54 protein-coding genes (1 of these 54 running past the window's edge) are annotated in these 55,358 nt (G+C 74.1%); 33 read left to right on the top strand and 21 right to left on the bottom strand.

The genetic code is table 11. The features are described from left to right. Positions 1–51: 51 nt before the first annotated feature. The 8 genes from ACFYNS_RS11370 to ACFYNS_RS11335 all read left to right on the top strand — a co-directional run bounded on the left by ACFYNS_RS11370 (position 52) and on the right by ACFYNS_RS11335 (position 7,921). Complete coding sequence (locus ACFYNS_RS11370; protein WP_019354445.1) at positions 52–246, top strand: hypothetical protein; 195 nt, start codon at positions 52–54, stop codon at positions 244–246. 158 nt (positions 247–404) lie between these two features. Further along, the gene (mshB, locus tag ACFYNS_RS11365; protein WP_388602228.1) at positions 405–1,367 is read left to right on the top strand and encodes an N-acetyl-1-D-myo-inositol-2-amino-2-deoxy-alpha-D-glucopyranoside deacetylase; all 963 of its coding nucleotides are present in this window, start codon (positions 405–407) and stop codon (positions 1,365–1,367) included. Further along, positions 1,364–1,768 (top strand): DUF6113 family protein, encoded by a 405-nt coding sequence (locus tag ACFYNS_RS11360; RefSeq protein ID WP_388602226.1) that lies wholly within the window; start codon positions 1,364–1,366, stop codon positions 1,766–1,768. Before mshB ends, ACFYNS_RS11360 begins: the two co-directional genes overlap by 4 nt. A 128-nt stretch (positions 1,769–1,896) precedes the next feature. Next, on the top strand, positions 1,897–4,209 hold the full coding sequence (locus ACFYNS_RS11355; protein ID WP_388602224.1) for a hypothetical protein: 2,313 nt from the start codon (positions 1,897–1,899) through the stop codon (positions 4,207–4,209). A 228-nt stretch (positions 4,210–4,437) separates the two neighbouring features. Continuing rightward, entirely contained in the window at positions 4,438–5,409 is a 972-nt protein-coding gene (locus ACFYNS_RS11350) for an ABC transporter ATP-binding protein (protein WP_360303166.1), read from the top strand. Next, the gene (locus tag ACFYNS_RS11345; protein ID WP_360303164.1) at positions 5,406–6,143 is read left to right on the top strand and encodes an ABC transporter permease; all 738 of its coding nucleotides are present in this window, start codon (positions 5,406–5,408) and stop codon (positions 6,141–6,143) included. Before ACFYNS_RS11350 ends, ACFYNS_RS11345 begins: the two co-directional genes overlap by 4 nt. Before the next feature lie 16 nt (positions 6,144–6,159). Continuing rightward, on the top strand, positions 6,160–7,311 hold the full coding sequence (locus ACFYNS_RS11340) for a sensor histidine kinase (RefSeq protein WP_360303170.1): 1,152 nt from the start codon (positions 6,160–6,162) through the stop codon (positions 7,309–7,311). A 37-nt stretch (positions 7,312–7,348) separates the two neighbouring features. Beyond that, complete coding sequence (locus ACFYNS_RS11335; protein WP_366773950.1) at positions 7,349–7,921, top strand: response regulator transcription factor; 573 nt, start codon at positions 7,349–7,351, stop codon at positions 7,919–7,921. Between the two features lie 164 nt (positions 7,922–8,085). On the opposite strand, the gene ACFYNS_RS11330 is transcribed toward ACFYNS_RS11335, so the two are convergent. After that, on the bottom strand, positions 8,086–9,048 hold the full coding sequence (locus ACFYNS_RS11330; RefSeq protein WP_360303162.1) for a transglutaminase-like domain-containing protein: 963 nt from the start codon (positions 9,046–9,048) through the stop codon (positions 8,086–8,088). Position 9,049: 1 nt separating this feature from the next. After that, on the bottom strand, positions 9,050–10,048 hold the full coding sequence (locus ACFYNS_RS11325) for a GNAT family N-acetyltransferase (protein WP_388602220.1): 999 nt from the start codon (positions 10,046–10,048) through the stop codon (positions 9,050–9,052). A 150-nt stretch (positions 10,049–10,198) separates the two neighbouring features. On the opposite strand from ACFYNS_RS11325, the gene fdxA reads away from it, so the two are divergent. Beyond that, on the top strand, positions 10,199–10,525 hold the full coding sequence (fdxA, locus tag ACFYNS_RS11320) for a ferredoxin (RefSeq protein WP_019354435.1): 327 nt from the start codon (positions 10,199–10,201) through the stop codon (positions 10,523–10,525). Positions 10,526–10,750: 225 nt separating this feature from the next. After that, on the top strand, positions 10,751–11,848 hold the full coding sequence (gene dapC / locus ACFYNS_RS11315; RefSeq protein ID WP_388602218.1) for a succinyldiaminopimelate transaminase: 1,098 nt from the start codon (positions 10,751–10,753) through the stop codon (positions 11,846–11,848). Positions 11,849–12,148: 300 nt separating this feature from the next. On the opposite strand, the gene ACFYNS_RS11310 is transcribed toward dapC, so the two are convergent. Both ACFYNS_RS11310 and ACFYNS_RS11305 read right to left on the bottom strand, forming a co-directional pair. Then, complete coding sequence (locus ACFYNS_RS11310; RefSeq protein ID WP_075001706.1) at positions 12,149–12,556, bottom strand: ATP-binding protein; 408 nt, start codon at positions 12,554–12,556, stop codon at positions 12,149–12,151. Between the two features lie 309 nt (positions 12,557–12,865). Then, positions 12,866–13,930 (bottom strand): heavy metal transporter, encoded by a 1,065-nt coding sequence (locus ACFYNS_RS11305; protein WP_388602378.1) that lies wholly within the window; start codon positions 13,928–13,930, stop codon positions 12,866–12,868. A gap of 173 nt (positions 13,931–14,103) precedes the next feature. Between ACFYNS_RS11305 and dapE the strand changes: the two genes are divergently transcribed. Both dapE and ACFYNS_RS11295 read left to right on the top strand, forming a co-directional pair. Further along, entirely contained in the window at positions 14,104–15,183 is a 1,080-nt protein-coding gene (gene dapE, locus ACFYNS_RS11300) for a succinyl-diaminopimelate desuccinylase (RefSeq protein WP_360296620.1), read from the top strand. A gap of 136 nt (positions 15,184–15,319) precedes the next feature. Continuing rightward, positions 15,320–16,108, top strand: a complete 789-nt coding sequence (locus ACFYNS_RS11295; RefSeq protein WP_360296618.1) for a TIGR00730 family Rossman fold protein — start codon at positions 15,320–15,322, stop codon at positions 16,106–16,108. A 59-nt stretch (positions 16,109–16,167) separates the two neighbouring features. On the opposite strand, the gene folP is transcribed toward ACFYNS_RS11295, so the two are convergent. Next, the gene (gene folP / locus ACFYNS_RS11290; protein ID WP_360296615.1) at positions 16,168–17,058 is read right to left on the bottom strand and encodes a dihydropteroate synthase; all 891 of its coding nucleotides are present in this window, start codon (positions 17,056–17,058) and stop codon (positions 16,168–16,170) included. A gap of 148 nt (positions 17,059–17,206) precedes the next feature. Here folP and ACFYNS_RS11285 point away from each other — a divergent pair, with 148 nt between their 5' ends. Both ACFYNS_RS11285 and ACFYNS_RS11280 read left to right on the top strand, forming a co-directional pair. Further along, the gene (locus ACFYNS_RS11285) at positions 17,207–17,674 is read left to right on the top strand and encodes a DivIVA domain-containing protein (protein ID WP_388602214.1); all 468 of its coding nucleotides are present in this window, start codon (positions 17,207–17,209) and stop codon (positions 17,672–17,674) included. Beyond that, a complete protein-coding gene (locus ACFYNS_RS11280) occupies positions 17,671–18,294 on the top strand; it encodes a DNA-3-methyladenine glycosylase I (RefSeq protein WP_388602212.1) in 624 nt (207 codons plus the stop codon). Before ACFYNS_RS11285 ends, ACFYNS_RS11280 begins: the two co-directional genes overlap by 4 nt. A 58-nt stretch (positions 18,295–18,352) precedes the next feature. On the opposite strand, the gene ACFYNS_RS11275 is transcribed toward ACFYNS_RS11280, so the two are convergent. Further along, positions 18,353–19,141, bottom strand: a complete 789-nt coding sequence (locus tag ACFYNS_RS11275; RefSeq protein WP_360296608.1) for an enoyl-CoA hydratase-related protein — start codon at positions 19,139–19,141, stop codon at positions 18,353–18,355. Between the two features lie 310 nt (positions 19,142–19,451). Between ACFYNS_RS11275 and ACFYNS_RS11270 the strand changes: the two genes are divergently transcribed. After that, positions 19,452–19,619: a DUF3117 domain-containing protein gene (locus ACFYNS_RS11270; RefSeq protein WP_016469583.1), complete on the top strand. Its 168-nt coding sequence runs from the start codon at positions 19,452–19,454 to the stop codon at positions 19,617–19,619. 190 nt (positions 19,620–19,809) lie between these two features. Here ACFYNS_RS11270 and ACFYNS_RS11265 read toward each other — a convergent pair whose 3' ends face one another. Beyond that, positions 19,810–20,505, bottom strand: coding sequence for an O-methyltransferase (locus ACFYNS_RS11265; RefSeq protein WP_027759075.1), 696 nt, complete (start codon positions 20,503–20,505; stop codon positions 19,810–19,812). Between the two features lie 127 nt (positions 20,506–20,632). Between ACFYNS_RS11265 and sigE the strand changes: the two genes are divergently transcribed. The 5 genes from sigE (at position 20,633) to ACFYNS_RS11240 (ending at position 25,735) form a co-directional block, all read left to right on the top strand. Further along, complete coding sequence (gene sigE / locus ACFYNS_RS11260; RefSeq protein ID WP_360296606.1) at positions 20,633–21,406, top strand: RNA polymerase sigma factor SigE; 774 nt, start codon at positions 20,633–20,635, stop codon at positions 21,404–21,406. Continuing rightward, a complete protein-coding gene (locus ACFYNS_RS11255; protein ID WP_360296604.1) occupies positions 21,403–22,437 on the top strand; it encodes a zf-HC2 domain-containing protein in 1,035 nt (344 codons plus the stop codon). The genes sigE and ACFYNS_RS11255 overlap by 4 nt, the downstream gene beginning before the upstream one ends. A 122-nt stretch (positions 22,438–22,559) precedes the next feature. Next, entirely contained in the window at positions 22,560–24,242 is a 1,683-nt protein-coding gene (locus ACFYNS_RS11250; RefSeq protein ID WP_388602209.1) for a trypsin-like peptidase domain-containing protein, read from the top strand. A gap of 95 nt (positions 24,243–24,337) precedes the next feature. Continuing rightward, positions 24,338–24,856 (top strand): sec-independent translocase, encoded by a 519-nt coding sequence (locus ACFYNS_RS11245; RefSeq protein ID WP_360296598.1) that lies wholly within the window; start codon positions 24,338–24,340, stop codon positions 24,854–24,856. A 222-nt stretch (positions 24,857–25,078) separates the two neighbouring features. Next, the gene (locus ACFYNS_RS11240; protein WP_276477962.1) at positions 25,079–25,735 is read left to right on the top strand and encodes a hypothetical protein; all 657 of its coding nucleotides are present in this window, start codon (positions 25,079–25,081) and stop codon (positions 25,733–25,735) included. A gap of 88 nt (positions 25,736–25,823) precedes the next feature. Here ACFYNS_RS11240 and ACFYNS_RS11235 read toward each other — a convergent pair whose 3' ends face one another. The 3 genes from ACFYNS_RS11235 to ACFYNS_RS11225 all read right to left on the bottom strand — a co-directional run bounded on the left by ACFYNS_RS11235 (position 25,824) and on the right by ACFYNS_RS11225 (position 28,914). Beyond that, positions 25,824–26,939, bottom strand: a complete 1,116-nt coding sequence (locus ACFYNS_RS11235; protein WP_388602375.1) for an Mrp/NBP35 family ATP-binding protein — start codon at positions 26,937–26,939, stop codon at positions 25,824–25,826. Positions 26,940–27,026: 87 nt separating this feature from the next. Then, the gene (locus ACFYNS_RS11230) at positions 27,027–27,563 is read right to left on the bottom strand and encodes a DUF1003 domain-containing protein (RefSeq protein ID WP_360296591.1); all 537 of its coding nucleotides are present in this window, start codon (positions 27,561–27,563) and stop codon (positions 27,027–27,029) included. Then, positions 27,556–28,914 (bottom strand): magnesium transporter MgtE N-terminal domain-containing protein, encoded by a 1,359-nt coding sequence (locus ACFYNS_RS11225; protein ID WP_360296588.1) that lies wholly within the window; start codon positions 28,912–28,914, stop codon positions 27,556–27,558. The genes ACFYNS_RS11230 and ACFYNS_RS11225 overlap by 8 nt, the downstream gene beginning before the upstream one ends. Positions 28,915–29,138: 224 nt before the next feature. On the opposite strand from ACFYNS_RS11225, the gene ACFYNS_RS11220 reads away from it, so the two are divergent. After that, complete coding sequence (locus ACFYNS_RS11220; RefSeq protein WP_388602207.1) at positions 29,139–29,903, top strand: hypothetical protein; 765 nt, start codon at positions 29,139–29,141, stop codon at positions 29,901–29,903. 164 nt (positions 29,904–30,067) lie between these two features. Here ACFYNS_RS11220 and ACFYNS_RS11215 read toward each other — a convergent pair whose 3' ends face one another. Together ACFYNS_RS11215 and ACFYNS_RS11210 are read right to left on the bottom strand one after the other, a co-directional pair. Further along, on the bottom strand, positions 30,068–30,634 hold the full coding sequence (locus tag ACFYNS_RS11215) for a hypothetical protein (RefSeq protein WP_388602205.1): 567 nt from the start codon (positions 30,632–30,634) through the stop codon (positions 30,068–30,070). Between the two features lie 10 nt (positions 30,635–30,644). Continuing rightward, a complete protein-coding gene (locus tag ACFYNS_RS11210; RefSeq protein ID WP_360296579.1) occupies positions 30,645–31,772 on the bottom strand; it encodes a magnesium and cobalt transport protein CorA in 1,128 nt (375 codons plus the stop codon). A gap of 578 nt (positions 31,773–32,350) precedes the next feature. On the opposite strand from ACFYNS_RS11210, the gene ACFYNS_RS11205 reads away from it, so the two are divergent. Continuing rightward, on the top strand, positions 32,351–32,956 hold the full coding sequence (locus ACFYNS_RS11205) for a suppressor of fused domain protein (protein ID WP_360296577.1): 606 nt from the start codon (positions 32,351–32,353) through the stop codon (positions 32,954–32,956). 46 nt (positions 32,957–33,002) lie between these two features. Here ACFYNS_RS11205 and ACFYNS_RS11200 read toward each other — a convergent pair whose 3' ends face one another. Next, positions 33,003–34,223 (bottom strand): MFS transporter, encoded by a 1,221-nt coding sequence (locus ACFYNS_RS11200; RefSeq protein ID WP_388602202.1) that lies wholly within the window; start codon positions 34,221–34,223, stop codon positions 33,003–33,005. A gap of 256 nt (positions 34,224–34,479) precedes the next feature. On the opposite strand from ACFYNS_RS11200, the gene ACFYNS_RS11195 reads away from it, so the two are divergent. From ACFYNS_RS11195 to ACFYNS_RS11185, 3 genes are all read left to right on the top strand, one after another. Next, positions 34,480–35,136 carry a DUF6758 family protein gene (locus ACFYNS_RS11195; RefSeq protein WP_360296571.1) on the top strand — a complete coding sequence of 219 codons (657 nt, stop codon included), beginning with the start codon at positions 34,480–34,482 and terminating at the stop codon, positions 35,134–35,136. Between the two features lie 205 nt (positions 35,137–35,341). Next, positions 35,342–36,187, top strand: coding sequence for a PHP domain-containing protein (locus ACFYNS_RS11190; RefSeq protein ID WP_360296623.1), 846 nt, complete (start codon positions 35,342–35,344; stop codon positions 36,185–36,187). Positions 36,188–36,382: 195 nt separating this feature from the next. After that, positions 36,383–36,988, top strand: a complete 606-nt coding sequence (locus tag ACFYNS_RS11185) for a MarC family protein (RefSeq protein ID WP_388602199.1) — start codon at positions 36,383–36,385, stop codon at positions 36,986–36,988. On the opposite strand, the gene ACFYNS_RS11180 is transcribed toward ACFYNS_RS11185, so the two are convergent. Both ACFYNS_RS11180 and ACFYNS_RS11175 read right to left on the bottom strand, forming a co-directional pair. Further along, positions 36,969–37,871, bottom strand: a complete 903-nt coding sequence (locus ACFYNS_RS11180) for an alpha/beta hydrolase (protein WP_360296569.1) — start codon at positions 37,869–37,871, stop codon at positions 36,969–36,971. The two genes, ACFYNS_RS11185 and ACFYNS_RS11180, sit on opposite strands and share 20 nt — an antisense overlap. A gap of 177 nt (positions 37,872–38,048) precedes the next feature. Next, positions 38,049–39,638 (bottom strand): DEAD/DEAH box helicase, encoded by a 1,590-nt coding sequence (locus tag ACFYNS_RS11175; RefSeq protein ID WP_388602197.1) that lies wholly within the window; start codon positions 39,636–39,638, stop codon positions 38,049–38,051. A 533-nt stretch (positions 39,639–40,171) separates the two neighbouring features. Between ACFYNS_RS11175 and ACFYNS_RS11170 the strand changes: the two genes are divergently transcribed. Beyond that, positions 40,172–40,945: a ferritin-like fold-containing protein gene (locus ACFYNS_RS11170; RefSeq protein ID WP_360302996.1), complete on the top strand. Its 774-nt coding sequence runs from the start codon at positions 40,172–40,174 to the stop codon at positions 40,943–40,945. Here the strand turns inward: ACFYNS_RS11170 and ACFYNS_RS11165 are convergent. From ACFYNS_RS11165 to ACFYNS_RS11150, 4 genes are all read right to left on the bottom strand, one after another. Beyond that, on the bottom strand, positions 40,896–41,273 hold the full coding sequence (locus ACFYNS_RS11165; protein WP_360302994.1) for a hypothetical protein: 378 nt from the start codon (positions 41,271–41,273) through the stop codon (positions 40,896–40,898). The two genes, ACFYNS_RS11170 and ACFYNS_RS11165, sit on opposite strands and share 50 nt — an antisense overlap. Positions 41,274–41,462: 189 nt before the next feature. Beyond that, entirely contained in the window at positions 41,463–41,690 is a 228-nt protein-coding gene (locus tag ACFYNS_RS11160; RefSeq protein WP_019354404.1) for a DUF3107 domain-containing protein, read from the bottom strand. A 157-nt stretch (positions 41,691–41,847) separates the two neighbouring features. Further along, positions 41,848–42,471 carry a TetR/AcrR family transcriptional regulator gene (locus tag ACFYNS_RS11155; protein ID WP_360302992.1) on the bottom strand — a complete coding sequence of 208 codons (624 nt, stop codon included), beginning with the start codon at positions 42,469–42,471 and terminating at the stop codon, positions 41,848–41,850. Positions 42,472–42,715: 244 nt separating this feature from the next. Next, positions 42,716–42,958 (bottom strand): hypothetical protein, encoded by a 243-nt coding sequence (locus ACFYNS_RS11150; protein ID WP_360302990.1) that lies wholly within the window; start codon positions 42,956–42,958, stop codon positions 42,716–42,718. 233 nt (positions 42,959–43,191) lie between these two features. Here ACFYNS_RS11150 and ACFYNS_RS11145 point away from each other — a divergent pair, with 233 nt between their 5' ends. The 7 genes from ACFYNS_RS11145 (at position 43,192) to moeZ (ending at position 52,591) form a co-directional block, all read left to right on the top strand. Continuing rightward, positions 43,192–44,241 carry an alpha/beta hydrolase gene (locus tag ACFYNS_RS11145; RefSeq protein ID WP_360302988.1) on the top strand — a complete coding sequence of 350 codons (1,050 nt, stop codon included), beginning with the start codon at positions 43,192–43,194 and terminating at the stop codon, positions 44,239–44,241. Next, on the top strand, positions 44,241–45,683 hold the full coding sequence (locus tag ACFYNS_RS11140; RefSeq protein ID WP_388602194.1) for a DUF3152 domain-containing protein: 1,443 nt from the start codon (positions 44,241–44,243) through the stop codon (positions 45,681–45,683). Before ACFYNS_RS11145 ends, ACFYNS_RS11140 begins: the two co-directional genes overlap by 1 nt. A 235-nt stretch (positions 45,684–45,918) precedes the next feature. After that, the gene (locus tag ACFYNS_RS11135) at positions 45,919–48,078 is read left to right on the top strand and encodes a DUF3492 domain-containing protein (RefSeq protein WP_388602192.1); all 2,160 of its coding nucleotides are present in this window, start codon (positions 45,919–45,921) and stop codon (positions 48,076–48,078) included. Next, a complete protein-coding gene (locus ACFYNS_RS11130) occupies positions 48,075–49,301 on the top strand; it encodes a hypothetical protein (protein WP_388602190.1) in 1,227 nt (408 codons plus the stop codon). Before ACFYNS_RS11135 ends, ACFYNS_RS11130 begins: the two co-directional genes overlap by 4 nt. Before the next feature lie 178 nt (positions 49,302–49,479). Further along, positions 49,480–50,502 carry an NAD-dependent epimerase/dehydratase family protein gene (locus ACFYNS_RS11125; RefSeq protein WP_360293176.1) on the top strand — a complete coding sequence of 341 codons (1,023 nt, stop codon included), beginning with the start codon at positions 49,480–49,482 and terminating at the stop codon, positions 50,500–50,502. Further along, positions 50,490–51,326 carry a spherulation-specific family 4 protein gene (locus ACFYNS_RS11120; protein ID WP_388602187.1) on the top strand — a complete coding sequence of 279 codons (837 nt, stop codon included), beginning with the start codon at positions 50,490–50,492 and terminating at the stop codon, positions 51,324–51,326. Before ACFYNS_RS11125 ends, ACFYNS_RS11120 begins: the two co-directional genes overlap by 13 nt. A gap of 86 nt (positions 51,327–51,412) precedes the next feature. Beyond that, positions 51,413–52,591, top strand: coding sequence for an adenylyltransferase/sulfurtransferase MoeZ (gene moeZ / locus ACFYNS_RS11115; protein WP_360293179.1), 1,179 nt, complete (start codon positions 51,413–51,415; stop codon positions 52,589–52,591). A gap of 64 nt (positions 52,592–52,655) precedes the next feature. Here the strand turns inward: moeZ and ACFYNS_RS11110 are convergent, their stop codons facing one another. Both ACFYNS_RS11110 and ACFYNS_RS11105 read right to left on the bottom strand, forming a co-directional pair. After that, positions 52,656–54,323 (bottom strand): alpha/beta hydrolase, encoded by a 1,668-nt coding sequence (locus ACFYNS_RS11110; protein WP_388602184.1) that lies wholly within the window; start codon positions 54,321–54,323, stop codon positions 52,656–52,658. 91 nt (positions 54,324–54,414) lie between these two features. After that, on the bottom strand, positions 54,415–55,358 hold the end of the coding sequence (locus ACFYNS_RS11105; protein ID WP_388602182.1) for a YbhN family protein. 1,927 nt of this gene lie beyond the right edge of the window; the window shows 944 of its 2,871 coding nt (coding positions 1,928–2,871); its start codon lies off the right edge, out of view — the gene reads right to left on this strand; the stop codon is at positions 54,415–54,417.

Raw genomic sequence — 55,358 nt, 5'->3', positions numbered from 1 at the left:
ACCCGTACCGAGATCCCCCGAACCGACCGTGCGACTTGGAGGTGAACCGCCGTGGCACTCTCGATTTCGGCGGTGGTGCTGCTGGCGATCATCGTCATCCTGCTCGTCAGGAAATCCGGGCTCAAAGCCGGACACGCGGTGATCTGCGTGCTGTTGGGCTTCTATCTGGCAAGTTCCTCGATGGCGCCCACCATCAACGATCTGACCTCCAACGTCGCCGGCATGATCGGGGAGCTGAAATTCTGACCGGACCCCCCTTGGCACCCCCGTCGCACGCGCCGCGGGAGCACCCCGGGCCGTGACGCCCCGGACGGCTCCCGTGCCGGTGCCGGTGCTGTGACGGCGCCGGGCCGGGACGGTGCCCGCACCCGCTCCGGGCGCGGTGCCCGTCGTAGGCTCGGGGCATGACCGCTGCGTTTCCCCCGGGGGCGGCCCCCGGCTCTCCGGCCGCCTCCGAGCGCCGGCTGCTGCTGGTGCACGCGCACCCCGACGACGAGTCGATCACCACGGGCGCCACCATGGCCAAATACGCGGCGGAGGGCGCCCACGTCACCCTCGTCACCTGCACCCTGGGCGAGGAGGGCGAGGTCGTCCCGGACGGGCTGGCCCACCTGGCGCCGGACCAGGACGACACCCTCGGCCCGCACCGCATCGGGGAACTCGGCGCCGCCATGCGTGCGTTGGGCGTCACCGACCACCGCTTCCTCGGCGGGCCCGGGCGCTACCGGGACTCCGGGATGATGGGAGCGGCCACCAACGACCGCCCCGGCTGCTTCTGGCAGGCCGACCTGGACGAGGCCGCGCGGCTGCTCGCGGCCGTGCTGCGCGAGATGCGCCCCCAGGTGCTCGTCACCTACGGGCCCGACGGCGGCTACGGCCACCCGGACCACATCAAGGCCCACCGCGTCGCCATGCGCGCGGTCGAACTCGCGGCGCGGGAGGCCGGGCGCGCGGGCGGCGAACCGCACCAGGTGCAGCGCGTCTACTGGAACGTGGTGCCCCGGCCGGTCCTGGAGGAGGGCTTCGCGCTGCTGCACGCGGCCGACGCCGACGGTGAGGTCTTCCCCTTCCCCGGCTTCCAGGGCAGAACGGGCTTCGCACAGCCGGACGACGTGCCGGGGGTGGTGGAGAGCGCGGCCGAGGTGGATGTCACCGTGGACGCCGGAGCGTACACGGAGGCGAAGGCGGCGGCGATGGCGGCACACGAGACACAGGTGTCGGTCCGCCGTACCTTCCGCGGGACCTTCTTCGCCCTCTCCAACGGACTGGCCCAGCCGCTGACCGGCACGGAGTTCTTCCAGCGCGCCCACCGCGGCGACGCGGCCCCGGCCGGCGCGGACGACCTGTTCGCCGAGGTGCGGGCGTGAGCGCGCGCGTGCCCGGCGAGCGGAGCGCGTACCCGTGCGGATACGGAGCCCGGATCGCGGTCTATGCGGCACTGGTGCTCCTCGGCCTGCTGACCGGAGTGGCCGGCACCCTCGTCCAGGGCGGCTGGTTCCCGCTGGGACTGCTGCTCGCGCTCGCCGCGGCGGCCGGGCTCTTCTGGGGCGGCGCCACGCTCTGCCGCACGAAGGTCGGAGCCGCGGCTCCGGCGGCCGGGTGGCTGCTCGCGGTGCTCCTGACGACATCCTCCCGGGCGGAGGGTGATTTCCTGTACGCCGCCGGAATCGGCAGTTATGTCTATCTGTTCGGCGGCATGCTGGTGGCTGTGATGTGTACCACCATCGCGCTGCCCGCGCCACCGGTATCGCTCGACAAGAACCGCTGAGAGGGCCGTCATCGGGGCGATCAGGTGGTCGCGGGGTCGGTGCCCCGTGCCCCAAGTACAGTGGTGCGCGCCGGCGAGCCGCCTTCAGGCCGACAGGAAGACGGCGAATCCATCCGGGAGTACCTGCTTTGACTCGTGAAACTGACAGTTCGTCCTCCGGGCCCAAGGGGCGCGGCGGTTCGTCGTACCCCTCGGGGACCGAGCCGTACGGCACCTCGGACTCCGGCGCGGACCGGGACGACCGGGGTGCCGAACCTTCGGCCGGGTCCAAGCCGGACGAGCCCCGGACCGAGACGACGCTCACCACCCGCATCCGCATCAACATCCCCGGTTCGCGGCCCATTCCGCCCGTGGTGATGCGGACCCCCGTGACGGACGAGAACGCGGACGACACGTCCGGGAGAGCGGACCCCGCCGTCGGCGGCCGGGACGCCAAGGGCGCCCCGGACCTCGGGGCGGGCCAGCGCGCCACTGGCGGTGGCTCCGGAGCGGCTGTTCCCCCGCCCGCGCCGGAGGCGTCGCCGCCCGGCAACTCCGGCACTCCCGGCGGCCCCGGGAGCCGTGCCGAGGCCGCGCCCGGCGCCGAGGAGCAGTTCACCCAGGAGACCAGCGACTGGTTCGCGCCCCGCAAGTCGCCCAGGAACCCCGCCGCACCGTCCGCCCCGGCGGCAGGCGGCGGGCCGGGCGCCGGGGCGCGCGGCGGTGCCGGCGGCCCGGACCGGGGCGAGTCGCCCTACCCCGCCAGCGGTCCGGACCCCGAGTCGACGGGTTCGTACGGGATTCCGGAGCCGACCGGTTCACATGGAATTCCCGAGTCGACGGGTTCGCACGGGATTCCGGAGCCGACCGGTTCGCACGGGATTCCCGGAACGCCCGGTGCGGGACCGTCGTTCCCCGGCGGGGCCGGTCCGGCGGACACGCCACCCGACGGCGTGCCGCACCTCGGCACGGACCCCCTGGGCGGACCCGCCGGGCCCACCACCGGGCCCGCCAGCGGTGACATGCCCGTGCCGCCCGCCCGCAGCGTTCCCGGCCCGGGCCCCGGCCCGTTGGCCGCTCCGGGTGCGGGACAGGGCGCCGAGGCCGGGCCCGGCCTCGGCGCTGGCCGGCCCGCGGCCCCCGGCGTGCCCGGTGGCCCCGGGCAGGACGGCACCGGACCGGACGCGTTCGGCCGCGGCCCCGCGGGCCTCGCCGACGGTCCCGGGGGCACACCCCCCGCGGGCACCCCCCGGTTCCCCGGCGGTGCCGAGGCGGACCGCGCCGGTGCGCCGGGTGCGGGTCCGGGCGCGGCGGCTCCCGGGGCGCGCGGCGGCGACGCGCGGCTGTCGAGCGACACCATGGTCAGCGGCCCACCGCAGGCAGCCGGCGGTGAGCCCGACGGCGTGGGCCCGGCGCCCGGCGCCGGCTTCCCCGGGCCGGATGACGCGCCCGCCCCACCGCGGGCGCAGAGCAGTGGGGCAAGCCGCGGACCGGCCAAGAAGCGCGGCCGATCCAAGCTGGTGCTGGCCGGCGCGGCCGTCGTCGGCGTCGTCGGGGTCGCCTACGGCACGGGACTGCTGCTCGACCACGCGGACGTACCCAAGGGCACCACCGTGCTCGGCGTGGAGATCGGCGGCCTGAGCAAGCACGAGGCGGTCAACAAGCTGGACGCCGAACTGGGCGACCGGACGAAGGAACCGTTCAAGATCGAGACGAGCGGCGGCCGGACCGAGCTGAAGCCCGGCGTCGCCGGGGTCACCCTGGACACCGAGGCCACCGTGCGCGCCGCGGCCGGACGCGACTACAACCCGGTCTCCGTCATCGGCTCCCTCATGGGCGGTACCCGCCAGGCGGACCCGGCCATCACGGTGGACGAGGCCAAGGTGCGGGCCGCGCTCAAGCCCGTCGTGGCCGAGGCGGAGGCGAAGTCCCCGTCCGAGGGCATGGTCAAGTTCACCGGCGGCAAGGCGGTGGCCGTCGAGGGCAGTCCGCACAAGGTCATCGACGTCGACAAGGCCCCGGCCGCGCTGGAGAAGGCGTTCCGGAAGCGGGCCGTCTCCGGCAAGAACGAGCCGGTGGCGCTCCCCGGCACGGTGCGCAAGCCCAAGGTGACCGAGGCCGAGCTGAACAAGGCGGTCAAGGGCTTCGGCCGCACCGCGATGTCCGGCTGGGTGTGGCTCAGGGCGGGCGACGTCGAGGTGCCGTTCAGCCAGGAGACCATGGGCAAGTTCCTCACGATGCGGGCGGGCGGCAGCGGCAGGCTCCAGCCGACCATCGACCCGGCGAAGCTCAAGAAGACCTACGGGTCGGCGTTCGACGACGTCGTGATCGACGGCGGGGCCGGAACGGTGCGGATGACCCCCAAGCACGCGGCTGTCGCCATGGTGGAGGCCCTGCGCAAGAAGGCTCCGCCGGAGCCGGGACGGCGCTACGCCACGGTCCCCGGATCCCGCTCCCGCTGAGCCGCGTCCGGCCGGTCGGCCCGTTCCGCGCGGCAGCGCCCGGGCGGCCCGCGGACGTTCACGAGGGGTGCCCCGCCGCTGCGGGGCACCCCTCGTGCCGTATCCGGCCGCCCGGGGCCGGTGCCGCTTCCGTGCACCGGGGTCACCCCGCGGGCATGACATCTGTCAGCCGCAGGTCACGACCGTCGGCACTGCCGCCGGTACCCCGCGCCGGGCGAACCTGAGGGCATGACATCGACGCACGCCACGGCACCGGCCGTGGAGTTCCTCTCCGCAGGCAAGACCTACGGTTCGGTCCGCGCCCTGGACGGACTGGAGGTGGCCCTGCACCCCGGCGAGACCGTCGCCCTCCTCGGCCCCAACGGAGCGGGCAAGTCCACCACCCTCGACCTGCTCCTGGGGCTGCGCACCCCGGACCCGGGCGGCCTGGTGCGGCTGTTCGGGAAGACACCCCGGCAGGCGGTCACCGACGGCCGGGTGGGCGCCATGCTCCAGTCCGGCGGTCTGATGGACGGCGTACGGGTCGGGGAACTCGTGGCACTCGCCTGCGACCTGCACCCGCGCGGTCACCCGGTCGAGCGGGTGCTGCTGGACGCCGGCATCACCGAGCTGGCCGACCGGATGGTGGGCAAGCTCTCCGGCGGCCAGGAGCAGCGCGTGCGGTTCGCCCTGGCGATCGCCGGGGACAGCGATCTGATCGTGCTGGACGAGCCCACCACGGGCATGGACGTCACCGCGCGCCGCTCCTTCTGGTCCGCCATGCGGGCCCAGGCCGCCGGGGGCCGCACGGTGCTGTTCGCCACGCACTACCTGGAGGAGGCCGACGAGGTGGCCGACCGGGTGCTGGTGCTGCACGGGGGACGGCTGCTCGCCGACGGCAGCGCGGCCGAGATCAAGGCGATGGCGGGCGTGCGCCGGGTCGGCTTCACGCTGGAGATGGTGCCCGACGGGGTGCTGGAGGCGCAGTTGCGCGCCCTCCCGGGGGTGGCTGAACTGCAGCTGGCCGGGGCCGCCGTCCGGCTGCGCTCGACGGACGCGGACGCCACCGTGCACGCGCTCTACGCGCTGGGGATCTATCCGCACGGCCTGGAGGTCACCGGCCTCGGACTGGAGGAGGCGTTCGTCACCCTCACCTCCCGCGCGGAACAGGCCCGCGCCTCCACCTCCCAGAACCGCGACTCGAAGGCGGCAGTACGGTGAAGACCCTCGTCAAGCTGGAGATCACCCGCTCACTGCGCAACAAGAAGTTCATGTTCTTCTCGGTGATCTACCCACCGGTGCTCTACGTGATCATCGCGGGCCGGGACGTCCCGGGGAACATGCCGGGCCTCCGCGTCGACATGAAGCTCTACTACATGGTCGCGATGGCCGCGTTCGGCGCCATGACGGCCGTGCTGATGGGCAACAGCGAACGCATCGCCAAGGAACGCGAGGCCGGCTGGGTGCGGCAACTGCGGCTGACGGCCCTGCCGGGCCGCGGCTACGTCACCGCCAAGATCGCCTCGGCCGCCACCGTCAGCCTGCCGTCCATCCTGCTGGTCCTGCTCACCGGCGCCCTCGCCATGGGCGTCCGGCTGCAGGCGTGGCAGTGGGCCGCTGTCGCGGTGTGCTCGTGGGCGGGCAGCTTCGTCTTCGCGGCGCTCGGCGTGGCCATCGGCTACCTGGCGACGGGGGACGCGGTGCGGCCGATCACCATGCTGTGCTACTTCGGGCTGGCCTTCATGGGCGGGCTGTGGCTGCCCATGTCGACCCTCCCGGGATGGGTCCAGGACATCGGGGAGTGGCTGCCCACCTACGCCTACACCGGGCTGGGACGGGCGGTGGAGGTCGGCGAGGCCCCGCACCCGGGCGACGCGGCGCTGCTGCTGTGCTACCTCCTCCTCTTCTCCGGAGCGGCCGCCTGGCTCTACCGCAAGGACACCCGCACGGCATGATGCTCCGGTGCACGAGATGACAAGCCGCACCCGCGCCGGGACGGGCGGAACCGAGACCCGGCGGCAGCAGCGGAACCGGGCGCTGATGGTCGCCGTCTGGCTGGTGTTCCTCAGCGGAGCGGTACGCGACCTGTGGGCGGGCGGGCACAGCGGCCCCGCCGTCGCCGGAGCGGCCGCCGGGCTGGCCGCCTTCCTCGCTGTCTACGTCACGCTCGTCTACCGGCACACCAGGACGCCGTTCCCGCCGCGGACCGTCCACGTGCTCCTCGCCGCCCTGTTCGTCCTGGCGCTGGTGCTCGCGCTCGCAGCGGGCGAGCCCTGGCTGGTGCTGTTCGTCTACGTCGCCGTGGCGGCCGGGGCCGCGCTGCCCTGGCGGCGGGCGGTGCCGACGGTGGCGGCGTGCGTGGCGGCGCTGGCGCTGGTCGGCACCGACTTCGGGGCGCGGCCGCTGTGGGGCGGCTGGACCTCGTTCGTCATCCCCTGTGTGCTGGCCGGGCTGGCGCTGATGTCGGCGCGGAAGACCGTTCTCACGCTGCGGGAGCTGCGGGAGGCCCGCGCGGCGGTGGCGGAGCTGGCCGCCAACGAGGAGCGGTTGCGGCTCGCCCGCGATCTGCACGACCTGCTGGGGCACTCGCTCTCCCTCATCACTCTCAAGAGCGAGCTGGCCGGACGGATGCTGCCCGCGCGACCGGAGGAGGCGGCCGCGCAGGTCGCCGACATCGAACAAGTCAGCAGGCAGGCCCTGGTCGACGTCCGCGAGGCGATCGGCGGATACCGCCGCCCCACCCTGGCCGTCGAGCTGGCCGGTGCCCGGACCGCGCTGGACACCGCCGGTATCGAGGCCGAGCTGCCGCCCCGGCCGCCGTCCGTGCAGCTGGCGCCCGAGCAGGAGGGCGCCCTGGCGTGGGCACTGCGGGAAGCGGTCACCAACGTCGTACGGCACAGCGGCGCAGCCCGCTGCACGGTGAGCTTCCAGGTGCCGGACGCGGGCGGCGAGCTGCTGCGGCTCACCGTCGCCGACGACGGCAAGGGCCCCTCCGGCGCGGCCGAGGGCAACGGGCTGAGCGGACTGCGGGAGCGGCTGGCCCTTGCCGACGGCTCGCTGTCCACCTCGGCGGGCCTGAGCGGGGGCTTCACGCTGTGCGCCGCGGTGCCGTCAGTACCCTGAGGCGGTGATCAGACTGCTGCTCGCCGAGGACCAGGCGATGGTCCGCGAGGCGCTCGCCGCGCTGCTGGGGCTGGAACCGGACATCGAGATCGCCGTCCAGGTCGGCAGAGGCGACGAGGTACTGGACGCGGTCGCCGCGCACCAGCCGGACGTGGCACTGCTGGACATCGAGATGCCCGGGCTGACCGGACTCGACGCCCTGGAGGGGCTGCGCGCCCGGCATCCGGCGCTGAAGGTCGTCATCCTCACCACCTTCGGCCGCCCCGGCTATCTGCGCCGGGCCATGGAGTCGGGTGCCGACGCCTTCCTGGTCAAGGATGCACCGGCGGCCCAGCTCGCGGACGCGGTACGCCGGGTGCGGGCCGGCGAGCGGGTCATCGACCCGGGGCTGGCCGCCGCCGCGCTCGCCGAGGGCGCCAGTCCGCTCACCGACCGGGAGCGCGATGTGCTCGCCGCGGCCCGCGAGGGTGCGGGCAACGCCGAGATCGCCGGGGCGCTGCACCTGTCGCACGGCACGGTCCGCAACTACCTGTCGACCGCCATCCAGAAGACCGGCGCCCGCAACCGCGCCGAGGCCGTCCGGATCGCCCGGGACAAGGGCTGGCTGTAGGGCCCGCGGCTCCCCGGCCGGTCCGGCACGGCGCCGGCATCGGCACCGGCCGGACCGGCACGCACCGGCCCGACCGGCACCAGGCCGGAGCGGTGCCGGACCGGCGAGGCCCCACCGGCCCCGGCTCCGGCCCGGCACCGCACGGGAGCCGGTCGCGGGGCGGCTCAGTTCAGCCGGGCCCGGGCGGCCCTGGCGGCTCTGCGCACGGTCTCCGCGGCGTTCGGCTCCATCGCCCCGACGACATCCGCGTACTCCTCCATCTCCCGTGCGCCCCGCAGGAAATGGCCCCGCTCCACCAGCAGTTGCGCCCGCTCGAACCGGAGCCTGCCCGGATGGTGCGGCAGGAGCAGCGACAGCTCGACCGCCCACAGCCGCACCCCGGACCGCTCGGGCCGGGGTGCGGCCCAGGCCCGGATGTTGTTGAGGATTCGCAGCACCGTCTCCAACGGACCGGCGGGCCGCAGCGACGCGGCCGACAGCGGCGAGCCCCCGGTGGCACCGGCCACCATGACGGCCAGCTCGTCCTCGCCCAGCTGGGTGCCGCCGCCGAACGGATCGGCCAGCACATGCGCGCCCGCCGGGTCGCCGAAGCCGACGACGAAGTGCCCCGGCAGCGCCACCCCGTAGACCGGGGCGCCCGCACGCCGGGCCACCTCCGTCCAGACCACCGACAGCAGGATGGGCAGTCCCCGCCGTCGGCGCAGCACCTCGGGCAGCAGCGAGGACTCCAGCCTCCGGTAGTCCGGCGCCGAGCCGCCGAACCCCAGCTCCCGGCCCAGTGTCCGCTCCAGTGCCGCCGCCCACTCCGCGGGCGCACCTCCGCGCCCGAACGGCAACAGCCCCGCCAGCCGGTCGAGTTCCGCCTGGCCCTCGTCCACCAGCCGGTCCACGGCGGCCTCCTCGTCCACCGGGTCCGGCACCGCGCTGCGGGCCACGCCCCTCACCTCACTGCTGTCCCCGGCGTCCCCGGCGTCCCGCCCGCCCCGCAGGCTGCCGCGGGTCGCCGCCTCGGCGCCGATCAGCAGGCACAGCAGTGCCAGATCGGGCCGGTCCTCGCGGGCCGCCTCGGCGAACCGCCGCCGCGCCGCGCCGGTGCCCTCCTCGCCCGTACCATCTCCGCCGCCCATGTCAGTCCTGCGGGGCGCGCAGGTAGTGGTACGCATGGTGATCGGCGAAGCCGAGCCGCTCGTAGAGCGTGCGGGCCGCCGTGTTGTCCCGCTCGACCTGGAGATAGGCGGCCGAGGCGCCCTCGGCCAGCGCTGTTCTGGCCAGTTCGCCCGTGACCGCCCGCGCCAGCCCCTGCCGGCGCCACTCCGGGGCGACCTCTATGGCGGCGAACCCGGCCCACCGGCCGTCCACCGCACACCGTCCGATCGCCACGGCGTCGCCGTTCGGATCCGCCACCGTCGCGAACCACACCGAAGGCCCGCCCGCCAGCACCTGCCGCGCCGCGTCCGACAGTCCCGCGCCGCCCGCCCTGTTGTAGAGCGAGGCCCACCGGTCGTCCGGTGCCCGGTGCAGCAGCACCCGCGCATCGGGCTCCCGGTCGGCCAGCGGGGCGAGCGCGCCCACCTGTATCAGCCCGTGCCGCTCGGGCGTCCAGCCGCGCTCCCGCAGCCGCGCGTCGAGCATGGCGTCCTCCGCCACGCAGATCTGCATCCGCGCGGGCAGGTCCCGCTCGGCGTACCAGTCGGAGACCCGGGCCAGCGCCTCGGGCAGCGGCAACCCGGGGTCGCCCTGCGGGAGTACGGAGTTCGCGCGGGCGGTGAACCCGTCGGCAGCCCGCAGGGTCCAGCCGCCGAGCGCCTGCGACTCGGCCGGCGGCCAGCCCCTGGCGGCCACCGCGACGAGTTCGGGCGCGTCGGCGGACGGCAGGCCCCGGCGGCGCGCGGGCGTGGCCGGCACGGTCTTTCCAGCCACCATCGACGTCTCCTCGATCTCGACCTGCTCACCATCGCGTCGGGTGACTGTGAGCACGCCCCTGGTCCACGATGTGAGAATGCCGAGCGTGTCCGTGAACCGCCCATGCCGCTCCCCGGCGGTCGTCAGCGACCGCACCGAGACGCGTCTGCCCACGTCGGAAGGGGTGATGCGGACCTCCAAGCGTCCGCCCGTGGTGAATTCCACAGTCCTAACCGCCCCTCCTGTTCGTGTTGTGTCCGGGAACGGAGATACTAGGTGTGGGCATCGCCGCCGTCCGAAGCGAAAGAGCGCTCCCGCGCGCCCGCGGCGGAGCCGGACACCGGCCCGCCAGCCCTAACGAGGAGGAACGACAGCGTGACTTACGTCATCGCGGAGCCTTGTGTCGACCTGAAGGACAAGGCTTGCATCGAGGAGTGCCCGGTCGACTGCATCTACGAGGGCCAGCGGTCCTTGTACATCCACCCGGACGAGTGCGTCGACTGCGGTGCCTGCGAGCCCGTCTGCCCGGTCGAGGCCATCTTCTACGAGGATGACACTCCCGAGGAGTGGAAGGACTACTACAAGGCCAATGTCGAGTTCTTCGACGACCTCGGCTCGCCCGGCGGCGCCAGCAAGCTCGGTCTGATCGAGAAGGACCACCCGCTGATCTCCGCGCTCCCGCCGCAGGAGCACGACGAGTGACCCACGGGTGACACCCGAGCAGTGAGCCGCCCCGGGCGGCTCGCGCAACAGTCCCGTACGGCGGTCCCAGCGTCCTGCCGTACGGGACTGCGGTGTTTCCGCGCCGTGCCGCCTGCCCCTCCCGCGGCGCGCCCCTCCCCGACCGCCCGACCGCCCGTCCGGCGCGCGGCGGACCGCGCGGCCGGCCCGTGCCGGCCGCCGGGACAGCCGAAGAAAGTGAGCACCATGCCCTCCGTCTCCGACCGCCTCCCCACCTTCCCCTGGGACCGGCTCGAGCCGTACAAGACCACCGCCGCCGGGCACCCCGACGGCCTCGTCGACCTGTCGGTCGGCACCCCCGTCGACCCGGTCCCCGCGCAGGTGCGGCAGGCGCTCGCCGAGGCGGCCGACAGCCCCGGCTACCCCACGGTGTGGGGGACCCGGGAGCTGCGCGACGCGCTCACCGGATGGTGCGAGCGCCGACTGGGCGCGCGCGGCATCACGGAGCACCACGTGCTGCCCGTCGTCGGCTCCAAGGAGTTGGTGGCCTGGCTGCCGACCCAGCTCGGCCTCGGCCCGGGCGACCGGGTGGCCTTCCCCCGGCTCGCCTACCCCACCTACGAGGTCGGCGCCCGGCTCGCCGGTGCCGACCTCGTCGCCTACGACGACCCGCTGGAGCTGGACCCGGCCGGGCTCAAGCTGCTGTGGCTCAACTCGCCCTCCAACCCCACCGGTCAGGTGCTGCCCGCCGAGCGGCTCCGCGCCGTCGTCGACTGGGCGCGCCGGCACGGCGTGCTCGTCCTCAGTGACGAGTGCTACCTGGAGCTCGGCTGGGAGGCCGACCCGGTCTCCGTGCTGCACCCGGACGTGTGCGGCGGCTCCACCGCGGGCCTGGTGGCCGTCCACTCGCTCTCCAAGCGCTCCAATCTCGCCGGATACCGGGCGGCATTCCTTGCGGGGGACAGCGAGGTGCTGGGCGAGCTGCTGCAGATCCGCAAGCACGGCGGGATGATGACGCCCGCGCCGGTGCAGGCGGCGACGGTCGCGGCGCTCGCCGACGACACCCACGTGGCCGAGCAGCGGGAGCGGTACCGGGCGCGGCGCACCGCGCTGCGGGGCGCGCTGGAGGCCGCCGGCTTCCGGATCGAGCACAGCGAGGCGTCGCTGTACCTGTGGGCGACCCGGGACGAGTCCTGCTGGGACACCGTCGCCGACCTGGCCGCGCGGGGCGTCCTGGTGGCGCCCGGCGAGTTCTACGGACCCGCGGGGGAGCGGTACGTCCGCGTCGCGCTCACGGCCACGGACGAGCGGATCGCCGCCGCGGTGCGCAGGCTGTCCGCGTAGGGGCTCACAGGGCCCGGGCCTCACCGGGGCCGGGCCGCTCGTGCGGGCCGCTGCCGGACAGCGGACGGGCGCCGGGGCGGGCCGGGGTGGTCGACGGGCCCGGGCCACGGGCGTGGCCGACCTCTGAGCACGCACACACGGCGAAGGGCCGCCCGGACCGTGCGGTCCGGGCGGCCCGATCGGGTCACCGGCTGCGGGCGCTCAGGGACGGAGTACCCGAGCGCTGTCCGGCCGGGGAGCGTGCCTCCGGGAGGCGGGGCCGGACAGTGGGGGCGCCCCGCAGCGGTGACCGGGGAGCCCTCAACCGAGGGGCAGGCCACCGAGGTTGCCGACGGACGGAAGGCCGGTGTCCGCCGCGGAGGAGGCGGTGTCGCCCAGCAGGCCGCCGGCCTCGCCCGCCGCGTTCCCGGCGAGGTTCTGCGCGGCGGGCGCCGCGGTCCGGCCGGCCTTGCCCACGGCCTTGCCGGCGGTCGGCACGGCCTTCTTGACGGCGCTGCCGCCGGTCTCCCCGGCGACGGCGGTGGTGTCCTGGGCGGTCCTGTCCAGCGTGTTGCCGAGGCCCTCGCCGTCCAGGTTGCTGACCCCGCCCACCGGGCTCGCGGGCAGTTCCACGGCGCTCGCGGCTCCGGCGGCGCCGACGACGGTGGCGGCGCCGGCCGCCGTCAGCAGCGCGGTGCGGGCGATCCGGCGCGTGAGGGGGTTGGACATGGTGCTCCTTTGACGGAGAAGGGGTTCTTGGTCTGTCAGCCGGGATCCCCCGGTCGGACGCAGTGCCTATCGCCCCGAACGGCATGGAGGTTGCGGGGAAGCCGGGTAAAGGATTGGCAATCCAGGTTTGCCGCGTGAGCCCTCAAACTGGGCATTCCTCGCAGCCGATTGACCTGTACCCGAGGAGCCGAACCGGCTGCGGCCAGGCACGACCGGCCGAGCGGGTTCACTCCTGGCGGCGACCGTCGAGCGAGGGAAGAAACGTCCACCCCGGTGGACCGGGTTCGCTCCACCGGGTGAGTGGGCGGACTAGTGACCGGTGGCCAGCCGGAGCTCCACCGTGCCGTCCGCCGCGCCCCCAGCGCGGTCCTTCGCGCCGCCGTCCGTCGCAGCGCCGCCGCCCTCGGCAGCATCGCCGTCCCCGGGCCCGTCGCCGTCCCCGGGCCCGTCGCCGTCCCCGGGCCCGTCGCCGTCCTCCGCCGCGCCGCCGTCCGTCCTGCGCCAGCCGTCCGCGGAGCGCTCCGCCGACCACTCGAAGCCGCCGTAGGAGATCCGCTCGATGCGCAGCCGCTCCGCGTTCGCGACCGCCCAGTGGGCCAGCTCCCAGCCCTGGCGGCGGCCGCGCGCGGGGACCGGGACCACGGGCGCGGCCTCGGGCCGCGCCGCCGAGCGCGCCTTCGGATACCCGGCCGTCCGCGGTGCCGGGGCCGCGAGGGTGCCGGTGCCGTCGGCCAGCACATCCCGGCCGAACTCCCGCACCAGGCGCTTGCGCACCTGTGCGGGATCACCCGGCCCGCCGGGGACCCGGCCGCCTGTCGTGCAGCTCAGCGTGGCGGGTCGGCGGCCGGTGAGCGCGCCGGTCAGCAGCGTCGCGTCGGTCTCGTGTTTGGCGTACGCCTGCGGATAGCCACTGCGCTGCACGCGCTGGGCGGCCACGGTCAGCGGCAGCCGGGAGTAGCCCGGCACCTCGGCGAGATGGTCGTAGAACCGGCCCGCCGAGTAGACCGGGTCCTTGATCTGCTCGAACGTCCCCCAGCCCTGCGAGGGGCGCTGCTGGAAGAGGCCGACCGAATCCCGGTCCCCGTGCCCGATGTTGCGCAGCTGGGACTCCTGCATGGCGGTGGCCAGGGCTATCGTCACCGCCCGCTCGGGCAGTCCGCGGCGTGCGGCGACCGCGGCGATGGTCGCCGCGTTCTGGGCCTGCACGGGGGTGAGTTCGTAGTCGTGCGGAGTGCCGGAGCCGTCCGCGGCCGCGGACGCGTTCTTGCCGTCCGCGCCGTCCGCGGCCCGGACGGTGCACATCGCGCCGTCCTGGCCCGAGAGCCCGCGCACCGCGACATACGCGGCGACGGCGAGCAGCACGGCGCAGGCCACGGCGATCCTGAAGGGTCTGCCGCGGCCCTCGGTCCGGGACGGACGCTCGGACCCGTGGGGCGAGCGGGCCGGTCGTGAGAGGCGCACGCGCACCAAGGTAGCCGCTGGGTGCGACAGCGCCCGAGCCCCGGGGCGCGCCGGGCCGCGCGGGGCGCCCGCCGTAGGCTGTGGCCATGCCTCACAGCGCACTCGACCTGCAGCAGGACGCCGCCCGGCTCACCGCGCAACTGGTGGACCTCCCCTCCGAGAGCGGGAACGAGGCGGCGCTCGCCGACGCCGTCGAGTCGGCGCTGCGCGCGCTGCCCCACCTGGCCGTCGACCGGTACGGCAACAACGTGGTGGCCCGCACCCGCCTGGGCCGGGCCGAGCGGATCGTCCTCGCGGGGCATCTCGACACCGTGCCGATCGCCGGGAACCTGCCCTCCCGGCTCGACGAGGACGGGCTGCTGTGGGGCTGCGGCACCAGCGACATGAAGGCGGGGGTCGCCGTGCAGCTGCGGATCGCCGCCACGGTCCCCGAGCCCAACCGCGACCTGACGTTCGTCTTCTACGACAACGAGGAGGTCGCCGCCCACCTCAACGGCCTCGGCAAGGTCGCCGAGGCCCGTCCCGAGTGGCTGGCCGGCGACTTCGCCGTGCTGCTCGAACCCTCCGAGGGCCAGGTCGAGGGCGGTTGCCAGGGCACCCTGCGGGTGCGGCTGCACCTGCGCGGCACACGGGCGCACTCGGCGCGCGGCTGGATGGGCGCCAACGCGATCCACGCGGCCGGGCCGGTGCTGGAGCGGCTGGCCGGCTACCGGCCGCGGTGGCCGGTGATCGACGGGCTGGAGTACCGGGAGGGTCTGAACGCCGTCGGCGTGGAGGGCGGCGTCGCCGGCAACGTCATCCCGGACCTGTGCACCGTCACGGTCAACTTCCGCTACGCGCCCGACCGCGGCGAACAGGACGCGCTGGACCACGTGCGCGAGGTCTTCGCCGGATGCGGGGTCGAGGAGTTCGAGGTGGACGACAGCTCCCCCGGCGCGCTGCCCGGCCTCTCGCACCCGGCGGCCCGCGCCTTCCTCGCCGCGGTGGGCGGCGAGCCGCGGCCCAAGTACGGCTGGACGGACGTCTCCCGGTTCAGCGCGCTGGGGGTGCCCGCCGTCAACTACGGTCCCGGGGATCCCAACCTCGCCCACAAGCGGGACGAGCGGGTCGAGACCGCGCTCATCACCCGGTGCGAGGAGCGGTTGCGGCGCTGGCTGGCGGCCTGAGCCGGGTCCGCCGGCGTGGCCGGGCCACCTGCCGGTAAGCCGATCGACGGCTGCCGGCCGCCCGGATTCCCGACGGCACCCGCCGGCGTCCGCATACCCTGAAGCGGAAAGATCGCAGGCGGAAGGAGTGCCGTAGATGACCGACGAGACCGGCGGAGGGCCCAAGGAGCAGCGACTGGGGCCTGTCGTGCGCCGCCGCGACCAGGTGCAGTCGGGGACCACCGACCAGCGCCTGCTGGACACCGCGGGCCCCTCCGACTTCATCCACCAGGACCCCTGGCGGGTGATGCGCATCCAGTCCGAGTTCGTCGAGGGCTTCGGAGCCCTGGCCGAACTGGGCCCCGCCATCAGCGTCTTCGGCTCGGCGCGCACCCCCGCGGAGGCACCCGAGTACGACCAGGGCGTGCGGATCGGCCGGGCGCTGGCCGAGGCCGGGTTCGCCGTCATCACCGGCGGCGGCCCCGGGGCGATGGAGGCGGCCAACAAGGGTGCGCTGGAGGCGGACGGCACCTCGGTCGGGCTCGGTATCGAGCTGCCCTTCGAGCAGGGCATGAACAAGTACGTCGACATCGGCGTGAACTTCCGCTACTTCTTCGTCCGCAAGACGATGTTCGTGAAGTACGCGAGCGGGTTCGTGGTGCTGCCCGGGGGGCTCGGCACGCTGGACGAACTCTTCGAGGCGCTGACCCTGGTGCAGACCGGGAAGGTCACCCGCTTCCCGATCGTGCTCTTCGGCACGGACTACTGGCAGGGGCTCGCCGACTGGCTGCGCCACTCCGTCGTCGGCGGCGGCAAGGCGTCCGAGCGGGACCTGGAGCTCTTCCACGTCACCGACGACATCGACGAGGCGGTCGCGCTGGTCACCAAGGAGGTCGGCGGCCAGCTCGCGGCCGCCGAGCGCCCCGGACCGCCCGGCCGCCGTTAGGCCGCCTCCTCGACGACCCGTCTGCCCGTCGGGCGGACGACGCTCCCGTGAGGACACCCCTAGGCCAGCCCCCGGCGGGCCACCGCGGGCGGCCGGTGGCCCGCGATCGCGGACACCATGTCGAGGACCTGCTTGGTCTCGGCCACCTCGTGCACCCGGTAGACCCGGGCGCCCAGCCAGGCGGAGACGGCGGTGGTGGCCAGGGTGCCGGTCAGCCGCTCCTTGACGGGGCGGTCCAGGGTCTCGCCCACGAAGTCCTTGTTGGACAGCGAGACCAGCACCGGCCAGCCCGTCCCGGTCATCCGGCCCAGCTCCCGGGTCGCCTCCAGCGAGTGCCGGGTGGACTTGCCGAAGTCGTGCCCGGGGTCGATGAGGATCCCGTCCCGGCGCACCCCGAGCTCCGCGGCGCGCTCGGCCAGCCCGAGCGTCACCCGCAGGATGTCGTCGACGACCCCGCTGCCGCTGCCGGCGCCCTGCGGGTCCGGCTCGTAGGCGACCCGGTGCGGGCGGGTCCGCGGGCGGGCACCGCCGGCGTGGGTGCACACCAGGCCCGCGCCGTACCGCGCCGCGACCTCGGCCAGCCGGGGGTCGACCCCGCCCCAGGCGTCGTTGAGCAGATCGGCCCCGGCCTCGCACACGGCCTCGCCCACCTCGTGCCGCCAGGTGTCGACGCTGATCACCACCTCCGGCCAGCGCCGCCGCACCTCGGCGACGAAGCCCACCGTGCGCCGGGCCTCCTCCTCGGCCGTGACCTCGTCGCCGGGCCCCGCCTTCACCCCTCCTATGTCGATGACGGCGGCGCCCTCGGCGACCGCCTGCTCGACCCGGTCGAGCGCGGGCTCGTCCCGGAAGGTGGCGCCGCGGTCGTAGAAGGAATCCGGCGTCCGGTTCACGATCGCCATGATCACCGGCTCGTGCTCACCGAACTCGCGCGTGCCCAGGCGCAGCATCAGCCATCCTCTTCCTCTCGACGGTGCCCGCCTGCTGCCCGCACCCGCGTGGCCCGTGCACCGGTCTCCGCCGCCGACCATAGCTGTCACCGGGCCATGGCACGATCAGGGTCTGCCCGCAACCGGCAACCACTCGGGGAGTCCATCCGTGTTCGTGTTCCTGCTGCTCTCGCTGGTCGTGGTCGTCGCCGCGGTGACGCTCGCCGTTGTCGGCAGCGGCGCCCGGCCCGGGGAGGAGGCCCGCGGCGCGGTGGGCGGGCTCGCCGAAGCACCGCCCGACCTGCTGGACGAGCCGCTGCCACCGGAGCGTTCCGTCACCCATGGGGACGTGGCGGGGCTGCGGCTGGCCGTCGGGGTGCGCGGATACCGGATGGAGCAGGTCGACGACGTCCTCGACCGGCTGGGGGCCGAGCTCGCGGAACGCGATGCGCGGATCGCCGAGCTGGAGTCCGCGCTGGCCGGCGCCCAGGCCGTCGCGATGGGCCGGGCCGAGGAGGGGCGTCCGGAGCCGGGCCGGGCTCCGGACGCGGCGCAGGAGGCGGGCCCGGAGGCGCGGGAGGAAGAGGACGGCCCGCGGAGCGGGTCCCGGACGCGTCCGGAGGAGGAGGGGCGATGACCACCGGACCCGGAGCCGCCCCCGAGCCCTCCGCCGGCGCCGCGGTGCCCGGCCCCGACGGCCGCGCCCGCTGCCCCTGGGGCACGACCGCGGAGGACTACGCGGCCTACCACGACACCGAGTGGGGCCGCCCGGTGCACGGCGACGACGCGCTCTACGAGCGGTTGTGCCTGGAGGGCTTCCAGTCCGGCCTCTCGTGGCTGACGATCCTGCGCAAGCGCGAGGCGTTCCGCGCCGCGTTCGCGGACTTCCGCATCGCCGCCGTCGCGCGGTTCACCGAGGACGACGAGCGGCGACTGCTGGCCGACAGCGGCATCGTGCGCAACCGGGCCAAGATCGGCGCGGCCCTCGGCAACGCGCGGGTCGCGGCCGCCTGGGAGCCGGGCGAGCTGGACCGGCTGGTGTGGTCCTACGCCCCCGATCCGGCCGCCCGGCCCGCGCCCCGCACCACGGCGGAGGTGCCCGGCAGCACTCCCGAGTCCGCGGCCCTGGCCAAGGAGCTCAAGCGGCGTGGCTTCCGCTTCGTGGGCCCCACCACCGTCTACGCGCTGATGCAGGCGTGCGGGCTGGTCGACGACCACCTGGCGGACTGCTGGTGCCGCGGCTCCGCCGCCGGCTGACGCCTGCGCGGGGCGCAGCCGGTGCGGCAGCCGGCGGGCGGACGGCACGGGGCCGGGGTCAGCGCCCGGTGAAGCGGGGCTGCTGCTTGTGCACGAACGCCTCCACGGCGATCCGGTGGTCGGCGGAGCCGCCCAGCCGCAGCTGGAGTTCGGACTCCTTGCCGAGCGTCTCGGCCAGCGAGTGGGAGGCGCCGTAGGCCAGGGACTCTTTGAGCGCGGCGTAGGCGGCGGTCGGCCCCTGGGCGAGCTGCCGGGCGACGGCCTCGGCCTCCGCGGCGAGCTCGGCGGCGGGCACCACCCGGTTGGCCAGTCCCAGCTCCAACGCCTCGTCGGCCTTGACGCTGCGCGGGAAGAGCAGCAGGTCGGCGGCCCGGCCCGGGCCCACCAGGCGCGGCAGCGTCCAGGAGACACCGGAGTCCGCGGTCAGTGCCACTCCCGCGAAGGAGGTGTTGAACGCCGCGGTGTCCGCCAGGATCCGGTAGTCGCAGGCGAGGGCGAAGCCCGCGCCGGCCCCTGCGGCCACCCCGTTGACGCCCGCCACCACCGGCTTCGGCATCCCGGCGAGGGCCAGGGTGATCGGATTGTAGTGCTCCTCGACGGTGTTCAGGGCGTTTCCACCGCTCTGTTCGAGGGAGCCGGTGTGCTCCTTGAGGTCCTGGCCCACGCAGAAGGCGCGGCCGCTGCCGGTGAGCAGCACCGCGCGTACCCCGTCGTCGGCGGCGGCCCGCTGCAGGGTGTCGCGCAGGGCGACCTTGGTCTCGTTGTCGAGGGCGTTCATCGCGTCGGGGCGGTCGAGCACGACCTTCGCGAGCCCCTCGTTCACTTCGTAGCGCACGGTGTCGGACATGCACTCAGCATGACCCGGATCATCGGGCGCTGACAGGGCACCGCGCATGCTCCGCCGCCCCGGCGGATGTGACCTGCGTCAAACCGAGGGACGCCGGTGACGGAGGGGAATTCCGGGCAGTACCGCGGGGCGGCCGCCGCATTGGGTGGGTTTGTGTGTGGTCGAGGAAGAAGAGATGTCGACCGATGTTGGTCATCGGGTCCTGCCATGCGGGATAATGGCGAAGAAGCAATGTGTTCGATGCCGGTGAAACTGTGCCCGCTTACGGGACCCCCGGCGCGATCGGCTGGTTTCAGGAAGGGGAACGAGCATGGCGGCCATGAAGCCGCGGACGGGTGACGGCCCGCTCGAGGTGACCAAAGAGGGGCGGGGCATCGTCATGCGCGTTCCGCTCGAAGGCGGTGGGCGACTCGTCGTCGAGCTGACACCGGATGAGGCGACAGCGCTCGGCGAGGAGCTGAAGAAGGTCTGCGGCTGAGCGCTCCGCGGATCGCCGCCCCGGTCAGGCACGCCACGCGTGTGCACCGGGGCGGTTTCGTCTCTCCGGACGCAGCCTCTCCCGCCTCCGGTCCAGCCGCGCGGACGGCCCGTGCCGGCCGGGTCCCGAACCCCGGGCCGAGCCGGTCCCGGAGGCCCCGGCCGTGCGAACGCGCCGCGCAACGACTCCGTCACTCCCCGCGTTTGACCGCGCACAGCAGCCCGTCGCCCACCGGCAGCAGCGAGGGCACCAGCAGCGTGCTCTCCCGGACGGTGCGCAACAGCTCGCGCAGCCGTAGCACTTCCTGGGACTGGTCCGCGGCCTCGCCCGTCCGCCCGTCGGCGAATACCCCGGCGAAGCAGATCAGCCCGCCGTCCCGCAGCAGCCGCAACGATTCGGCGAGGTAGTCCAGGCACTCCGTCCGGTCGCCGTCGCAGAAGACGAGGTCGTATCCGCCGTCCGCCAGCCGCGGCAGCACGTCCAGGGCCCGTCCGGGGATGAACCGCACCCTGTTGCCCCCGCTGCCGACGAACCCGGCGGCGCGGAACGCCTCGCGGGCGAACTGCTGCCGCTCCGGTTCGGTGTCGACCGTCGTGAGCACCCCGTCGGATCGCATCCCGTGCAGCAGGTGCAGCCCGGAGACGCCGGTGCCCGTACCGATCTCCGCGACCGCCTTGGCCTCGGCGGCCGCCGCCAGCAGCCGCAGTGCCGCTCCGGTGGCGGGGGAGACCGTGCGCAGCCCAGCCTCCTGGGCCCGGTCGCGGGCCCAGCGCAGTGCTTCGCTCTCGGCGTTCTCGACGAGCTCGGCGCCGTACGCGTCGGCGAACTCCCAGCTCGTCTGCCGGTTGCCGGTAATGGCCCTCTCCTGTCCCCGTCCTCCACGCAGTCGTGACTGTATCCGTTGCCCCGGGAACCCGCAGTTGGGGCCGGGCGTTGAGGAAGCAGGGACCGCCGGAGAGCGGTCGGCAAAGCCGGGCAAAGTTTCTTATCCGGAGCTAACGGGAGATGTGGCTATGGTAGGGGCTCCAGTGGACACCACCAGAGCCGACAGGGGAGGTGCGGCTGCAAGCCGGGACCGCGGCGTCTTCTCCAGATTCCGCAGGTCGACGGGACAGCCGAAATCCGTGACCGACACCGCTGACCAGTCCCGCACCGCCGATTCCGCGACCACGGCGACTTTCGCGACCGATGCGGACGCGCAGGCGTGGACCCCTCCTTCCTGGGAGGAGATCGTCAGCAACCACAGTGCCCGGGTCTACCGCCTCGCCTACCGCCTGACCGGTAACCAGCACGACGCCGAGGACCTCACCCAGGAGGTCTTCGTCCGGGTCTTCCGGTCGCTGTCGACCTACACGCCCGGCACCTTCGAGGGCTGGCTGCACCGGATCACCACGAACCTCTTCCTGGACATGGTCCGGCGCAAGCAGCGCATCCGCTTCGACGCGCTCGCCGACGACGCCGCCGAGCGGCTGCCCAGCCGCGAGCCCACCCCGCAGCAGCACTTCAACGACACCCATTTCGACGCGGACGTCCAGCAGGCCCTGGACACCCTCGCCCCCGAGTTCCGCGCCGCCGTGGTGCTCTGCGACATCGAGGGGCTCTCCTACGAGGAGATCGCCGCGACGCTCGGGGTCAAGCTCGGCACCGTCCGCAGCCGTATCCACCGCGGCCGCTCCCACCTGCGCAAGGCGCTCCAGCACCGCTCGCCCGCCGCTCGCACCGAGCAGCGGCGCACCCTGAGCGCGGTGGTGCCGTCGGCCCGGGCGGGCGAGGTGAGCGCCGGGTGACCTCCGCCGAACACCATCTCGGAGACCGCCTCGCCGCACTGGTCGACGGGGAGCTGGGGCACGACGCACGCGAGCGGGTGCTCGCGCATCTGGCCACCTGCCCGGGGTGCAAGGCCGAGGCCGATGCGCAGCGCCGGCTCAAGAACGTCTTCGCGGACGCCGCGCCGCCACCGCCCTCGGACGGGCTCCTCGCCAGGCTGCAGGGCCTGCCCGCGGATGGCGACCCGCGCCCCGGAGGCGGCCCCGGTCCCGGCGGGCCGGGCGGCGGCGCATTCTCCGTGCCCGTGCTGCCGGGCGGTTCCGGCCGCTCGTCCTGGTCCTTCGACCACCTCCCCGGCGGCCGGAGCGGCGGACGCAGCCCGCTCACCCCGCCCGGCGGCTTCCGGATACACGAGATCCCGCCGCCCGACAGCGCCGAGCGGGCCGAACGCGCCGAACGGGAGCGCTCGGCCTCCCGCGGACGCCGGTTCGCGTTCGCCGCGGCGGGCGCCTTCTCCCTGGCGGCCCTCGCCTTCGGCGGCACCCTGGCCTCCGGCGCGGCGAGCACATCCGGTGGGACAGGCGGCGACAATCCCTCCGCCAACGCGGTACGCAGTCCGGCCTCCGGCTCCGGGGCCTCCCGGGACGGCAGGCGGCGCGGTGGCGACCAGCGCGGGGGCGCGCAGAGCACCCGCGGTGCGGACTCCGGCCCCACCTTCGCGCCGGTGGCCTCCTACGGTGCGGCGGCTCCGATCGCGCAGCCGAACGCGCCGGTGAGCATGCTGCGGCGCTCGGCACCCGCCCGGCTCTCGCCCGCCACCAACGCCTCCGGCTGGTACGGGGAGAGCGGTACGGCGGGCACCCTGAGCGCGCTGCGCGGTTCGGCCTCGCTGCTGTCCGGCGGGCCGAAGGAGGAGCCCTCCTCCGAGGTGCGGCTCGCCCGGCGGCCGGCTGTCCGGCAGGATCCCTCCGTGCTGCGTTCGTTCCCCGGCCGCGCTCCGGTGGTGACGAGTTCGCTCTCCGCCACCGCGCCGGGCCCGGCCGGGCGGTGACGCGGCGCCGGGTTGACGCGCGCTGGGCGGCGTGCCGCGTTCCTGGTTGAATCCTTCCGACGCCCTGCCCCCGGCCGAGGTCCGGGGAGGGTGTGAGTCGCGGGTGACCAACTGGAGAGTGCATGGACGAGCCGAACGCCACCGGGCAGGAGCCGAAGTGGTGGAGCCGCCCACGCCGGGCCCCGGACAGCCGGACCCAGCCCGCGGCGACCGGGCCCGCGGCGACCGGGCCCGCGGCGACCGGGCCCGCGCGGGAGCAGACCGCCGAGCCCGCCACCGGGAAGCCGACCGCCGAGGAGCCGGCTGTGCCGGGCACCGCCGGTCCCGAGGTGTCGGAGGCGGCCGTGGCCGGAGAGCCGGCTGCGGCGTCCCCTGCATGCCCCGAGCCGCTGCACGGAGTGGATCCGTACTCCACCCCTCCCTACGGCGGACCCGGTCCCTGGGCCCCCGCACCGCCCGTCCAGCGTCCGTCGGCCACCCCGCCGCACGGCGTCGCCCTGCCGCCCGGCAGTACGACGCCGCCCCACGGGGTGCCGGTCGGGGGCTCCGGCAGTGCCGCGGCGCCCCCGGCGGACCCCCCGAGCGCCGGAGCGCCGGAGCCCGGCGGGCCCAGGGAGCCCGAGCCGCAGCCGGTCCCGCGGTCCGCCGCGCCGCCGCTCCCGCCGCAGCCTCCCGCCCGGCCCCCGCGCCGCGGGCGCCGGATCGCGCTCGGCGCCCTGGTGCTGGCGCTGGTCGCCGGGGGCGCGGGCGGGCTCATCGGCGCCTACATCGAGCGGAACGGTTCCGTGAGCGACGTCGAGCTGCCCCGTACCGCGGCGGCCGAGGGGGGCGCGCGGCCGAAGGGGAGCATCGCGGGGATCGCGCGGCAGACCCTGCCCGGCGTCGTCACGCTGCACGCGCGCGGCGGCGGCGCCGAGGCCACGGGCACCGGCTTCGTACTGGACCGACGCGGCCACATCCTCACCAACCACCATGTCGTCGAGGGCGTCGAGTCCGCCGAGGGCGCCGACGGGGTGCGGGTCACCTTCGACAGCGGCCAGACGGCGACCGGCGAGGTGGTCGGCGGCGACGCCGGCTACGACCTGGCCGTCGTCCGGATCTCCCACGTCTCCGGGCTCACCCCGCTGCCGCTCGGCGACTCCGACGCCGTCCGGGTCGGCGACCCCGTCATCGCCTTCGGCGCCCCCTTCGACCTGGACGGAACGGTCACCACCGGCATCGTCAGCGCCACCGAGCGGCCCATCACGGCGGGGGGCGGGGAGCCGGGCGGCGAGCTGAGCTATGTGAACGCGCTGCAGACCGACGCACCCATGAACCCCGGCAACTCCGGCGGCCCGCTGGTGGACGCCCGGGGCCGGGTCGTGGGGGTGAACAGCGCGATCAGAGGGGCCGGCGGCGCTCCGGGCCCGTCCGGTGGCGAGGGCGGCGGCAGCGTCGGCCTGGGCTTCGCCATCCCGGTCAACCAGGCCCGCCGGGTCGCCGAGGAGCTCATCAACGAGGGCCGCGCCACCCATCCGGTGATCGGGGTCTCGCTCGACATGCAGTACGAGGGCGAGGGGGCGCGGATCGGCGGGGTCGGCGGTCGCGGCGCGGTCGTGCCGGGCGGTCCTGCCGACCGGGCCGGGCTGGCGGCGGGTGATGTGATCACCGAGGTCGGCGGGAGGCCCGTGGCCGGGGGCGAGGAGTTGATCGTCCGGATCCGCAGCCACCGCCCGGGCGGGAAGCTGGAGCTGACCGTCCTGGACGGGGGTGCGGAGGGTGCGCGGCGGACGGTGCGGGTGACGCTCGGCTCCGCCACCGGCTGACGCCGGGTGCCAGGGCGGGGTCCCGTTCGCGGGCCGCGGGCGGGTACCGTGACATCTGGCTGCAGGAGCCGTGGACGGAGTGAGGGAGCTGCGCGGTGTTCTTCGATATAGGACCACTGGAGCTGGTCGCGCTCATCGTGCTGGCGGTGCTCGTGTTCGGGCCCGAGAAACTCCCCAAGGTGATCCAGGACGTCTCCGCCTTCATCCGCAAGGTGCGCCAGTTCTCCGACAGCGCGAAGGAGGACATCAGGAGCGAGCTGGGTCCGGAGTTCAAGGACTTCGAGTTCGAGGACCTGAATCCGAAGAACTTCGCGCGCAAGCACCTGCTGGACAACGACGACCTGGGCATCAAGGAGATCAGCAACAGCTTCGACCTGCGCAAGGATCTGGCCGAAGTCACCGACGCGGTCAACGGCACCGACAGCGGGAGCGCCGGCTCCTCCCGTGGCAGCGGCTCCGGCGGGTCCGAACGGACCGGGAAGAGCCTCAGGGGCGGCGGGCAGCAGGCACCGGATCTGACCAAGCGCACCTCCGACGGGGTGAACGGCCGACCGGTGCAAGGGGACGTGCTCCGCAAGGGCGACCCGCCGCCGTTCGACGCGGACGCCACCTGACCCTCACCTGACGCCTCATCAGGCAACGATCCCGTCACCTCGGCATTCGCACCACCGGGACATCTGCGGCGTTTGCCGTCCATCTCGCCACCCGCACCGCGTCCTGATCCACCGGGCATGACCGACACGGCGGACCGGTGTGGCTATCCTCCCAGTGTCGGGGGTCGCCGTCCGAGGAGCTCGGCTGCCCAGGCAACAGGGCAATGAGGAGGCGTCGCACAGATGGAGACGACGAGTCGGCCGGCCGGTGAATCCGGGCCCGCCGCACAGGGGGTACCCGGCGCGCGGCGGGCTGTGGACGACTATCTGATGGCTGCCTTTCCGTGGTACGGCCTGGACGCGGCCTTCACCGGACCGCGCTGGCTGATGCAGGTCGGCACGGCGGCCGACGGGACGGTCGAGCACGGTTCCACCGGCCACGGCGAGGAGCCCTCCCTCCGTGTCGAGACCACCCCCGAGGACGAGAGCTTCGCCGTCGTCGTCACCCTCGCCAGCCGCCCCGTGCGGCGCAGCGGCGACGGCACGGGCACGCTGGAGGCCACCTCCGTCTCCACCGCCGCCTGGCTGGCGGGCTCGGGGCTGCTCTCGTGCAGCTTCCCGATGGAGATGGACCGCAGCCTGCGGCAGGACTGGCTCGACCAGCAGACCGGTGTGGCCTGGGAACTCGCCGACGACCTGGACGGCTCCGGCTGGAGCAGCCTCTCGCTGCCGGTGGACGGCATCCCCACCGACTTCCACTACCGCGAGTCCGCGTACGGCTGGGTGCTCGCCGGCTCGGCCCAGGAAGGCGTCCACCTGGGCGCCTACGGGCGCGGGATGAGCGCCTACGGACTCGGCTTCGCCGTGGTCAAGGACATCACCGGATACGAGCGGGGCTGAGCGCCCGGCCGGGCGGGCCCGCGCGCCGACCCCCGCCCGGTGCTCACCGCACGGGGGTCGCGCGGCGCCGTACGGGCGCCGGACGGCCTCAGAACTTGTTGCTCGGGGTGAGACCCAGGGACATGCCCGACAGGCCGCGCTGGCGCGAGCTGAGCTTGTCGGCGACGGTGCGCAGCGCCTTCCCGGCGGGGGAGTCCGGATCGCTGAGGACCACCGGCTTGCCCTCGTCGCCGCCCTCGCGCAGCCGCAGGTCGATCGGGATGCCGCCGAGCACCGGCACCTCGGCGCCGGTGGTGCGGGTCAGCCCCTCGGCCACCTTCTGGCCCCCGCCGGTGCCGAAGACGTCGACCATCTCGTCGCAGTGCGGGCACGGCATGCCGGACATGTTCTCGATCACGCCGACGATCTTCTGGTGGGTCTGCACGGCGATGGACCCGGCGCGCTCGGCGACCTCGGCCGCGGCCTGCTGCGGGGTGGTCACCACCAGGATCTCCGCGTTCGGCACGAGCTGGGCCACCGAGATCGCGATGTCCCCGGTGCCGGGCGGCAGGTCCAGCAGCAGCACGTCCAGGTCGCCCCAGTAGACATCGGCCAGGAACTGCTGGAGCGCGCGGTGCAGCATCGGGCCGCGCCACACCACCGGTGCGTTGCCCGGGGTGAACATCCCGATCGAGATCACCTTCACACCGTGTGCCGACGGCGGCATGATCATGTCCTCGACCTGGGTCGGACGCCCGTCCGCGCCCAGCATGCGGGGGACGGAGTGGCCGTAGATGTCGGCGTCCACCACGCCGACCTTCATCCCGTCGGCGGCCAGCGCAGCGGCCAGGTTCACCGTCACCGAGGACTTGCCGACCCCGCCCTTGCCGGAGGCCACGCAGTACACCCGGGTCAGCGAGCCGGGCTGGGCGAAGGGGACCTCCCGCTCGGCGGTGCCGCCCCGCAGCGAGGCCGCCAGCTCGCGGCGCTGCTCGTCGCTCATCACGTCCAGCTCGACGCTGACGGAGCTGACCCCCGGCACCCGCTGCACGGCCTCGGTCACGTTCGCGGTGATGGTCTCGCGCAGCGGACAGCCGGAGACCGTCAGATAGACCCCGACGTCGACCGCGCCACCGGGCGCGATACCGATGGATTTGACCATCCCCAGGTCGGTGATCGGCCGGTGGATCTCCGGGTCGTTCACCGTCGCGAGCGCCGCGCGCACCGCGTCTTCGGTGGGGGTGGATTCCTGGGTCTCGGTAGCCATGCATGCATGGTACGGCCGGGTAGGGTGCGTGAGCTAAGCGACCGGTCAGCGGTCTTGGTCACGCTCACCGGCCGTGGCCGGTCCGCGGCCGGCGGCCGCTCCCGGCCGGTCCTGCTGTTCCAGGTCCTTGACCAGCTCCGCCAGTTCCGAGCGGATCCAGTCCCGGGTGGCCACCTCGCCCAAGCCCATGCGCAGCGCGGCGATCTCGCGGGCGAGGAACTCGGTGTCGGCGATGCTGCGCTCGTTGCGCTTGCGGTCCTGCTCCAGGTTCACCCGGTCCCGGTCGTCCTGGCGATTCTGCGCGAGCAGGATGAGCGGAGCCGCGTAGGACGCCTGGAGGGACAGGGCCAGCGTCAGGAAGATGAACGGGTACTCGTCGAATTTCAGACCGTCCGGGGCGACGATGTTCCAGCCCATCCAGACGATGATCACGACCGTCATCCACACCAGGAAGCGGCCGGTGCCCAGGAACCGCGCGATCCGCTCCGAGGCCCGTCCGAAGGTGTCCGGGTCGTAGGCCGGCAGCAGCGTGCGCCGGGGCGCACGCGGTACGTCCAGCCGTGGGCCCTCCCGCTCAGCCATCCTCCGGCTCCCTCCCCTCGGATCCGCGCGCCGCGCCGCCCGGTGCGGCGGGCGCCTCGGGCCGCTCGTGCGGGCCCGGCGCGAAGCCGGGCAGCCCGCCCACGGCCGCCGCCTCGCGCCAGCCCTCCGGCAGCAGGTCGTCCAGCACGTCGTCGACCGTGACGGCGCCCAGCAGATGGCCGCCCTCGTCCACGACGGGCGCCGAGACGATGTTGTACGCCGCCAGATAGCTCGTCAGCGCGGGCACCGAGGCGGTCGGCGGCAGTGGCCGCAGGTCGGCGTCGACGAGGGCGCCGACCAGGGCGAACGGCGGTTCGCGCAGCAGCCGTTGGAAGTGCACGACGCCCAGGTACTTGCCGGTGGGGGTCTCGTCCGGCGGCCGGCAGACGTAGACCTGGGAGGCCAGTGGCGCCGAGAGGTCCTCGATGCGCACCCGGGCCAGCGCCTCGGCGACGCTCGCGTCCGGGCGCAGCACGATCGGCTCGGTCGTCATCAGACTGCCGGCCGTGCCCTCCTCGTAGGACAGCAGCCGCCGCACGGGAGCCGCCTCCTGGGGCTGCATCAGGTCCAGCAGGCGCTCCTTGTCCTCCTCCGGGAGCTCGCCGAGCAGGTCGGCCGCGTCGTCGGGGTCCATCGCCTCCAGCACGAGCGCTGCCCGCTCGTCGGCGAGCTTGTTGATGATCTCCACCTGGTCGTCGTCCGGCAGTTCCTCCAGCACGTCGGCGAGCCGGTCGTCGTGGAGCGCGGCGGCCACCTCGGCCCGGCGCTTCTCGGAGAGGTGGTGCAGGACGTTGGCCAGGTCCGCGGGGCGCAGCTGCTCGAAGGTGGCCAGCAGGTTGGCGGTGCCCTGCTCGGGCTCCTCCAGACTGAAGCCGGTCACCGCGTCCCACTCCACGGTGAGCGCCTCGCCGCGCCGGGCCCGCAGCCCGCCGCCCTTGCGGCCCTTGCGGACGAAGAGCCGGTCGATCTCCCAGTCGCGGCGGGCGGGCAGCCGCTGGAGACCGATGTCCAGGACGGTGACCTCCTCGCCGGTCTCCACCAGCGTGACCTGACGGTCCAGCAGCTCGCCGAGGACCAGCCGCTCGTTGGGCCGTCGCTCGAAGCGCCGGATGTTGAGCACGCCCGTGGTGATGACCTGGCCGGACTCCACACCCGTCACCCGGGTCATGGGCAGGAAGACCCGGCGCCTGCTGACGACCTCCACCACCAGCCCGAGGACGCTGGGCAGCCTGCGCCGGCCGCCGAGCAGCGCCACCACGTCGCGGACCCTGCCGACCTGGTCGCCGTTCGGGTCGAAGACCGCGGTACCGGCCAAGTGAGAGACGAAGACCCGGGGGGCGCTCGCCGCCATGAGCCGCCTCCCTCCTCGGTCCCGCGGACCGGTCGCCGACGTATCAGGCCGTTCGTGCGCTTTGTACCTTTACCTCACTCATACAGGTATATGACGGATTCAGGCTAGCGTGACGGGCGCCACAGCCGCCGCAGCCGAGTGGTCCGGACGGCTCCCTTCCGGAGAGCCGCCTCCGTCCGGGTAGGGTGCCCTCTTGCCGCCGCCGACCACAGGAGGAGCCCCTCGTGACTGGACGCGCCCGCGCACCCCGGAGTGCAGCGCTGCTCGCTCTCTTCTGCGTCGGAGCGAGTACGGCACTGAGCGGCTGCGGGAGCGAGGATCCGGACGCGGGCACCAACGGCGTCGGCAAGCTCTCGGCGGCGAAGATCGAGCGGAAGGCGAAGGCGGCGGCCAAGGGCGCCGAGGCCGTGCGGGTCTCCGGCAAGGTCGTCAGCAAGGGCCGTACCTACCGCCTCAAGATGCGGCTGAAGGACAGCGGCGGCGTCGGCGAGGTCTCCGCCGAGGGCGGCACCACCTTCCAGCTGCTGCGCACCGGCCGCGACCTCTACCTCAAGGCGGGCACCGACTTCTGGGCCCGCCAGGAGGGCGGCAAGGAGCCCAGCAAGAGCGACGTGGCGGCCGCGGGCAAGCTCAAGGGCAAGTATGTGAAGGTCCCCGAACGGGACCCGGCCTACGAGCAGTTGAGCGTCTTCACCGACATGGAGACGCTCCTGGAGGGGCTGCTGGCCATGGAGGGCAAGCGCGAGACGGGCGAGCGGGGCACGGTGGACGACACCAGGACGATCCGCGTCACGGCGGGCAAGGGCAGCGGCGGCACGGTGGACGTCTCGCTGGAGGGGAAGCCCTACCCGCTGCGGCTGCGCCGTGCGGGGGACGCCGGAACCGTGCGGCTGAGCGACTGGAACGACGGCTTCCCGCTGCACGCCCCGAAGAAGGACGAGACCGTCGACTACGGCAAGAAGATCTCCTCCGGACAGCACGGAAGCTGACTTGCGGCTTGCGGCTTGCGGCTTGCGGCTTGCGGCCTGCGCCGCCGGGCCGGTCCGCGGGCGGGCGGCCGAGCGGCCGCGGGACCCCGCGGGACCCCGCGGGACGGCAAGGACGGTCGCCGGAGCGCCGTACCGGAACGGTCGCGGGGGCTCCGCGCACGGGTTCAGCCGCGGGAGCGGCTCCGGCGGCGGAAGAGCAGCCGCGGCAGGCCGGCGGGCCGGGAGCGCCGCGTGGTGGCCGGGGTGGCCAGCGGCGCCGCCGCCTGGAAGCCGCGCGGCATCGCGCCGGGACGCTCCAGCGACTCCCCGGCCGGCTCCAGCCGCAGCACCCGGCTGTGCTCGGCCCAGCGCTCGGGCATGGTCTCGGCGTCCGGCGCGTTGAGCCGTTTGCCCTTCAGCTCGCCGACCGCCGCCTCCCACTCCGGGCCGTGCGGGGCGAGTTCACGTACCCGGGCCGGCCACACGACCAGCCGCGCGCCCTTGTCCTTGCCGCGTACCGTGACGGTGGCGCTGCCGCCGTCCGTCAGCCCCAGATCGTCGAGCGGCTGTTCGATCGGACCGTCCCCGACCAGGCAGACGGCTCCCTCGTGCCACACGTGCCACAGCCCCCGCGCCGGGCCCTCGGGGCCGCGGACCCAGACCAGCCCCGACTTCTTGGCCGTCTCCTCGATCAGCGCGCGGTCCGCACGGCTCTCCGCGCTGCTGCCGGGCTTCTGGGGTGTCACGCTCATAGCCCGCAGGCTACAACCACCCGTTGCGCTTGAAGCCCCGGTGGATGCCGTAGCAGATGGCGACGATCAGCAGCAGCACCGCCGGATAGCCGTACTTCCAGTCCGTCTCGGGCATGTAGTCGAAGTTCATGCCGTAGATCCCGGCGATCATCGTCGGCACCGCGAAGATGGCGGCCCAGGCGGTGATCTTCCGCATGTCCTCGTTCTGCGCGACCGTCGCCTGGGCGAGGTTCGCCTGGAGGATCGAGTTGAGCAGGTCGTCGAAGCCCAGTACCTGTTCGTTGACCCGGGTCAGGTGGTCGGCCACGTCGCGGAAGTACTTCTGGATGTCCGGGTCGACCAGCCGCACCGGACGCTCGCTGAGCGTCTGCAGCGGCCGCATCAGCGGTGAGACGGCGCGCTTGAACTCCAGCACCTCGCGCTTGAGCTGGTAGATCCGGCCGGCGTCGCCGCCCCGCTTGCCGTTGCCGGAGCGGTCGGAGAAGACGTCGATCTCCACCTCGTCGATGTCGTCCTGCACCGCGTCCGCGACCGCCAGGTAGCCGTCCACGGTCTGGTCGGCGATGGCGTGCAGCACCGCGGAGGGGCCCTTGCCCAGCAGCTCCGGGTCGTCCTCCAGCCGGTGCCGCAGGGCACGCAGCGAGCCCTGGCCGCCGTGCCGGACGGTGATGATGTAGTCCCGTCCGGTGAAGCACATCACCTCGCCGGTCTCCACCACCTCGCTGCTGGCGGTCAGTTCGGCGTGCTCCACGTAGTGCACCGTCTTGAAGACGGTGAACAGGCTCTCGTCGTACCGTTCCAGCTTCGGCCGCTGGTGCGCGTGCACCGCGTCCTCGACGGCCAGCGGGTGCAGGCCGTACTCCTGGGCGATACCGGAGAACTCCTCCTCGGTCGGCTCGTGCAGGCCGATCCACACGAAGCCGCGGCGGCCCTGCCCTTCGGGGGACCGCACCTTGCGCAGGGCCTGGGCCGGGGTGAGCTGCTCGGTGTCGCGGCGGCCGTCCAGGTAGACGCCGCAGTCCACGACGGCGCTGCTGGTGGCCGCGCCGACGCGCTCGTATCCGAAGCCGTATCCCGGCCGGTTGTCCTTGCGCAGCGCCGGGCGCACGACGGCGCGCAGCTCTCGGATCATCGACATGTGGGCCTCCACGGTGCCGTGCCATGCCGTCGCGACCCGGGCCGAGGCGTCGTGCTGCCCGGAACGGGGGCCTACGGGCCACCACCCGGAGGTCCGCAAAGCGGGCACCACACGCAGGCCGTGGGAAGACGGCGATCGCTGACTGACGGAACAATGCGAAACTGCGAGACGCGGACGCTCTTCCGCCGTGCGCACCCCGGGAGGAACCCCATCGGTCCTCGGGGGAAAGGTGTGCGCGCTGTGGCCGCGGGGGGCTAGGCCCCTGGTGGCGCGGTCACTGCCGGACAGGAAGAGCGGCCGGTACTGCACGGTCGACTCGGATCCATGTCAGTCCCACCTCCTCCGGCCGGGCCCCTGTGGGGGACGATCTGTACGCACCTTGACCGGCAGCCAACGGTAGCACTGCGCGAACCCCCCGCGTGCCCGGCGTGACCGCCCCCGGCGGCCTTTGCCCGTTCCTTACCCGGCGCCGGCCGGACTCCCCGCCTGCACCCGGGTCCACCCGCCCCCCTCGCCCGCGGGCCCACCCCCCCGGTGCCGCTCCGCGGGGCGCTCGCCGTCCGCTCTATGCTCGCCGGATGAACGACGTGCTGACTCTGGTCGACGCCCGGCTGCGCGAGACCTTCGGCGAGCCCGACGCCCGCGCCTCGGTCACCTTTCTGGGGGCCGAGCGGATCGAGGTGCTGCGGTTCCTGGACACCGAGGCGGGCACTGTGCGATACGCCACCCTCGGCATGTCGGCCGGGCCCATGACCGACCCGGCGCAGGCGCTGGCCGACCCCGAAGTGGGGCCGCGCGCCGAACTGCTGCTGACCGTAGGTGCAGGGGGCGGGGAGGCGGACGCCGAAACCGACAAGGTCCTGCGCCCGTTGGCCGTGCTGGCGGCCTCGCCCCAGGTGGAGGGGGTCGTCGTGGCCCCGGGCGCCTCCTTGGACACCGGCGCGCCGCTGTGGCCGGGTGCGCCCTTCACCTCCGTACTGGTGGCCGAACCCGGCGGACTGGTCGAGGACGTGGCCCTCGAACCGCCGCGCGAGCCGGTCCGGTTCCTGCCGCTGCTGCCCATGACCCCGGCGGAGGCCGCCTGGAAGCGGGTGCACGGCGCCGAGGCGCTCCAGGAGCGCTGGCTGCGGCACGGTACGGACCTGCGCGATCCGTTCCGCGCGGCCGTCCCGCTGGGGGAGTGACCGGGCTGCGGCCGGGGCCGCAGCGCGCGGCTGCGCGCTGCGGGCGTCAGGCGCGGACCGGTTCGGGGCCAGCGGTGGCCGGGAGCAGCTCCTCGGCCTGAGTGGTGAGGGCCTTGCGGCGGACGGCCACCACGGCGGCACCGGCCAGCGCGGCGAGTGCCGCGACCACGAACGGCAGGTGGATGTCCGCCCACTCCTCGATCTTCGGCGCCAGGAAGGGCGCCGCGGCGGCCGCGAACCAGCGGACGAAGTTGTATCCGGCGCTGGCCACCGGCCGGGGCGCGTCCGAGACCCCGAGTGCGAGTTCGGTGTAGACGGTGTTGTTGAGGCCGATGAAGGCGCCGGAGATCACGGTGCCGGCGATCGCCGCGGTGTGGTTGCCGTAGCCCAGCATCACCAGGTCGGCGGCCATCAGCACCAGCGAGGCGCCCAGCACCCGCAGCGAGCCGAAGCGCTCCTGGAGGCGGGGTGCGACCAGCACCGAGAAGACCGCCAGCAGCACGCCCCAGGCGAAGAACACCGCGCCGGAGCGGTAGGGGGACATGTCCAGGACGAACGGGGTGAACGCCAGCACGGTGAAGAAGGCGTAGTTGTAGAAGAACGCCGAGGCGGCCGCGGAGGCGAGTCCGCCGTGGCCGAGCGCCTTGACCGGGTCGAGCAGGGACGTCTTGCGTGCGGGCCTGGGCTGCTCCTCGAGGAGCGCGGTGATGGCGAGGAAGCCGATCGCCATCAGCACGGCCGTGCCGAGGAACGGGAAGCGCCAGCTCGCGTCGCCCAGTACGGCACCCAGCAGCGGGCCGCAGGCCATGCCCAGGCCCAGGGCCGACTCGTACAACAGGATGGCCGCAGCACTGCCGCCCGCCGCGGCGCCGACGATCACCGCGAGCGCCGTCGAGACGAAGAGGGCGTTGCCCAGGCCCCAGCCGGCGCGGAAGCCGACGAGTTCGCCGACGGAGTGCGAGGTGCCGGAGAGCCCCGCGAAGACCACCACCAGGGCCAGTCCCAGCAGCAGGGTCCTGCGGCCGCCGATCCGGCTGGAGACGAAGCCGGTGACCAGCATCGCCACGGCGGTGATCAGGAAGTAGGAGGTGAACAGCAGGGAGACCTGGCTCGGGGTGGCCTCCAGCCCCTTCGCGATCGAGGGCAGGATCGGGTCGACCAGTCCGATGCCCATGAAGGCCACGACGGACGCGCCCGCCGTGGCCCATACGGCCTTCGGCTGGCGGAGGAGGTTGCCCCCGCCCTTGTCGAACGGATCACCACTCATGCTTGCCGCTCCTCCTCGGGTTCTGCCGCCGCGGGTGCTCCCGCGGGTCGGCGGTCGCGGATCTCCCGCACGCCGATGTGGTTGGTGTGTACACACAATAAATTAGCGAGTCTAATTAATGCAAATGACATCTATATGATCAGCAGGTCATCGGCTGTCTCTGCGTAGGCCCTCACGCACCGTGCCGTTCAGGGGTGAGGTCCGGGTGGGTGATCGTCCTTGACGGGAGGGCGGCCCGGTAGGACCGTAAGGCCCCATGAGGGGCGAACCCAGTTGCCCGAAGTGCGGTGGCCGCATCAGGGCGCCCGGACTCTTCGCCGACACCTGGCAGTGCGGCGTGCACGGTGCTGTGCACCCGCTCCAGCCGGTCCTTCCGCCCAGCGTCGACGCGCTCGCCGTCGTGGTGGGCCGCACCCGCGTGCCCGTGTGGATGCCGTGGCCGCTCCCCGTGGGCTGGCTGTTCACCGGCGTAGCCTGCGCGGGCGACGACCGGAGCGGGGGCCGGGCCACCGCCGTCGCCTGCTCGGGCCCCGCACCGCTCGGCGGCCCGGGCGAACTGCTGCTGATCGCCGAGGAGCTCGGCGTCGGCCTCGGCGCCCGCTACGCCGGGATCGACGGTCCGGACCCCGGCCCGGCCATCTGCGCGGGCAAGCCGCCCCAGGCCAAGGTGCACGCCGCGGGACACCCCACTCCGCTGTGGCAGGTCGGCGGGGTGCCCGCGGACCGTGCCGTCTTCGCCGGAGAGGCGTGCGGACTCTGGCTGTGGGCCATCGTCTGGCCGCAGGAGTCCGGGCTGCTGCTCTACGACGAACTGGTGCTGACCGACCTGCGGGACGCGGGCGCCGAGGTCGAACTGGTGCCCTGCGGAGCGCTCTCCCCCCGGCTGATCTCCCGGCCCGCCGCGCAGCGCTGACGGCCGGGCCTGCGCGCGCCCCCGCGGCTGCCGCGGACGGCCCGCGGATCACAGGCCCACCGCCGCCGGGTCCGGTGGCCGTGCGGACCCGCCCGAGCGGCGCCGCACCGGGAGCCGGGAGAGGAGCCGGCCGGTACGGCTATCCTGGGGGCTGCTCGCCATGAGCCCGTCACATCCCGCCGTCCAGCTATCGGAGCCCGTCGAAGTGCGCATCGACCTGCACGCCCACTCCACCGCTTCGGACGGCACCGACACCCCCGCCGAGCTGGTGCGCAACGCCGCGGCCGCCGGGCTGGACGTGGTGGCGCTCACCGATCACGACACGGTCGCCGGGTACGACGAGGCCGCCGCGGCGCTGCCCGCCGGGCTCACCCTCGTGACCGGCGCCGAGTTCTCCTGCCGACTCGACAGCGTCGGCATCCACATGCTCGGCTACCTCTTCGACCCGGCCGAGCCCGCACTCGCCCGTGAGCGCGAACTCGTCCGCGACGACCGGGTGCCGCGGGCCCGGACCATGGTGGCCAAGCTGCGCGAACTGGGCGTGCCCGTCACCTGGGAGCAGGTGAGCCGGATCGCGGGAGACGGCTCGGTCGGCCGCCCGCACATCGCCGCCGCCATGGTGGAGCAGGGCGTCGTCGAGACCGTCTCCGACGCCTTCACCGCGGAGTGGCTCGCGAACGACGGACGCGCCTACGCGAGCAAACACGAGCTGGACCCGTTCGACGCACTGCGGCTGATCAAGGGCGCCGGAGGCGTCGCCGTGCTCGCCCACCCGCTGGCCGGAAAGCGGGGCCACTGCGTCCCGGAGAGCGCGCTCGCCGACCTGGCGGAGGCCGGACTCGACGGCCTGGAAGCCGACCACGCGGACCACGACCCCGACACCCGCAAGCGGGTGCACGCCCTCGCCGCCGACCTCGGACTGCTGGCCACCGGCTCCAGCGACTACCACGGCACCCGCAAGCCCCTCCGGCTCGGAGAGTTCACCACCGAGCCCGACGTCTACGCCGAGATCGCCGCCCGCGGCTCAGGCGCGACGCCCGTCACGGGCTGAGGAGCGCCGGAAAGCCCTACCGTCCCGCCCGGCCCGCCCTCGCGAGAGGGGCCCGGGCCGCTGCGCGCGCCCACCGCGCCCGGCGCGGCTCCTCCGGGGCACGCCGCCCCGCCGCGCGCCCGCTCCTCCGCCCCCCCGCGTCCCCCCTCTTCCTCCCTTTTCACCCTCTCTCCTCAGCAAGGCACAGGCACCACCGTGTTCGATTTCGCTCTCTTCGGCTCCGTCTTCCTCACCCTCTTCGTCATCATGGACCCGCCCGGCATCACCCCCATCTTCCTCGGGCTGACCTCCGGCCGACCGGCGAAGGTCCAGCGCCGGATGGCCTGGCAGGCGGCCTCCGTCGCCTTCGGAGTGATCACCCTGTTCGGGATCTGCGGCAAGCAGATCCTCGACTATGTGCACGTCTCCATCCCGGCGCTGATGGTCGCGGGGGGACTGCTGCTGCTCGTCGCCCTCGACCTGCTGACCGGCAAGTCCGACGAGCCCACCCAGACCAAGGACGTCAACGTGGCACTCGTCCCGCTCGGCATGCCGCTGCTGGCGGGGCCGGGCGCGATCGTCTCCGTCATCCTGGCGGTGCAGCACGCGGACGGCTGGGGCGGGCAGCTCTCCGTCTGGGCGGCGATCGTGGCCATGCACCTGGTGCTGGGGCTCGCGATGCGCTACTCGCTGCTGATTATCCGGGTCATCAAGGACGGCGGAGTCGTCCTCGTCACCCGGCTGTCCGGCATGCTGCTCTCGGCCATCGCCGTCCAGCAGATCGCCGGCGGCATCACCCAGTTCATCGAGGGGAAGGGCTGAGCCAGAACCCGACGAGGGCCCGCGCGGTCTCCGCGGGCCGCTCCGCGTTGGGGGAGTGGCCGGTACCCGCGATCACCGAGCGGCGGGCACCCAGCCGCTCGGCCATCCCGTCCAGCAGCGGCACCGGCCAGGCGTCGTCCGCCGCGCCGGAGACGACATGGAACGGCAGCCCCAGCGCAGCCAGTTCGCCCACCCGGTCCGGCTCGGTGAGCAACTGCTCCCCGGTGGCCGCGAGCTGCGCGGGCACATTGGCCAGCCAGCGGCGCCGCAGGAACACCTCCAGCGCCCCCGAGGTCTCCGCCGCCTCCCGCTGCGAGTACGGCGCCTCACCGGCGGAGCCGACCGACTGGTCGAGCTCTCGCATGACCTCCCAGATCGCCGCCATGCTCATCGTCCCCAGCGCGCCCAGCAGCATCCGCACCCGCTCCTGCTGCGCGGCCGCGACGGCGGCCGGACCGCTGCTCAGCAGCGTCAGCGAGGCGAAGGGAGCCGCATCCCGCAGTACCGCGGCGCGCGCGACCAGGCCGCCCAGGGAATGCCCGAGCAGATGCACGGCCCCGGGCTCCCCGCGGCCGAGCACCGCCGCGACGGCGTGCACGTCCCGGGCCAGCTCGGGCTGCGCGTAGGCGGCCGCCTCCCGGGGGCCGCCCGTCTCGTACTGCCCCCGGCCGTCTACCGCGACGGTCCGGAACCCCGCCCGGGCCAGCGGCTCCAGCAGTCCGATGAAGTCCTCCTTGCTGCCCGTGAACCCCGGCAGCAGCAGCACCGCGGGCCCCGGCCGGCTCCCTTCCGCGGTGTCGTGCACCGCGAACTCCCCGCGTGCGGTGGCCATCCGGTACGCCCGCACACCGGACGGGAGCGCGAGGAAGGGAGGCTTGCTCATGCCAGGACGCTACCCGCAGGAGCGCCCGGGACAGCAAGCGGCCCGGCGTCCCGCAGTGGGACGCCGGGCCGTGCGCTCATCGCCCGGAGGGCGTCAGCCCTCGGTGGACCGCAGCAGGGCGTCAGCCCTCGGTGGACCGCAGCAGGGCGTCAGCTCTCGGTGGACCGCAGCAGGGCGTCAGCTCTCCGCGGACTGCTGCGCCGCGGAGCCGGTACGGCTCGCGCCGCCCGAGCGGGTCCGGCGGCGGCGCGGCTTGCGGGGAGCCTCCTCCGTGCCGACCGCGGCCCGGCCCGCCTCGCCGCCCTGCTCGGCGGCGGGAGCCTGCGCCCCCGTCTCCGCGGCGGCCGGGCGGGTCCGGCGGCGGCGGCGCGGCTTACGTGCCGCCCCGCCCTCGGCGGAGGCCGCGGCGCCGTCCGCCGCGGGCTCCGCCCCGGCAGGAGCGGCGTCCTGGCCGGAGCCCGGCTCATCGGTACGCAGGGCGCCACGGGTGCGCCTGCGCTGGCGCGGCTTGCGCTCCGGACGCGTGCGCTCGGCGCTGCCGCCGGACCGGCCGGACCGGCCCTGCGCACGCCCGCCGGGCTCGCCCAGGTCCTCGAGCTCCTCGGCTGCGAGCCCCGCGCGGGTGCGCTCGGCGCGCGGCAGGATGCCCTTGGCTCCGGCGGGGATCTTCAGCGCCTCGTACAGGTGCGGCGAGGTGGAGTAGGTCTCCTCCGGGTCGTTGAAGTCCAGGTCCAGCGCCTTGTTGATCAGCTGCCAGCGCGGGATGTCGTCCCAGTCGCACAGGGTGACCGCGGTGCCGTACGCGCCCGCGCGGCCGGTGCGGCCGATGCGGTGCAGATAGGTCTTCTCGTCCTCGGGCGTCTGGTAGTTGATCACGTGGGTGACGTTGTCGACGTCGATACCGCGCGCGGCGACATCCGTGCACACCAGCACATCGACCTTGCCGTTGCGGAACGCGCGCAGCGCCTGCTCGCGGGCGCCCTGGCCCAGGTCGCCGTGGACCGCGCCGGCCGCGAAGCCGCGCCGCGAGAGCTGCTCGGCGACATCGGCCGCCGTGCGCTTCGTGCGGCAGAAGACCATCGCCAGCCCGCGGCCCTCGGCCTGCAGGATCCGGGCGACCATCTCCTGCTTGTCCATGGAGTGGGCGCGGAAGATGTGCTGTGTGGTGTTCGCCACCGTCTGGCCCTCGTCGTCCGGCGCGGTGGCGCGGATGTGCGTGGGCTGGCTCATGTAGCGCCGGGCGAGCGAGATGACCTGGCCGGGCATGGTCGCCGAGAAGAGCATCGTCTGGCGCCGGGCCGGCAGCATCTCGATGATCTTCTCGACGTCGGGGAGGAAGCCCAGGTCGAGCATCTCGTCGGCCTCGTCCAGGACGAGCGCCCGGATCTCCGAGAGCCGGAGCTTCTTCTGGCCGGCCAGGTCCAGCAGCCGCCCGGGGGTGCCGACGACCACGTCGACGCCCTTCTTCAGGGCCTCGACCTGGGGTTCGTAGGCGCGCCCGCCGTAGATCGACAGGACCCGGACGTTGCGCACCTTGCCGGCGGTGAGCAGGTCGTTGGTCACCTGCTGGCACAGCTCGCGGGTGGGCACGACGACGAGCGCCTGCGGAGCCTCGGACAGCTCCTCGGGCCGGGCGCGGCCCAGCTCGACGTCGGCGGGAACGGTGACCGACTCCAGCAGCGGCAGCCCGAATCCGAGCGTCTTGCCGGTGCCGGTCTTGGCCTGGCCGATGACGTCGGTGCCGGCGAGGGCCACCGGGAGCGTCATCTCCTGGATCGGGAAGGGGGATGTGATGCCGACGGCTTCGAGGGCCTCGGCGGTCTCGGGGAGGATCCCGAGATCTCTGAACGTCGTGGACAGGATGCTTGCCTCTTCTGTGTGACGCGCGGGTGCGGCTGCGGCGTCCGGCCGACCCAGTCCTCTGGGTGTGCCGGCGGAGCGAGGAGAGGATCTACCGCAACCCAGCGGCCGTCGTTGCGGCCCGTCGAGCGGTGCGGGACCACTGTCTCCCGCTCAAGCGCCTCACTCGCGCGAGCGGTCCCTCTCAGTGCGGCCCGCACGGGGTGCGCGGACCGACGGAAGGCTGTCGGGTCGGAGCCGATCGGGCCACCGACCGGGCATCCGCATTTCATGCATGCAGCGGGTCCACGCCATCCGGTGGACTCAATATCACTGTACCCCGGATCCGCGCATCTGTACCGGGGCAATCGTTGTGTACGAGTTCACCTGGGCTCTCGTGGGGCCGATGAGGGGCCGGACGGGTCCTTCCCGGCCTGCGGTCGCGGGCTATCGTGCGAGGTATGGAGACGCCTGACAAGACCGCCGCCGAAGCCGGGGCCGCCGAGCCCGAAGCCGCCGGAACCGAGCCCGCCCCCGCCACCACCATCGCCACCCAGAGCTGGGAGCAGGCGTCGGCGGATCCGACCTACCGCGCCGCGGTCGTCGACCTGCTGGGAGCGCTGGCCTACGGGGAGCTGGCGGCCTTCGAGCGGCTCGCCGAGGACGCCAAGCTGGCGCCGTCGCTCGCGGACAAGGCCGAACTGGCCTCGATGGCGTCGGCCGAGTTCCACCACTTCGGGAAACTGCGCGAGCGGCTGGCCCGCATCGACGAGGACCCCACCGCCGCCATGGAGCCGTTCGCCGCCGCGCTGGACGAGTTCCACCGGCTCACCGCGCCCTCCGACTGGCTGGAGGGGCTGATCAAGGCGTACGTCGGCGACTCCATCGCCTCCGACTTCTACCGCGAGGTGGCCACCCGGCTGGACGCCGACACCCGCGCCCTGGTGCTGAGTGTGCTGGACGACACGGGGCACTCCAGCTTCGCCGTGGAGAAGGTCCGCGCCGCCATCGAGGCCGAACCCCGGGTCGGCGGCCGGCTCGCCCTGTGGGCGCGGCGGCTGATGGGGGAGGCGCTCTCCCAGGCGCAGCGGGTGGTCGCCGACCGGGACGCGCTCTCCACCATGCTGGTCGGCGGCCTCGCCGACGGCTTCGACCTCGCGGAGGTCGGCAAGATGTTCTCCCGGATCACCGAGGCCCATACGAAGCGGATGGCAGCCCTGGGGCTTGCTGCCTGAAGTCGGCCGACTGCCCGAACCCGGCGCTCGCCCCCGCGGGTGCCGGGGCGGTGCGCAGCGCGTCCTGGCGCCACTGCCGGCGCCTGGGCGAATCGTCCCGCAGCAGCAGGGACAGCAGGGCCGCGCTGAAGCCCAGTGCGAGGCACCACACCACCGCCAGATGGCCGGAGCCGAGCACGGTGCGGCTGATGAGACCGCCGGCGAGAGCGGCGACGGGGCCCGTCGCGAGCACCAGCCGCCGGTCGGGAAGCCGCTCGGGGAACCGCCTGGTCGCGGCGAGCGCGAGGGCGCCTCCCAGGGCTGCGGAGCCGAGAGCCTCCCAGATCATGAGGACCTCCTCGGGTGGGGCCGGTCGGGGGACCGCGCCGTGGCCGACCGCGGTCGCTCCGGTCCTCCCCCCGGGCACGGACGCTGAAACGGCGGCCGCGGGAGGAATCCCGCGACCGCCGTCAGCTGCGTACATCTGTGCGCCTTTGCCGCGTGCGCGTCGTGCCGTGCGCCCCGGGGCGCCACCCGGTCAGATCGCGCCGAAGCCCACCTTGCGGCCCGACGCCTCACCGATCTCGACGTAGGCGATGCGCTCCGCCGGGACGAGGATCTTCCGGCCGTGCTCGTCCTCCAGGCCGAGCAGCCCGGAGCCCTTCTCCAGTGCCGCCGCCACCGCGCTCTCGACCTCGTCAGGAGTCTGCTTGCTCTCCATGACGATCTCGCGAGGCGCGTACTGCACGCCGATCTTGACCTCCACGGCTATGTCCCTCCGACGGTCCTGGTATCCCGTGGCCTCGCCCGGGATGCGATGCGCGGCGAACCGCGCCGTACGGAGCAACCCTAGCCCTCAGCAGGGAAGCGGAGGGCGCGCGGTCGCACGCCGGCAGCGAACAACCGCCCTCCGCCGCGCCCCCTCACTGCAGCGGAAAGCCCGCGATGCCCCGCCAGGAGAGCGAGGAGATCAGCTTCGCCGCGGCGTCGCGCGGGATCTGCTGCCCCGCGCTCAGCCAGTAGCGCGCGGTGATCTGGGCCATCCCGCACAGCCCCACGGCCAGCAGCATCGCCTGCTCGGACGGCAGCTTGGTGTCCTCGGAGATGACCTCGCTGACCGCCTCGGCACAGTCCAGGCTCACCTTGTCCACACGCTCGCGCACCGCGGGCTCGTTGGTCAGGTCGGACTCGAAGACCAGCCGGAAGGCACCGCCCTCGTTCTCCACGAAGGCGAAGTAGGCGTCCATCGTCGCCGCGACCCGCTGCTTGTTGTCCGTGGTGGACTCCAGCGCCGCGCGCACCGCCTGGAGCAGCGCCTCGCAGTGCTGGTCCAGGAGCGCGAGGTACAGGTCGAGCTTCCCCGGGAAATGCTGGTAGAGCACCGGTTTGCTGACCCCGGCACGGTCGGCGATGTCGTCCATCGCTGCCGCGTGGTAGCCCTGCGCGACGAAGACCTCCTGAGCTGCGCCCAGTAGCTGGTTACGTCGCGCCCGGCGCGGCAGACGCGTACCGCGCGGGCGCGCCTCGGTCTGCTCGATGGCTGTCACGCCGCCTCCCTGAAGTTCCTGAGCGCGAGCTGCGCTGCGCCGCCATCGTACTTTTCGGTAACGGGGGTGAAAGGTTCCCGGCCCACGAATTTTCGCTCCCGTGCTCCGGACCCTTCCCTCCGCCGGCACCGGACGACGGCGCTTTGGCGGCTCTCATCAGCTCTCGTCCACTTATCAGTCTGCGCTTCCGGTATCCGGACCGGTACTCGTCCGTCGGCACCGTTGCTCCGCTATCGGTACTCGTCTATCGGTACTCGTCCTCGTTCAGCTCCACCACGCGGGCCTGCTCCGCCGCGTCCGCCGCGTTCACCTCGTCGGAACCGCGGCCGGTCAGCGGGTCGTCGCGCTCCGTCAGCAGGTCGGTGCGCTGCTCCGCGGTGTCCGCCTCGGGGGCCTCCGGGCTCCCCGCTTCCTCCGGCTCCTCCTCGTAGCCGTCGCGGTCGTCGTGGGCGTCGAAGGTCTCCGGGTCGGTCGGATCGACTGCCATGCCGGCCTTCCTTTCCAGGCGGGGCCCGACGGGGCGGGCCCTACTTACGAGACTAGGAGCGGGTCACCGGGGGCGCACGGTGCATGCCTCCCGCATCCCCGCAGGTGCTCCCGGATCCCTTCCGGCCGCTGCTGCGACCGGCGGAAGCCTGTGCTCCCCCGTACAACCAGTGTGCTTCTTCTTGTGACGGTGAACACGTGAGGGGGAGTGTGATCGTCTCGTAACATTGCTCCATGTCCTCCACCGAGCAGCCGGGAGCCCCCGCCTCCACGGCCCGCAGTGCTGCCCCGAAGCCCTCGCGGTCCCGCGTGGGGGAGCGGGAGACGCTGCGGACCCTCTCGCTGCCCGGGCTGGCGCTGGCCGTACGAGGGCGGTACGAGGACGCGGCGGACGCCGCCGAGGACGCCAGGCCGACCGCGCTGTATGTGCACGGACTGGGCGGCTCCTCGCTCAACTGGTCCGCGCTGATGGCGGAGCTCGCGCCCGACGTGCGCGGCGAGGCCCTCGACCTGCCCGGCTTCGGCGACTCCCCGCCCCCGGACAGCGGCGACTACTCGGTCTCCGGGCACGCCCGTGCCGTCATCCGGTACCTGGACGCCGTCGCGCGCGCCCCCGTGCATCTGCTGGGCAACTCGCTCGGTGGCGCGGTGGCGACCCGGGTGGCCGCCGTCCGCCCGGACCTGGTGCGGACGCTGACGCTCATCTCGCCCGCGCTGCCGGAGGTCCCTCCGCAGCGCACCGCCTGGCCGACAGCGCTGCTGGCGGTGCCCGGCATATCCGCGCTGTTCACCCGGCTGACCCGGGACTGGTCAGCCGAGCGGCGCACGGGCGGTGTGCTCGGGCTCTGCTACGGCGATCCGGCACGGGTCTCGGCCGAGGACTTCGCCGCGGCTTCCGAGGAGTACGCGCGCAGGCTGGAACTGCCCTACTTCTGGGACGCCATGGTCCGCTCGACCAGGGGCATCGTCGACGCGTACACGCTGGGTGGGCAGCACGCGCTGTGGCGGCAGGCCGAGCGGGTGCTGGCACCCACGCTTCTGGTCTACGGTGGGCGCGACCAACTGGTCGCCTTCCGGGTGGCGCGGCGTGCCTCGGCCGCTTTCCGCGACTCCCGGCTGCTCGCACTGCCGGAAGCGGGCCACGTCGCCATGATGGAGTACCCCGAGATCGTCGCCGCCGCGGTCCGCGACCTGCTCCGGGAGGCGGATGCGGCGACGCAGCGGCCGAACAACTCCTCCGCCGGTGCCCTCACCCAGGCCCCGGCAACTCCGGAAGGTGACTAGTGGGACGCCATAGCCGCAAGGGCAAGGCCGGTTTCGGGCGCAGAGAGGAGCGCGCCCGGATATCCGAGCGCCCCGGCCCGGGCCCCGACGCCGCAGCCCGGCCCCGCCCCGGTGACGCCCCGGGCGGGACCGGCGGCTCCGGCGTGCCCGAACCCGGCGTCCCCGCACCCGGCACACCTGGCAGGCCGTCACCTTCCGTACCGCCGGGGGCCGGTGGCCGCCCCGAGCGCCCCGGCCCGCAGGGCACCCCCGCGCACGGTGTGCCCGCGTACGCGGAGGGGCAGGCCGCCCGCGGTGGCCATCCGCAGCACCCCGAGGGCGCGCCCGCGCCGCCCCGCCCGGACCCCCGGGGCCGGCGCTCCGGGGGTCCGGGCCGTGCGGCACCCGGCGGGCAGCGGTCCGGCGGTCCGCGGCAGGAATATCTGGACGCTTTCGACAAGGGCGCCTTCGCCGCGGACGCTCCCGGCGCGGCCCGGTCCGGCGGACTTCCGCCGGACGCCGCCGCAGCGCCCCGCGGGGCGCAGTCGCCCGCCGCCGGTGGCGCCGGGAGCGGCGCGCGTCAGGCGCCTCCCGAGCCGGAGCCGGAGCCCGAGCCGGAGCCCGCGCCGCTGACCCGGAAGCCGACCAGCCGCGCCCGCACGGCCACCGGGATCGTCGCCGCGGCCGTCACGACGGTGCTGGCCTTCATCGTGGCCGCGCAGGTGGCCGGCGGCGAGCACAGCAGCGGGGACTCCGGGCGCGGACTGAAGACGGGGGAGCGGGCGCCCGAGGATCCGGACGGCGCTTCCGACCCCGCGCGCGCCGACCGCGGCGCGCGCCCCACCCCCGGCAGCTCACCCGCCTCCTACGGCGAGAAGATGGCCCGGCAGTACCCGCTGGCCGACGACCTGGAGGGCTCGGGCAAGTTCAGTGTCGTGCCCGGCCATCAGAAGGGCCCGGGCAAGGGCGAGGTGGTGCGCTACCGCGTCGAGGTGGAGGGCGGGGTACCGCTGGACGGCGAACTGTTCGCGCGGGCGGTGCACAAGACCCTCAACGACGAGCGGAGCTGGGCGCACGACGGCAAGCGCAGCTTCGAGCGGGTCTCCTCCGGCAAGGCGCGGTTCGTCATCACGCTGGCCAGCCCGCGCACCACCGATGTGTGGTGCGCCAAGTCCGGACTGGACACCAGCCAGGAGAAGGTCTCCTGCGACTCGGCCGCCACCGACCGCGTCATGATCAACGCATGGCGGTGGGCGCGCGGCGCCGAGACGTTCGGCCCCGACCACATGCGCGCCTACCGGGAGATGCTCATCAACCATGAGGTGGGTCACCGGTTGGGCCACGGTCACGTGGGCTGTCCCGCCGACGGCAAGCCGGCGCCGGTGATGATGCAGCAGACCAAGTACCTCACCACGCAGGGCAAGACCTGCCGCATCAACGCCTGGCCCCACCCGCGCGGTTGAGCAGCGTGCGGTGATCCGCCTCGGCCGGCGGTCGGCCGGCATTGAGGGCTGGTAAACGCTCGAGTCTCCCGAAAGTCACGGGTCTTCACCCCTTTTGATGGCGTCGCGGACAACCGTCCGCCGCGTGCCGGGGACGCCCGCATAGCGTCTGCTGCGTCTTCGACGTTCCGCCGCCGCGCCCGTGCCGAGCCGCCCGGGCCCGCGGCACGCCACGAGAGGGATCGGGGGTGCGCACGTGCGCATCGCGCTGCTTACGGAGGGTGGTTACCCCTATGTGCGGGGTGAGTCCGCGCTGTGGTGCGACCGCCTGGTGCGCGGCTTGGACGGCCACGAGTTCGCGGTGTACGCCCTCAGTCGCAGCGCCCGGCAGGAGCGGACAGGCTGCCGTGAGGTGCCGCCCAACGTCGCACGGGTGCGCACCGCCTCGCTGTGGGGCCCCCAGCCCGCCGCGGCGCCCCCGGGCGTACGCGGGCTGACGTGGGGTTCCTACGGGCGGCGTGAGAAGCAGCGCTTCCGCGAGTGCTTCGAGGTACTCGCCGAGGCCGTCTGTGGCGCGGACGCCAACCGGTCCGGCGCCAACCGGTCCGGCGCCAACCGGTCCGGCGCCGAACGGCCCGCGACTGTCGGCGCCCCGGGGGGCGGGATCAAATCCGCACGCCCCTCGGCCGCCGCTCAGGCGGACCGTTTCGCCGCCGGGCTCTACGGGCTCGCCGAGCTGGCGGCCGAGCGCGGCGGGCTGGCCGCCGCGCTGCGTTCCGAGAGCGCCGTGCGCATCCTGGAATCCGCCTGCCGTGCGCCCGGCGCGATGCCCGCCGCGCACGCCGCCCAGGTCTGCGACCTGCTTGCCGTCACCGACAAGCTGGAGCGCGCGCTGCGTCCGCTCTCCCTGGACTGGTACGGGCAGCGGGGCGGGGAGACGGGACTGTCGGAGGCCGACCTGTGCCACGCGGTCGGCGCCGGTCCCGCGGCGCTCCCCGGCCTGTGGGCCAAGCGGACGTTCGGGGTGCCGCTGCTGATCACCGAGTACCGCGTGCGGCTGCGCGAGCACTACCTGGCGAGCGCCGCCGGTGCCGTCGCCCGCGGAGTCGTGGGCGCCCCCGTACGAGCCCTGCTCGCCTCCTTCCAGCGGCACCTGGCGCGCGAGGCGTACGCACAGGCCCACCTGATCACCCCCGGGAACACGCACGCGCGCCGCTGGCAGGAGCACTGCGGTGCCGACAGTGCGCGACTGCGCACCGTCTACCCCGGCATGGACCCGACACCCTTCGACGCCGTCGGGGAACAGGCCGCGCATCTGCCGCCGCCCGGCGGCCCCCGCTCCACCGGCGCACCCACGCTGGTGTGGGTGGGCACCCCCGGCCCGGCCAAGGACCTGGACACCCTGCTGCACGCCTTCGCCCGGGTGCGCGAGACGGTGCCGACCGCCCGGTTGCGCATCGTCGAGCGGGCGGACCCGCGCGGTCCCGAGACGGCGGTCTGCGCCCCCGGTGCTTCGGCGGAGCGCGGCGGCGCGCCCGCTGACGGCGGCGCGGACCGGCCCGGCGGGCCCCCGGAGGGCGCCGGAGAGTCGGACACCGGGGGCTACCGGGCGCACTGCCGGGCGCTCGCCGCGCAGCTCTTCCCCGTGGCGCCTCCGGGTGTCGAGAGCGCGGTCGCCTTCGAGGAACTGGGCGGTTCCGCCGCGCCCACCCTGGCGGACGCCTACGCGCTGGGCGGAGTCGCCGTGCTCTCCAGCACCGTCGAGGGCTTCCCGGTTCCGCTGGTGGAGGCGATGTTCTGCGGCAGAGCCGCCGTCTCCACCGACGTGGGGGCGGCCCCGGAGGTGATCGGCGGCACCGGCTGCCTCGTCCCCGCACGCGACCCGCGGGCGCTGGCGGACGCCTGCGTCGCGCTGCTGCGCGACCCGGCGCGCGCCGCACGGCTGGGCGCCGCCGCGCGGGCGCGGGCGCTGGAGCTGTTCACGGTGCGGCAGAACGTCGAGGCATTCCGCGGTATCTACCGCGAGCTCGCCCAGCGGCCCGCGGAAGGCCACCGGCAGCCCGCCGCCGGGGACGCCGGGGACGCCGGGGACGCCGGGGACAGCTCCGAGGACGCGGTCCCGTTCGCCCGCACTCCCGAGAGTCTCCTGAGGGGCCGCGTCGCGACCGGTACCCGGTGGCCCGGCGACACGGCGTCGGACACCGCGGCCGGCCCGGCAGTCCTCGGTGCCGAAGGGCGCCGTCCGGTCGGCCGCTCCGGCCGACGCGCCGCCGGGGCGCGGCCCACCGGTGGCAACCCCCCGCACGTGCCGAGCTGGGCCCGGCCGGACCGCGGCCCGCGGGATGGCGCGGAGGGGCCGCACCCGGTCGAGCGGGCCGCTGTCGGTGCCGAGCCGTGGGAGGGGACGACCCCGTGACGACCCGTTCCGCACCCGGCGACCCGGTACGCGCCCTGCTGTACCAGCACCGCACCCTGTGCGAGCGCGCCGTCGACCCGCTGGAGATCGCCGCCGGGCTGGAAGCCGGCGGGATCACGGACCGGACGGTCGCCCGCTGCCGCCACCGCGACGTCTTCTCGCTGGCCGAGGAGCTGTACGCGCGCACTCCGTACCCCGGCGCGCGCCCCCTGCACACGGGGGACGGCGCCTGCGCAGCGCGCACGCGCCGTGCGCCCTCGGCCGAGACCCGGCATCCGCGCCCGCCGGGCGCGGCGCACCGGCGGCTGCTCGCATGGTGCGCGCTGCTGGCGCTGCCGCTGCTGCCCGGCCTGCTGTGTGCGGGCACGCTCGCCTGGTGGGTGCTGCTGCGCGACGGCCCCGCCGCGATACGGGCCGCCCTGTGCGTCCTGGGTGCCCTGGCCGTGTCGGGCAGCGCGGTCGCGGCGCTGCGGACCGTCCCCCGCGTCCCGCGCGCGGTCGGCGCCGCTGCGTTCCCGGTGTCTCCCGCGCTGTGGGGCTGCTGGCTGGCGGGCTACGCGCTGTACGGCGACTGGTTCCTGGCCCAACTGCTGGGCGGCGGGCCCGACGCCTCGATCGGCCCACCGCGGATGCCCTCCACCGCGGTCCCGTTGACCCTCGCACTGGCTGTCGCGCCCGCCGTGTGGGGCGCACACGGATTCGCCTCGGCCGCCCGGCGCAGGCTGGCGGGCAGCCGCAGTCTGGAGGACTTCGCCGCGGCGGTGCGCCCGCTGCTGGTGTTGGCCGTCTGCGCCGTCGCGGTGGCGCTGCCGGTGCTCCACCTGGCGGCCCGCGCGCTCGCCGACGGCCTCCTGGCCGCTGCGGCGCCCGGCCCCGCTCCCGGCCCCCGGGTCCCCTGGCCCGCCACCGCCGCGGCCACCTGGGCCCTCGGACTGCTGCTCTTCGCCGCGCTGCTGCTGACCGCGCACGGTTTCGGGCGGGCGGCCTCGGCCGGACTCGCCGCCGCCTGCGCCGTGGAGGCCGCGGCGCTGCTCGCCGTCCCCGTGGCGTGGCTGCCCGGCCTCGGGGCGCTGGGCCGTCCTCCGGAGGCGCTGGTCGCGCACCTGGGGACGGCGGCTGTGCCGGTCGCCGCCTGTGGCTGCGCGGCACTCGTCCTGCTGGCGTACGCGGCGGCGGCACTGGCCAACGCCTCGGCGCACCACCGGGGGGCGGCGCCCGTATGACCGCCGGGCCGCCCCCGATCCCTCCCTCCGGCACGGGCTTACGGACCCGCCCGTGCGACACCGACAAGGAGCAAGACCCGATGATCCACGCGCAGTTGGCACATCCCGGCACCCCTGGGAGGCGGCCGCACCCGGGCGTGCGGCACTGCTGCCCGCACTCGTGCGAGGGGGCCGCACAATGAGGGTGCTGCTGCTGGGCGCCAGCGGATACCTGGGCCGCTTCGTCGCCGACCGCCTGCTGGCCGACCCCGCGGTGCAACTGACCGCGCTCGGCAGGAGCGACGAGGCCGACGTCCGCTTCGACCTGTCCACCGGAAGCCCCGGTGCCCTCACCCGCTTCCTGGACGCGGTCCACCCCGGTGTCGTCGTCAACTGCGCCGGTACCACCCGCGGCAACGGGCGCGAACTGATCCGGCACAACGTGGTCGCCACGGCCGCCGTCTGCGAGTCGCTGCGCCGCAGCGGCTGCGGCGCCCGGCTGGTGCACGTGGGATGCGCCGCCGAGTACGGGTCGGCGCAGGCCGGTTCCTCCACCGGTGAGGACGCCGTACCGCGTCCCGGGGGGCCGTACGGGGTGAGCAAGCTGGCGGGCACCGAACTGGTGCTGGCCTCCGGGCTGGACGCCGTCGTGCTCCGGGTCTTCTCACCCATCGGCCCCGGCACCCCGGCCGGTTCGCCGCTCGGGCGGATCGCGGAGGCGATGCGGCGCGCGATGCAGCAGGGCGACAGCGAACTGAAGCTGGGCGGGCTGAGCGTGCAGCGTGACTTCGTGGACGTCCGCGACATCGCGCGGGCCGTGCACGCCGCGTCCCTGTCCGCGGCGCAGGGCATCGTCAACATCGGGACCGGCAGGGCGGTGCGGCTGCGGGACGCCGCCTCGCTGCTGGCCCGTGTGGCCGGGTACGCCGGTGCGGTCCACGACCAGGGCGCAGCTTCGGCCGGGCAGGGGCCGGGCGAGGGACATCCGGCCGGTGCCGTGCCCGGAACGCCGGGCGGGCAGGTCGGCGGGGCCCCCGCCATCCCCGCGCAGCAGCACGCTGCGCAGCCGGCGCCGCCCGCCTCCTACCCGTACCCGGACGGCTGCGGCGGATGGCAGCAGGCCGACGTCCGCACGGCGCGCGACCGGCTCGGCTGGCGGCCCCGGATCGGTCTGGAGGAGTCGCTGGCCGACATCTGGATGGAGGCGGCGTGCCGTATCTGACGACGCCCCCGGGCCGGCTCCGGGCGACCGGCGGCGGCAGCGGCGCGGCCAGCAGGCGGCCGGGGCTCGGCGTACCGGGGTGCGCGCACCCGATGCTGGCGCCCATGGAGTGGGCGGAGCTCGCCCGGCCGGGGCTCGGCGCCTGCCCCGGCCCGGACCGGGCCGCGGGTCCGCTGCACTGGGCGGTGCTGGACGTCGCCGACGGCCCGGGCGCGCGGCCGGACCCGTTCTGCGCCCCTGCAGCCGCCGCGCTGGGCTCGGCGGGCGTCGCCGTGCTCGGCCGTCTCGACATGCGAGAGGGGACGCGGACATTCGGCGAACTGGTCTCCGAAGCCCACCGGTTCCTGGACTGGTACCGGGTCGACGGCTTCTATCTCGCGCACTGTCCGGACGCTCCGGACCTGCTGGGGCACGTCCAGCGGCTCAGCGCCACTCTGCGCGCGCTGTGCGGCGCAGTCGGCGCGGGAGACGAGGGCGACTTCGAGCCCGGCGGATTCCTGGTGCTGGAGACGGGCGGCCATCCGCACCCCGACCACCTGGGGTGCGCCGATCAGCTGGTCACCTATGCCGGAAGCTGGGGAGACTACCGCTGGTCGCAGGCGGCGGAGTGGACGGCGACGTATCCGGCCGAACGGTTCTGCCACCTGGTGCACGCACTGCCGCGCACGCATCTGGAGGAGGCGCTGCGGATCGCCCGCTGGCAGGGCGCCGGCACCGTCTGCTTCACGGACCGCACCCGCGACCGGGGACAGGACCCGTGGGCGGCGCTGCCCGGCTACTGGGACGAGATCGTCTCGTGTCTTGGACCAGGTGTCTCGGAATGAGATAGGGCGTGGCAGTGTTACGGAAGGAAAAGCTCGCCCCTCGGGCGGGTGACTTCCCGCACGTTCCACCGACCATCGGAGTCTCCGTGTCACTGCCACCCCTGGTCGAGCCAGCCGACGAGCTCACCGTCGACGAGGTCCGCAGGTACTCACGTCACCTGATCATCCCGGATGTCGGGATGGAAGGGCAGAAGCGGCTCAAGAACGCGAAGGTCCTCTGTGTGGGCGCGGGCGGCCTCGGTTCGCCGGCCCTGATGTATCTCGCGGCCGCCGGCGTCGGCACCCTCGGCATCGTCGAGTTCGACGAGGTCGACGAGTCCAACCTGCAGCGGCAGATCATCCACAGCCAGGCGGACATCGGCCGGCCGAAGGCGGAGTCGGCCAAGGACACGGTGCTCGGGATCAACCCGCACGCGCAGGTCAACCTGCACGTGGAGCGGCTCGACTCGTCGAACGTGATGGAGCTGTTCGCGCAGTACGACCTGATCGTGGACGGCACGGACAACTTCGCCACCCGCTACCTGGTGAACGACGCCTGCGTGCTGCTGAACAAGCCGTACGTGTGGGGCTCGATCTACCGCTTCGACGGCCAGGCCAGCGTGTTCTGGAGCGAGCACGGGCCCTGCTACCGCTGCCTGTACCCGGAGCCCCCGCCGCCCGGCATGGTGCCGAGCTGCGCCGAGGGCGGCGTGCTGGGCGTGCTGTGCGCCTCCGTCGGGTCGATCCAGGTGACCGAGGCCATCAAGGTGCTGGCCGGCATCGGCGACCCGCTGGTCGGCCGCCTGATGATCTACGACGCACTGGAGATGAGCTACCGCCAGGTCAAGGTCCGCAAGGACCCCGACTGCGCGGTCTGCGGACCGAACGCCACGGTCACCGAGCTGATCGACTACGAGGCGTTCTGCGGTGTCGTCTCTGACGAGGCGCAGGAGGCCGCCGCGGGCTCCACCATCACTCCCAAGCAGCTCAAGGAGTGGCTGGACGGGGGTGAGAGCGTCGACGTCATCGACGTGCGGGAGCCGAACGAGTACGAGATCGTCTCGATCCCCGGCGCCCGGCTGATCCCCAAGAACGAGTTCCTGATGGGCACCGCGCTGCAGGACCTCCCGCAGGACAAGAAGATCGTCCTGCATTGCAAGACGGGTGTCCGCTCCGCGGAAGTTCTGGCAGTGCTCAAGAACGCGGGATTCTCCGACGCCGTGCACGTCGGCGGTGGCGTCATCGGCTGGGTCAACCAGATCGAACCGGACAAGCCCGTCTACTAGACCGCCGGGACATGTCAGGGGCGCACGGGCGGACACCCGCCGTGCGCCCCTGGTCGTGCTCGCGTCAGGTGCAGTGGGTGCCGTTCCGCGGCACCCGGCCGCGCAGCAGATAGCCGTCGACCGCCTTGCGCACGCAGGAGTTCCGGCTGTCGTACGCGCCGTGCCCCTCACCGCGGTAGGTGACCTCGACCCCGACGCCGTCGCCCAGCTCCCGCTGCATCGCCCGCGTCCCCCCGTACGGGGTGGCGGGGTCCCCGGTCGTGCCGACCAGGAGGATCGGATCGGACCCGGCCGCGCTCACCGGAGGCGTCCGCCAGCTGCCGTGCACCGGCCAGTCGTGGCAGGAGGCCAGCCCCCAGGCGGACATCGGCCCGAAGACCGGGGACGCCTCGGCGAAGTCCGGCAGCCTGTTCCTGATCGCTCCTGTCCCGTACCGCTGCTCGTTGTCCGCGCAGCTGATCGCCGTCAGCGACGACTGCAGCGTGCTGTAGGTGCCGTCCTGGTTGCGTCCGTTGAGCGCGTCCGCCAACAGCAGCAGCGTGGAGCCGTTGCTGTCCGCCACCGCCTCCTCCAGCCCCTGGGTGAGCAGATCCCAGGTCTCCTCGGAGTACAGCGCCTGCGCGATCCCGCCCTCGGCCAGCGACTCGGTCAGCTTGCGGCCGCTGTCGGTGGGCATCGGCTCGGCGTCCAGGTCGGCCAGCAGCTCGGTGATCCGCTCCTTCCCCTCCGCGGGGTCCTCGCCGACCGGGCACTCCTCCTCGCCCGACGTGCAGCGGTCCAGATAGTGGTCGAGCGCCTTCTGGAAACCGCCCGCCTGGCTCAGCGAACCCTGCGCCGGGTTCGAAGCGGGATCGACCACCGCGTCGAAGACGGCGCGGCCCACCCGCTCCGGATACAGGTGCGCGTAGACCCCGCCCAGTTCGGTGCCGTAGGAGATGCCGAAGTAGTGCAGCTTCCGGTCGCCGAGGACCTGCCGCATCAGATCCATGTCGCGGGCCGTGTTCTCGGTCGTCAGATGCGGCAGCAGGTCCCCGGCCCGCCTCTCGCAGGCGTCGGCGAAGGACTCCTGGCGGGCGAAGAGGCCGCGCTCCTCGGCGTCGGTGTCGGGCGTCCAGTCGGCGGCGAAGTAGGCGTCCAGCCGCTCGTTGCTCAGACAGCGCACCCCCTCGCTGCGGCCCACCCCGCGCGGGTCGAAGCTGACGAGGTCGTAGCGGCCGCGCAGGGTCTCGTACTCGTCCGCGAAGGCGGGCAGCGCGGCGACCCCGGAGCCTCCCGGGCCGCCGAAGTTGAACACCAGCGAGCCGATCCGCTTGCCGCCGCCCGGGCGCTCCGCGGCGCGGATCATCTCGATGCCCAGCGTCCTGCCCGCGGGCTCGCTGTAGTCCAGGGGCACCTTCAGCTTCGCGCACTCCCACCGGTCGCCTCCCGGCAGCGGCGCGGGCGAGCCGGTGTCGGTGCCCTGCGCGGCGTTCGGCGCCGGACACGGGGACCAGCGCGGCTGCTGCCGGGTGAGCGCGTCGGGGAGGGGCTGCCCCGCCGAGGTGCTCCCGGAGGGCGCGGGGGAGCGGGAAGCGGCCTCGGAGGCGGCCGAACTCCGGCCGCTCGGCCTGGCCTCGGTCTTCCGGGTGCGGTCCGGTTCCTCGCTGCCGCAGCCGCTGGTCACGGCGGCGGTCACCATCAGCGCTGCCGCGAGCGCGGCGACGGGCCGCCGCGGGGAGCGGGAATCGCGCATGGGGACGTCCTCCCGACAGGGGGTGGGACGTTCATCGTGCGGACGGACCCGGTGCGGCGGCGCGCTGTGTGAGGCGGACGGGTGGTCTTCCTCAGAGCGCGCCCCTGCGGGTCAGATGGGTGAAGGACAGCCAGCCGGGCAGCACCGGCATCCACAGCGTCAGCAGCCGGAACAGCAGCACCGCCGGGGTCGCCACCTCCTTGGGCACCCCGAAGGCGATGAGCGCGGCGATCAGGGCCGCCTCGACGGCACCCAGTCCGCCCGGGGTGGGTGCGGCCGAACCGAGCGCGTTGGCGGTCAGGAAGACGACGGCAAGGTTCGCGTAGCTCGTCTCGTGCCCGAACGCGCGTACGCACGCGTCCAGGCACATCACGAAGGCCAGCGTCAGCAGCAGCATCCCCAGCACACCGGTGAGCAGCTTCTGCGGCCGCTGCACCACGTCCAGCATCCGCGGCACCACGCCCGCGAACAGCGAGCGCACCCGGTTCGAGACGAACCGGCGCAGCGCGGGCACCGCCGTGACGATCAGCACCAGCACGGCCGCGGTCAGCAGTCCGGCGATGACCGCGCGGGAGGGCGAGAGGGTGGGCGTGTGCTCGGTCCCGGTGATGTAGCCGAACAGCATCAGCAGCGTGATGTGGCTGCCGAGCCCGAAGAGCTGGGAGGCGCCCACACTCGCCACCGCGTGCCCCGGGCGCACCCCGGAACGCTGGAGGAACCGGGCGTTCAGCGCCACCCCGCCGACCGCCGCGGGGGCCACGAGCTTCACGAAGGAGCCGGCCACCTGTGCCTGCACCGTCCGCCACCAGGAGACCTTCTCCGGGACGAAGCCCAGCAGCGACATGGCGGCGAACAGATAGGTCACCGCGGAGAAGGCCACCGCGCCGCCGACCCAGGCCCAGTTCGCGCTGAGCACCTTGTCCAGCGGGACCTGGGAGAGCTGGGTCAGCAGGAAGTAGGCGGCCAGGGTGCCCGCGATGAAGCTGACCAGGGTGCGCGGCCGGATCCGCTCCAGCCGCGCGGGCTCTATGGGCG

Source organism: Streptomyces sp. NPDC006925 (assembly GCF_042869575.1).
GTDB lineage: Bacteria > Actinomycetota > Actinomycetes > Streptomycetales > Streptomycetaceae > Streptomyces.
This window is presented reverse-complemented; position numbering and strand designations above follow the sequence as displayed.

Bases quoted from the DNA above. Each gene is read 5' to 3' on its own strand.
- ACFYNS_RS11175 (WP_388602197.1), bottom strand. From the start codon at position 39,638: ATGACGCTCCCGGTGGCCCTCGCCGGCACCGACGTCATCGGCCAGGCC.
- ACFYNS_RS11170 (WP_360302996.1), top strand. From the start codon at position 40,172: ATGGAGACGCCTGACAAGACCGCCGCCGAAGCCGGGGCCGCCGAGCCC.
- ACFYNS_RS11335 (WP_366773950.1), top strand. From the start codon at position 7,349: ATGGTCCGCGAGGCGCTCGCCGCGCTGCTGGGGCTGGAACCGGACATC.
- ACFYNS_RS11250 (WP_388602209.1), top strand. From the start codon at position 22,560: ATGGACGAGCCGAACGCCACCGGGCAGGAGCCGAAGTGGTGGAGCCGC.
- ACFYNS_RS11145 (WP_360302988.1), top strand. From the start codon at position 43,192: ATGTCCTCCACCGAGCAGCCGGGAGCCCCCGCCTCCACGGCCCGCAGT.
- ACFYNS_RS11195 (WP_360296571.1), top strand. From the start codon at position 34,480: ATGAGGGGCGAACCCAGTTGCCCGAAGTGCGGTGGCCGCATCAGGGCG.
- folP (WP_360296615.1), bottom strand. From the start codon at position 17,058: ATGCTGCGCCTGGGCACGCGCGAGTTCGGTGAGCACGAGCCGGTGATC.
- ACFYNS_RS11330 (WP_360303162.1), bottom strand. From the start codon at position 9,048: ATGGGCGGCGGAGATGGTACGGGCGAGGAGGGCACCGGCGCGGCGCGG.
- ACFYNS_RS11295 (WP_360296618.1), top strand. From the start codon at position 15,320: ATGACCGACGAGACCGGCGGAGGGCCCAAGGAGCAGCGACTGGGGCCT.
- ACFYNS_RS11240 (WP_276477962.1), top strand. From the start codon at position 25,079: ATGGAGACGACGAGTCGGCCGGCCGGTGAATCCGGGCCCGCCGCACAG.
- ACFYNS_RS11280 (WP_388602212.1), top strand. From the start codon at position 17,671: ATGACCACCGGACCCGGAGCCGCCCCCGAGCCCTCCGCCGGCGCCGCG.
- ACFYNS_RS11210 (WP_360296579.1), bottom strand. From the start codon at position 31,772: ATGTCGATGATCCGAGAGCTGCGCGCCGTCGTGCGCCCGGCGCTGCGC.
- dapE (WP_360296620.1), top strand. From the start codon at position 14,104: ATGCCTCACAGCGCACTCGACCTGCAGCAGGACGCCGCCCGGCTCACC.
- ACFYNS_RS11270 (WP_016469583.1), top strand. From the start codon at position 19,452: ATGGCGGCCATGAAGCCGCGGACGGGTGACGGCCCGCTCGAGGTGACC.
- sigE (WP_360296606.1), top strand. From the start codon at position 20,633: ATGGTAGGGGCTCCAGTGGACACCACCAGAGCCGACAGGGGAGGTGCG.
- ACFYNS_RS11340 (WP_360303170.1), top strand. From the start codon at position 6,160: ATGACAAGCCGCACCCGCGCCGGGACGGGCGGAACCGAGACCCGGCGG.
- ACFYNS_RS11180 (WP_360296569.1), bottom strand. From the start codon at position 37,871: ATGAGCAAGCCTCCCTTCCTCGCGCTCCCGTCCGGTGTGCGGGCGTAC.
- ACFYNS_RS11310 (WP_075001706.1), bottom strand. From the start codon at position 12,556: ATGTCCAACCCCCTCACGCGCCGGATCGCCCGCACCGCGCTGCTGACG.
- dapC (WP_388602218.1), top strand. From the start codon at position 10,751: ATGCCCTCCGTCTCCGACCGCCTCCCCACCTTCCCCTGGGACCGGCTC.
- ACFYNS_RS11275 (WP_360296608.1), bottom strand. From the start codon at position 19,141: ATGTCCGACACCGTGCGCTACGAAGTGAACGAGGGGCTCGCGAAGGTC.
- ACFYNS_RS11125 (WP_360293176.1), top strand. From the start codon at position 49,480: ATGAGGGTGCTGCTGCTGGGCGCCAGCGGATACCTGGGCCGCTTCGTC.
- mshB (WP_388602228.1), top strand. From the start codon at position 405: ATGACCGCTGCGTTTCCCCCGGGGGCGGCCCCCGGCTCTCCGGCCGCC.
- ACFYNS_RS11200 (WP_388602202.1), bottom strand. From the start codon at position 34,223: ATGAGTGGTGATCCGTTCGACAAGGGCGGGGGCAACCTCCTCCGCCAG.
- ACFYNS_RS11215 (WP_388602205.1), bottom strand. From the start codon at position 30,634: ATGAGCGTGACACCCCAGAAGCCCGGCAGCAGCGCGGAGAGCCGTGCG.
- ACFYNS_RS11225 (WP_360296588.1), bottom strand. From the start codon at position 28,914: ATGGCGGCGAGCGCCCCCCGGGTCTTCGTCTCTCACTTGGCCGGTACC.
- ACFYNS_RS11110 (WP_388602184.1), bottom strand. From the start codon at position 54,323: ATGCGCGATTCCCGCTCCCCGCGGCGGCCCGTCGCCGCGCTCGCGGCA.
- ACFYNS_RS11350 (WP_360303166.1), top strand. From the start codon at position 4,438: ATGACATCGACGCACGCCACGGCACCGGCCGTGGAGTTCCTCTCCGCA.
- ACFYNS_RS11150 (WP_360302990.1), bottom strand. From the start codon at position 42,958: ATGGCAGTCGATCCGACCGACCCGGAGACCTTCGACGCCCACGACGAC.
- ACFYNS_RS11230 (WP_360296591.1), bottom strand. From the start codon at position 27,563: ATGGCTGAGCGGGAGGGCCCACGGCTGGACGTACCGCGTGCGCCCCGG.
- ACFYNS_RS11165 (WP_360302994.1), bottom strand. From the start codon at position 41,273: ATGATCTGGGAGGCTCTCGGCTCCGCAGCCCTGGGAGGCGCCCTCGCG.
- ACFYNS_RS11205 (WP_360296577.1), top strand. From the start codon at position 32,351: ATGAACGACGTGCTGACTCTGGTCGACGCCCGGCTGCGCGAGACCTTC.